Annotated in this window: 42 protein-coding genes (1 of these 42 running past the window's edge); 28 read left to right on the forward strand and 14 right to left on the reverse strand. The window is 52.4% G+C overall.

Translation table 11 applies throughout. From position 1 onward, the window contains the following. Window positions 1-676: 676 nt before the first annotated feature. Window positions 677-1,156 (reverse strand): TspO/MBR family protein, encoded by a 480-nt coding sequence (locus tag K4305_RS07105; RefSeq protein ID WP_331561712.1) that lies wholly within the window; start codon window positions 1,154-1,156, stop codon window positions 677-679. A 198-nt stretch (window positions 1,157-1,354) separates the two neighbouring features. Here K4305_RS07105 and K4305_RS07110 point away from each other — a divergent pair, with 198 nt between their 5' ends. From K4305_RS07110 to K4305_RS07120, 3 genes are all read left to right on the forward strand, one after another. After that, window positions 1,355-2,167 carry an inositol monophosphatase family protein gene (locus K4305_RS07110; protein ID WP_331561713.1) on the forward strand — a complete coding sequence of 271 codons (813 nt, stop codon included), beginning with the start codon at window positions 1,355-1,357 and terminating at the stop codon, window positions 2,165-2,167. Next, a complete protein-coding gene (locus K4305_RS07115; protein WP_331561714.1) occupies window positions 2,164-3,999 on the forward strand; it encodes an ABC transporter substrate-binding protein in 1,836 nt (611 codons plus the stop codon). The genes K4305_RS07110 and K4305_RS07115 overlap by 4 nt, the downstream gene beginning before the upstream one ends. Window positions 4,000-4,075: 76 nt before the next feature. Continuing rightward, window positions 4,076-5,479 (forward strand): bifunctional UDP-3-O-[3-hydroxymyristoyl] N-acetylglucosamine deacetylase/3-hydroxyacyl-ACP dehydratase, encoded by a 1,404-nt coding sequence (locus K4305_RS07120; protein WP_331561716.1) that lies wholly within the window; start codon window positions 4,076-4,078, stop codon window positions 5,477-5,479. Between the two features lie 258 nt (window positions 5,480-5,737). On the opposite strand, the gene recJ is transcribed toward K4305_RS07120, so the two are convergent. Then, a complete protein-coding gene (gene recJ, locus K4305_RS07125) occupies window positions 5,738-7,447 on the reverse strand; it encodes a single-stranded-DNA-specific exonuclease RecJ (protein ID WP_331561717.1) in 1,710 nt (569 codons plus the stop codon). A 185-nt stretch (window positions 7,448-7,632) separates the two neighbouring features. On the opposite strand from recJ, the gene fbp reads away from it, so the two are divergent. Next, a complete protein-coding gene (gene fbp, locus K4305_RS07130; RefSeq protein ID WP_331561771.1) occupies window positions 7,633-8,634 on the forward strand; it encodes a class 1 fructose-bisphosphatase in 1,002 nt (333 codons plus the stop codon). Window positions 8,635-8,747: 113 nt separating this feature from the next. Here fbp and K4305_RS07135 read toward each other — a convergent pair whose 3' ends face one another. Continuing rightward, complete coding sequence (locus K4305_RS07135) at window positions 8,748-9,569, reverse strand: TIGR00282 family metallophosphoesterase (protein ID WP_331561718.1); 822 nt, start codon at window positions 9,567-9,569, stop codon at window positions 8,748-8,750. 228 nt (window positions 9,570-9,797) lie between these two features. On the opposite strand from K4305_RS07135, the gene K4305_RS07140 reads away from it, so the two are divergent. Both K4305_RS07140 and K4305_RS07145 read left to right on the forward strand, forming a co-directional pair. Continuing rightward, window positions 9,798-10,706 carry a pirin family protein gene (locus tag K4305_RS07140; RefSeq protein ID WP_331561719.1) on the forward strand — a complete coding sequence of 303 codons (909 nt, stop codon included), beginning with the start codon at window positions 9,798-9,800 and terminating at the stop codon, window positions 10,704-10,706. Continuing rightward, window positions 10,703-11,341, forward strand: coding sequence for a murein L,D-transpeptidase catalytic domain family protein (locus tag K4305_RS07145; protein ID WP_331561720.1), 639 nt, complete (start codon window positions 10,703-10,705; stop codon window positions 11,339-11,341). The genes K4305_RS07140 and K4305_RS07145 overlap by 4 nt, the downstream gene beginning before the upstream one ends. Window positions 11,342-11,447: 106 nt before the next feature. On the opposite strand, the gene K4305_RS07150 is transcribed toward K4305_RS07145, so the two are convergent. The 7 genes from K4305_RS07150 to K4305_RS07180 form a co-directional block, all read right to left on the reverse strand. Next, the gene (locus tag K4305_RS07150; protein WP_331561721.1) at window positions 11,448-13,664 is read right to left on the reverse strand and encodes an NADP-dependent isocitrate dehydrogenase; all 2,217 of its coding nucleotides are present in this window, start codon (window positions 13,662-13,664) and stop codon (window positions 11,448-11,450) included. Between the two features lie 366 nt (window positions 13,665-14,030). After that, window positions 14,031-14,918, reverse strand: a complete 888-nt coding sequence (locus K4305_RS07155; RefSeq protein ID WP_331561722.1) for an enoyl-ACP reductase — start codon at window positions 14,916-14,918, stop codon at window positions 14,031-14,033. A 148-nt stretch (window positions 14,919-15,066) separates the two neighbouring features. Next, a complete protein-coding gene (locus tag K4305_RS07160) occupies window positions 15,067-16,368 on the reverse strand; it encodes an ArsA family ATPase (protein ID WP_331561724.1) in 1,302 nt (433 codons plus the stop codon). Window positions 16,369-16,455: 87 nt separating this feature from the next. After that, window positions 16,456-17,040 (reverse strand): leucyl/phenylalanyl-tRNA--protein transferase, encoded by a 585-nt coding sequence (aat, locus tag K4305_RS07165; RefSeq protein WP_331561725.1) that lies wholly within the window; start codon window positions 17,038-17,040, stop codon window positions 16,456-16,458. A 26-nt stretch (window positions 17,041-17,066) separates the two neighbouring features. Next, window positions 17,067-17,648 (reverse strand): nitroreductase family protein, encoded by a 582-nt coding sequence (locus tag K4305_RS07170; protein ID WP_331561726.1) that lies wholly within the window; start codon window positions 17,646-17,648, stop codon window positions 17,067-17,069. Window positions 17,649-17,660: 12 nt separating this feature from the next. Further along, on the reverse strand, window positions 17,661-18,692 hold the full coding sequence (locus K4305_RS07175) for a glycosyltransferase family protein (RefSeq protein ID WP_331561727.1): 1,032 nt from the start codon (window positions 18,690-18,692) through the stop codon (window positions 17,661-17,663). Window positions 18,693-18,743: 51 nt separating this feature from the next. Continuing rightward, window positions 18,744-20,957 carry an ATP-dependent helicase gene (locus K4305_RS07180; RefSeq protein WP_331561728.1) on the reverse strand — a complete coding sequence of 738 codons (2,214 nt, stop codon included), beginning with the start codon at window positions 20,955-20,957 and terminating at the stop codon, window positions 18,744-18,746. A gap of 190 nt (window positions 20,958-21,147) precedes the next feature. Between K4305_RS07180 and K4305_RS07185 the strand changes: the two genes are divergently transcribed. Both K4305_RS07185 and K4305_RS07190 read left to right on the forward strand, forming a co-directional pair. Then, window positions 21,148-22,461 (forward strand): 3-deoxy-D-manno-octulosonic acid transferase, encoded by a 1,314-nt coding sequence (locus tag K4305_RS07185; protein ID WP_331561729.1) that lies wholly within the window; start codon window positions 21,148-21,150, stop codon window positions 22,459-22,461. Window positions 22,462-22,670: 209 nt separating this feature from the next. Beyond that, window positions 22,671-23,924 carry a DEAD/DEAH box helicase gene (locus K4305_RS07190; RefSeq protein WP_331561730.1) on the forward strand — a complete coding sequence of 418 codons (1,254 nt, stop codon included), beginning with the start codon at window positions 22,671-22,673 and terminating at the stop codon, window positions 23,922-23,924. Between the two features lie 21 nt (window positions 23,925-23,945). Here the strand turns inward: K4305_RS07190 and K4305_RS07195 are convergent, their stop codons facing one another. Then, a complete protein-coding gene (locus K4305_RS07195; RefSeq protein WP_331561731.1) occupies window positions 23,946-24,698 on the reverse strand; it encodes a tetratricopeptide repeat protein in 753 nt (250 codons plus the stop codon). A gap of 499 nt (window positions 24,699-25,197) precedes the next feature. Between K4305_RS07195 and K4305_RS07200 the strand changes: the two genes are divergently transcribed. From K4305_RS07200 to K4305_RS07275, 16 genes are all read left to right on the forward strand, one after another. After that, on the forward strand, window positions 25,198-25,839 hold the full coding sequence (locus tag K4305_RS07200; protein WP_331561732.1) for a DUF4255 domain-containing protein: 642 nt from the start codon (window positions 25,198-25,200) through the stop codon (window positions 25,837-25,839). A 210-nt stretch (window positions 25,840-26,049) separates the two neighbouring features. Then, the gene (locus K4305_RS07205; RefSeq protein ID WP_331561733.1) at window positions 26,050-28,083 is read left to right on the forward strand and encodes a phage tail sheath family protein; all 2,034 of its coding nucleotides are present in this window, start codon (window positions 26,050-26,052) and stop codon (window positions 28,081-28,083) included. 66 nt (window positions 28,084-28,149) lie between these two features. After that, the gene (locus K4305_RS07210) at window positions 28,150-28,587 is read left to right on the forward strand and encodes a phage tail protein (RefSeq protein ID WP_331561734.1); all 438 of its coding nucleotides are present in this window, start codon (window positions 28,150-28,152) and stop codon (window positions 28,585-28,587) included. A 14-nt stretch (window positions 28,588-28,601) separates the two neighbouring features. Next, on the forward strand, window positions 28,602-29,048 hold the full coding sequence (locus tag K4305_RS07215; RefSeq protein ID WP_331561735.1) for a phage tail protein: 447 nt from the start codon (window positions 28,602-28,604) through the stop codon (window positions 29,046-29,048). A gap of 7 nt (window positions 29,049-29,055) precedes the next feature. Continuing rightward, complete coding sequence (locus K4305_RS07220; RefSeq protein ID WP_331561736.1) at window positions 29,056-29,244, forward strand: DUF5908 family protein; 189 nt, start codon at window positions 29,056-29,058, stop codon at window positions 29,242-29,244. Then, entirely contained in the window at window positions 29,244-29,954 is a 711-nt protein-coding gene (locus K4305_RS07225; protein WP_331561737.1) for a CIS tube protein, read from the forward strand. Before K4305_RS07220 ends, K4305_RS07225 begins: the two co-directional genes overlap by 1 nt. After that, window positions 29,951-31,717: a type VI secretion system tip protein VgrG gene (gene vgrG, locus K4305_RS07230; RefSeq protein ID WP_331561738.1), complete on the forward strand. Its 1,767-nt coding sequence runs from the start codon at window positions 29,951-29,953 to the stop codon at window positions 31,715-31,717. Before K4305_RS07225 ends, vgrG begins: the two co-directional genes overlap by 4 nt. A gap of 14 nt (window positions 31,718-31,731) precedes the next feature. Next, a complete protein-coding gene (locus tag K4305_RS07235; RefSeq protein WP_331561739.1) occupies window positions 31,732-32,001 on the forward strand; it encodes a PAAR domain-containing protein in 270 nt (89 codons plus the stop codon). 27 nt (window positions 32,002-32,028) lie between these two features. Beyond that, window positions 32,029-32,472: a GPW/gp25 family protein gene (locus tag K4305_RS07240; protein ID WP_331561740.1), complete on the forward strand. Its 444-nt coding sequence runs from the start codon at window positions 32,029-32,031 to the stop codon at window positions 32,470-32,472. Window positions 32,473-32,475: 3 nt separating this feature from the next. Continuing rightward, entirely contained in the window at window positions 32,476-36,165 is a 3,690-nt protein-coding gene (locus tag K4305_RS07245; protein ID WP_331561741.1) for a hypothetical protein, read from the forward strand. Between the two features lie 78 nt (window positions 36,166-36,243). After that, complete coding sequence (locus K4305_RS07250; protein ID WP_331561743.1) at window positions 36,244-39,642, forward strand: hypothetical protein; 3,399 nt, start codon at window positions 36,244-36,246, stop codon at window positions 39,640-39,642. 33 nt (window positions 39,643-39,675) lie between these two features. Beyond that, window positions 39,676-43,365 carry a PKD domain-containing protein gene (locus tag K4305_RS07255; RefSeq protein WP_331561744.1) on the forward strand — a complete coding sequence of 1,230 codons (3,690 nt, stop codon included), beginning with the start codon at window positions 39,676-39,678 and terminating at the stop codon, window positions 43,363-43,365. A 30-nt stretch (window positions 43,366-43,395) separates the two neighbouring features. Next, the gene (locus K4305_RS07260; RefSeq protein ID WP_331561745.1) at window positions 43,396-45,222 is read left to right on the forward strand and encodes a contractile injection system tape measure protein; all 1,827 of its coding nucleotides are present in this window, start codon (window positions 43,396-43,398) and stop codon (window positions 45,220-45,222) included. Between the two features lie 19 nt (window positions 45,223-45,241). Further along, entirely contained in the window at window positions 45,242-48,553 is a 3,312-nt protein-coding gene (locus K4305_RS07265) for an eCIS core domain-containing protein (RefSeq protein WP_331561746.1), read from the forward strand. After that, window positions 48,543-49,877 carry an ATP-binding protein gene (locus K4305_RS07270; protein ID WP_331561747.1) on the forward strand — a complete coding sequence of 445 codons (1,335 nt, stop codon included), beginning with the start codon at window positions 48,543-48,545 and terminating at the stop codon, window positions 49,875-49,877. Before K4305_RS07265 ends, K4305_RS07270 begins: the two co-directional genes overlap by 11 nt. Before the next feature lie 229 nt (window positions 49,878-50,106). Continuing rightward, window positions 50,107-50,892, forward strand: a complete 786-nt coding sequence (locus K4305_RS07275; RefSeq protein ID WP_331561748.1) for a sulfite exporter TauE/SafE family protein — start codon at window positions 50,107-50,109, stop codon at window positions 50,890-50,892. Between the two features lie 203 nt (window positions 50,893-51,095). On the opposite strand, the gene K4305_RS07280 is transcribed toward K4305_RS07275, so the two are convergent. Beyond that, window positions 51,096-51,284 carry a hypothetical protein gene (locus tag K4305_RS07280; RefSeq protein ID WP_331561749.1) on the reverse strand — a complete coding sequence of 63 codons (189 nt, stop codon included), beginning with the start codon at window positions 51,282-51,284 and terminating at the stop codon, window positions 51,096-51,098. A gap of 544 nt (window positions 51,285-51,828) precedes the next feature. Between K4305_RS07280 and K4305_RS07285 the strand changes: the two genes are divergently transcribed. Continuing rightward, window positions 51,829-52,707 carry a class I SAM-dependent methyltransferase gene (locus tag K4305_RS07285; protein WP_442880438.1) on the forward strand — a complete coding sequence of 293 codons (879 nt, stop codon included), beginning with the start codon at window positions 51,829-51,831 and terminating at the stop codon, window positions 52,705-52,707. A 281-nt stretch (window positions 52,708-52,988) separates the two neighbouring features. Here the strand turns inward: K4305_RS07285 and K4305_RS07290 are convergent, their stop codons facing one another. Together K4305_RS07290 and K4305_RS07295 are read right to left on the reverse strand one after the other, a co-directional pair. After that, a complete protein-coding gene (locus K4305_RS07290; RefSeq protein WP_331561751.1) occupies window positions 52,989-53,786 on the reverse strand; it encodes a methyltransferase domain-containing protein in 798 nt (265 codons plus the stop codon). Window positions 53,787-53,814: 28 nt separating this feature from the next. Further along, on the reverse strand, window positions 53,815-54,894 hold the full coding sequence (locus K4305_RS07295) for a radical SAM protein (protein ID WP_331561752.1): 1,080 nt from the start codon (window positions 54,892-54,894) through the stop codon (window positions 53,815-53,817). A 182-nt stretch (window positions 54,895-55,076) separates the two neighbouring features. Here K4305_RS07295 and K4305_RS07300 point away from each other — a divergent pair, with 182 nt between their 5' ends. The 3 genes from K4305_RS07300 to K4305_RS07310 all read left to right on the forward strand — a co-directional run. Further along, window positions 55,077-55,865: a metallophosphoesterase gene (locus K4305_RS07300; protein ID WP_331561753.1), complete on the forward strand. Its 789-nt coding sequence runs from the start codon at window positions 55,077-55,079 to the stop codon at window positions 55,863-55,865. Between the two features lie 134 nt (window positions 55,866-55,999). Beyond that, window positions 56,000-57,037 (forward strand): type IV toxin-antitoxin system AbiEi family antitoxin, encoded by a 1,038-nt coding sequence (locus tag K4305_RS07305; protein ID WP_331561754.1) that lies wholly within the window; start codon window positions 56,000-56,002, stop codon window positions 57,035-57,037. Further along, window positions 57,000-57,671 carry the 5' portion of a hypothetical protein gene (locus K4305_RS07310; RefSeq protein ID WP_331561755.1) on the forward strand. Its footprint extends 186 nt past the window's final position, so only the first 672 of its 858 coding nucleotides appear in the window; it begins with the start codon at window positions 57,000-57,002; its stop codon lies off the right edge, out of view. The genes K4305_RS07305 and K4305_RS07310 overlap by 38 nt, the downstream gene beginning before the upstream one ends.

The raw sequence follows: 57,671 nt of genomic DNA on the forward strand, positions 1-57,671 counted from the left end.
AATAAGTTGGCGGTTAATTTCCACAGGCAAAGCCTGAGCAAATCAACCGCCGCTGTGAAAATCCGTACCAATCCATGGGCAAAAATCCGCCTTCCCCGACTCCTATCTCCCGTCTTCAATCCGTGCCAATCCGTTTTCAATCAGCGGGCACCGCGTTCTTCATTCTTCATCCTCATATAGCGGATACCCCGACACCTCAATAGCCGAAAAGCTCAACACAACCCCCGGTAACCCCTCATCCATAAATCCGTGCCAATCCGTGCCAATCCGTGTTAATCCGTGGGCAAAATCTTCCTCTTCATCTCTTCACTTTCTTATCCGCTCAAGTTGAGCTGCAAAACAACGTCCCCAAATAAGCGGGAACCGCGCCCTTCCATCAATAATTTGGCGGTTGAGTTCCTCAGGTAAAGCCTGAGCAAATCAACCGCCTCCGTAAAAACCCGTGCCAATCCGTGGGCAACTCTTCCCCTTCATCCCTTACTTTGCTGGATAGCGAGATGGCTGAATGGCAAGTTGGCTTCATAAGAACTCTTCGTGAAAATCTGCTCTTCAATCAGCAGGAACTGCGCTCTTCATCCTCAATAAAACAACGCCTGTTATGAACAGCGAAGCTGAGCAGAACAGGCGCCAATCCGTGATAATCGGTGTCAATCCGTGGGCAACTCTTCCTCTTCAATCACGGATTGAGCTGCCAGATGGTGAAATTCAGATACGACGCAAAACTGACCCAGAGCAGATATGGAACCAGCATATAAGCCGCTACAGCGGATATCTTTCTGAACTGCACGATGGTCAGCACTATGGCCATCCACAGAAGCAGGATGACGATCATCCCTGCCTGAGGGTTCTGCATGCCGAAAAATGCGGCTGACCAGGCCATGTTCAGGAGAAGCTGCACACAAAACACTACGACGGCAAACGTTACCTTGCGATCCTGCGTTCCTTTCTTCAGCACCAGCCAGAGCGAGATGGACATCATGAGAAAAAGCAGGCTCCAGACAGGGGGAAAGAGCCAGTCGGGCGGGTTCCATTCAGGCCTTGCGAGCTCTGTGTAGTACCACGATGAACCGGGATCAGGCGTAAACAGGCTGCCGGTATAGGCGGCCAGAAAACAGAGAATGAAGGAGATGGCGAATTTCAGGATGCTGGCGTTCATACCGATGTGGATTATAATTCAGAGTTCAGGCTTTCGGGTACCATAGAATGAAACTGTAGATTATAACCGGCAGCACTGGCCGATAATTCCCTTCTTTTCCGTCAAATAGCTCTTTGCACATATGACCCGGAATTTCTTCGAATTATTATATTCACTGCCACTGTATAACAAACGAGCTGTAACTACGAACAGAACACCATGACAAGAGAACTCGATACCGCAATACTCGCAGCCAGAACTGCCGGAAAAATCACGCTTGACAGATTCGGGGAGCTCTCCTCCCCCGAAATCGCAACAAAGGAGTTCAAGGATTTCGTGACGGAGGTTGACAAAGCCTGCGAAGCCGCCATCAGCTCTATCATCACCGACGCATTCCCCGACGACAGCCTTCTGTGCGAGGAGGGAACGCTTGCACAAGGTCTCTCCGGCAGAACATGGATTGTCGATCCCCTTGACGGCACATTGAACTTTATACACTCGTTTCCGGTATTTTCCATCAGTATAGCTCTTCGAGGGGGCGATGGAACAATTCTATGCGGCGTCGTCTACCAGCCGGTTCTCGACGAACTGTTCACTGCCGAAAAAGGAATGGGTGCCTGCCTGAACGGCAAACCGATAACCGTTTCTTCCCGGTCTGAAACAGACACCTTTCTCATCGCTACCGGACTGCCGTTCAAGGAGTATCATTACATCGAATCGTATGTAGCCATGCTTAAAGAGGTTATCCGCGATTCCGCCGGAATCCGCCGTGCCGGATCGGCGGCAATCGATCTTGCCTACACGGCCTGTGGAAGGTTCGACGGGTTCTGGGAATACAAACTCTACCCCTGGGATTTCGCCGCAGGAGTTCTGTTGGTAAATGAAGCGGGGGGCACCGTTACCGACTTCGAGGGAAACACCGATGTGTTTCAGAAACAGAGCATCATTGCCGGCAACGGCATTACCCATCCGATGCTGCTTGAAAAGGCGCTGCGCCATTTTTCCCGGAACTCTCCTTTATCGGAACAATGAAAAGGATTATCTCTTTCTTCTTCCTGCTTGGGATCGTTGTCCTGCAACCAATCGACGTTGCTGCAGAACCCGCCGGAGGCAAGCCCCCGTCGTCGGCTGCGCCGGTTGAGTCCGCGAAAAAGATAACTGAGGCTGACCTTGTTCAGGGCAGATCGCTCTTTGCCCAAAAAAAGTATGGCGATGCCCGGAAGATATTCGAAAGCATCGTGCTCAATTCCGGAAACCAGCAGCCGAAGACCCTGCATGATGCCCGCCTGTGGCTTGCAAAAAGCCTCTTTATGGAAAACAGGGCCGATGAGGCTGCTGCCCAGCTTGAAATCCTGCTGAAAACGCCGCAAGCATCAGGTCTCGATCCGGCAACGATCTACGAAGCGCATTTCGACCTTGCATCATGCCGGTTGAGACTTGGCAAGACCCTGCCCGCAGCACTCGACTACCTCAATATCGGCGTTTCGGCCGGCCCGGCAGGAACGGAAAAAATACGACAGACAGCTCTCGGCAACGCCCGGCTGATCGCCTGCGCAATGCTCGACGCCGACGAAATAGCTGCCCTTGAACGGATAGCCAAAACAGCTGATCTGCAGGCATTTTTTCTCAACGAGCGGATGCAGAAATATCTGCGGTCGGGCAACCTGGCTGCGTTCAAAAGCACGCTTCCTCTTGCGCAAACTCTGGCCGGCTCACAGGCTCTTGGTGTCTTTTACCGTGAACTGCTTCGCTCGCTTCCCGCTCAGGATAAAGCGCTGAACGCGAAATCATTGAAAGAGTATCGGATCGGCATCCTTCTGCCTCTTGAATTCCCGGTCTATCTGCGATCATCGACGATACCGGCAGGAAACAGGGTTTTTCATGGACTTTACACCCGGTCGCTGAAACATCAGATCGTGCAGCCCGAAACGCTGCTGAATACGGCTGTCGCTTCGACATCCGAAAACGCAGGAACCTCTGTAAAGGTCACTGCGAAACGGCTGATCGAAAAACACCGGCCATTCGTCATCCTGGGGCCTCTTTTCAGTGACGAAACCGAGAAAGCCGCTCAAGCGGCAAAACAGGCGAAAGTACCGCTTCTGTCCCCGACTGCGACCGACAAGGCAATTTCCTCCGATAACCAGTGGGGATTTCAGCTGAACCCTACGCATGACGAACGGGGCAGGATCGCCGCTCGCGAACTGCTGAAAACGTCGAAACCTGCAACTGCTGCGGCACTGTCCGAAAAAAGTCCCTACCTTGAAGAAATGGCCAAAGGGTTTCTTGACGAGTTGATGCGTAATGGAACAAAAACCGTCATCTTCGCATCTGTTGATAACGGAAGCGAAACAAATGCCGCAACAACACAGACACTTAACACGCTTTCCGGCAAAACGCTCGATGCGCTCTACCTCCCAATGGACGATCCGGGCCTCATTGACAGGACGCTATCACAGCTTTCAACATCAAAAACCGATTACCGCCGGCTTCTCGGATCGGGAATATGGAATGAATCCGGCATCATCAGCCGGTTCAAAACGCGTCTTCCGAAAGGCATCACCTTCTTCAGCGACTACCACACCCCACCTGCGGCAGGAAACCTGGCCGAAACGGCAAAACACAACAGCCTTATCTGGGATGTACAGCCTTCTCCATATTTATGGTACGGTTACGACAGCCTCGATTATCTTCTCAATCTGTTCTCCCTCAAGCCGATCAGGGACGGAAAGGCTTTTGCCAGAGCACTTCGTGAAGCGCCGTTATTCAAAGCGCATTACACAAGCTATTATTTCTCGGGAGGCAATGTCAACCGTTCGATGAACGTACTTCATTATGAAAACAATACCATAAAAAGCCTTCCGTAACGGCAGGTCGGCTCCGGCTTGGTAACCGGCCTGTTCTTTTTTATCTTTCAAGTTTTCAGAACGCAAGGACAACATTATGCTCATTCATCAGCGCACCCTGCAAAAAGAAGTATCCTTACAGGGAACCGGACTGCATACCGGAAAGGAATGCACCATCACTTTCAAACCGGCACCGGTCAATTACGGATACCGGTTCATCCGTACTGATCTTGAAAACAATCCTGAAGTTCCGGCTCTCATCGACAACGTCGTCGATGTGCTTCGGGGCACCACCATAGCCTGCAATGACGTCAGAATCCACACCACGGAGCACGTCCTGGCAGCACTCTACGGCCTTCAGATAGACAACTGCCGGATCGAAATGAACGGACCCGAACCGCCGGTGATGGATGGAAGTTCCCATCCTTTTGCCGAAGCATTGCTTGACGCCGGTTTCCAGGAACAGGACGAGCCCAAAAACTACCTCGTCATCGATGAAACCGTGGAGTATCACGATACGGAAAAACAGGTGGATATCGTCGCCCTTCCGCTCGACAGCTTCAGAGTGACGGTTATGGTTGATTACAAGAACCCTGCGCTTGGCTCGCAGCATTCCGGACTGTTCGACCTTCAGCAGGAGTTCATGAAGGATTTCGCGCCCTGCCGCACATTCTGTTTTCTGAGCGAAGTAGAAACCCTTGCGAATCAGGGTATCATCAAAGGAGGAGATATCGGCAATGCCATCGTCATTGTCGATAAAACCATGCAGTCCGCCGAACTCGATGCCCTTGGCGACAAGCTCGGCATCGAGCGTACAAGCCTGACTGTCGGCACGAACGGCATACTGAACAATCGCGAACTCCGCTTTGCCAATGAACCGGCACGGCACAAACTGCTCGACCTGCTTGGCGACATGGCGCTGCTCGGAATGCCGGTCAAGGCTCAGATACTTGCCGCAAGGCCTGGCCATGCTTCGAACGTGGAGTTCGTCAGGCAGCTGAAAAAATATGCCGACCGAAACAAGCTTGCGCGGCAGTACCAGCACGAGAAAAAAGCAGGAGTGGTGTTCGATATCAACGCCATCCAGAACATCCTGCCTCATCGCTACCCGTTCCTGCTGATCGACAAAATCGTTGAGTTCAAGCTCGATGAAAAAATCGTCTCGATCAAGAATGTTACCATGAACGAGCCATTTTTTCAGGGACACTTCCCCGGCAACCCGATCATGCCCGGCGTACTTATTCTCGAGGCAATGGCACAGACCGGAGGCATCATGATGCTCAACGGCAACGAAAACATCAAGGAAAGCGTGGTCTACTTCATGGGCATCGACAAAGCCCGCTTCCGCAAACCCGTTCTGCCGGGCGACACGCTCGTCATCGAAGCTGTCATGACCAACAAGCGAAGAACCGTCTGCCAGTTCGATGGAAAAGCCTTCGTAAGGGGAGAACTGGTCTGCGAAGCCTCGCTGATGGCGACGGTCGTGCCCAGGAACAAGTAAGCCGCACCGGAACAGTCATAGTACCCTGTATGCTTCCCGCATGCAGGGCACGCTTCTCCCCTTTCCACGAACCATCCACACAATCGCCAACAAGTTATCAACATTCCGCCAACAGATTCAAAAAAAGCACAATAGAATATAAGTCCTTATTTAAAAAGGACTTAACATCACTCGAAACACTTACCTTCTTATATTACAAACACTTATCAACGAACATTGACGTGAGATCTGGCGGTATGCCGGTGAGGATGTGGCAATTCATGAGCTGAGGTACATAATGTCCCTGAGCCGTATCTGCCAGTATTCGCGGTTGTTCCAGTTTCTTTTTTCAAGCGAATATGCGAGAGAAAAAACGCTCATCGGGGAAGCCTCTAAAACTCTGTAAATATCAGGCCGGTCGAAGCCGATTACGTCGAACATCCTGCCGTTGCGGTCGCGAACGGCGAACTTCACGTGTTTCTCCTTGAGCAGCTTCGGGCGACCGGCGAGCACGAGACCGGAGGACATGAAAACCGGTTCGCGATTTCCGTAACCGTATGGAGAAAACTGTTCCAGTACATTCATGAAATTCGCGGTAATCTCTTCGAGCGCAAGCTTCGAATCGATCAGCAACTCCTTCTGTCGGCGTTCGGGAGGAAGCAACTGCGAACAGATTTCATCGAACTTCTTTCTGAAAGCAACGAGATTTTCCGGCCGAAGCGTTATGCCTGCCGCCTGGTTATGGCCGCCGAACTGATCGAGCAGATCGCCGCACTGCTGAAGAACTTCGTAGACGTTCAATCCCTCCACGCTTCTGACCGATCCTTTGATCCGGCCGTTCATGCTGCCCATGATGACCGTCGGCAGATAGTATTTCTCGAGCATTCTCGATGCGACAATGCCAAGTACGCCGAGATGCCAGTTCTCGTCGTACAACACAATGGATGAACAGTAGGAGGCGAAGTGGCCCGCAACCATGCCCTCGGCTTTCAGGAACATGTCGGTATCGATTTCCCTTCGCAGCAGGTTCATCCGTTCAAGCTCCTCGGCGGAACGCCTCGAACTCTCTTCCGATGACGACATAAGCCATTCCACGGCAAGCTGCGCCCGCTGCATCCGTCCCGCGGCATTAATGCGCGGAGCGAGTCCGAACGCTATATTGTACATGGTCATGACCCCTGCGTCTACGCCCATGACCGACAGCATGCTTTTCAGGCTCTGGCGGGGAGATCGCCTGATGCGCAGCAAGCCTTCGTTGACGAGAATACGGTTCTCTTTTTCAAGCGAAACCATATCGGCTGCTGTCGCTATGGCTACAAGATCGAGATGTCTTGCCCAGCTCTCTTCCCCGGTGCCAAGAGTTGCTGCAAGCGCCTGCACCAGAAGGAAAGCCACGGCACATCCGCAAAGATCCCGGAAAGGATAGGTACAGAAGGGCACCTTCGGATTGAGAATGGCATATGCAGGCGGAAGCTCGTGCGGTTCATGGTGATCGCAGACAATCACATCGATACCGGATTGCCGGCAGCGTCCGATAGCCTCATCTGCCCGTATGCCGCAATCCACCGTTATGATGAGCGTTACGCCTTCCTGTTCGGCAAATGCTATGCCTTCCGGAGAGAGCCCGTACCCTTCGGTGAAGCGATCGTTGATATAGTATGAGACGCCGGCACCCTGCTCGCTGAGAAAAAGGTAAAGCAGCGCCGTTCCGGTAGTGCCGTCAACATCATAATCGCCGTAAAGCAGAATTTTCTCCCCGTTGCGCAGCGCATCCTGAACACGAGCGACAGCCCGTTCCATATCCTTGAGCAGAAACGGAGATGAGAGTCCGGAAATCGATGGTCTGAAAAAGGACCTTGCTTCATCATAGGTCGCTATTCCCCTGTTGCAGAGCGCTCTTGCCACCGGAAGACTGACATTGATGGATTCCGAAAGCAGCAGTACATCCCGCTCATCCGGCTCAAGCAGTTTCCAGCGAAATCGTGTCATACGGAAATGAAAATAGGCTTGCAGATCGAAAAGACACTCTATATAACATTTCAGCACCTCTTAACAAAAACCATACGTAACGATCTGTCGCTCTTCCGTTTGATAAATGGCCTGAATACTCTTACATTTGAACCTTATACCTTGTACAATTTCCGCCGGAACGGCCCAACCTCTGGAACTCGCGCATCATGAAACTCATCACGATCGAACGGCACATCCTCGAACAGCAGAAACATTTTCCCGAAGCAACCGGGGAGTTGACCGACCTCCTCAACGATGTGGCTTTTGCCGCCAAGCTCGTACGCCGGGAAGTTGTGAGAGCGGGACTTGTCGATATTCTCGGATTCGCCGGCAGCACAAACGTACAGGGTGAAGAGGTAAAAAAGCTCGATCTTTTCGCAAATGAAAAAATCATCAACGCTATCGGCCAGCACGGTCGGTTCGCCGTGATGGGTTCCGAAGAAAACGAAGGCATCATCATCCCGCCGAAAAACGAAACGGGCAGTTACGCCCTGCTTTTCGACCCGCTCGACGGATCGTCGAACATCGACGTCAATGTCAGCGTCGGCACCATTTTTTCCATTTATAAACTCAAAGTCGCCGACCCCTGCAAGGCAAGCCTCAACGATTGCCTGCAGCACGGATACGAGCAGGTTGCCGCAGGATACGTCATCTACGGTTCTTCGGTCGTGATGGTCTATACCACCGGCCAGGGCGTGCACGGCTTCACCTACGACCCCACTATCGGAGAGTTCCTGCTTTCGCACGAAAACATCGTAACCCCGAAACGCGGAAAATATTATTCTATCAACGAGGGATCTTACGAGCAGTTCAACGAAAACACGAAGAACTATCTGAAATACATCAAGGAGGAAGACGATGAAAGCGGACGACCATACAGCACCCGTTATATCGGTTCGCTCGTGGCCGACTTCCACCGGAACCTGCTGACCGGCGGCATATTCATCTACCCCCCGACCTTGAAGCATCCCAATGGCAAACTCAGGCTCATGTACGAGGGCAATCCTCTCGCTTTCATCTGCGAACAGGCCGGAGGAAGGGCAACAGATGGAAAAAATCGAATCCTCGATATCAAGCCATCGGAACTCCACCAGCGTACGCCGCTCTATATCGGCAGCGAAGAGGACGTCATGATCGCCGAGCAGTTCGAACAGGGATTGAGGTAAAGCGCAGGAGGGCTTGTTGGCTGTTTAGCCGGATGGCTGGGGGACAGTAAATCCCGCCAGCCGACAAGCCGATCCGCCATCACCCCGAACGCAAGCTCATAGCAATGGCTGCGCTATTCAGCTATTTCGCCCCGTTCGAACTCGGGATAAAAAATACGCCTGATCGCAACGGTTCTGCCTGTTGCCGCATCCAGAGAAAGCACGATTCCGGAAAAATGCACGTCATCGACAGCGCACTCGTATTTGTGCGGCGTCTGGTAGATCATTCTGTCGACAGCGGTCTTGGTCTGCATTCCGATTACCGATGCATGAGGCCCGGTCATTCCCGCATCGGAACAGTACCCGGTGCCTTTCGGCAGGATGCGCTCATCGGCAGTCTGCACATGCGTGTGCGTGCCGATAACTGCCGAAACCCTGCCGTCAAGATACCAGCCAAGCGCTATCTTTTCAGCGGTCGCTTCGGCATGCATGTCCACAATGATGAACCGGGCCTGCTCCCTGACCTGCTTCAGCACCCAGTCGGCAGTCCTGAACGGGCAGTCGATCGGATACATGAAAGTCCTTCCCTGCAGATTCAGTACGGCGATATCGCCGAGTCCTCCAGGCAGCCGGTAAACTCCGTAACCCCGGCCATATGTCCCCTTGGGATAGTTCTGCGGCCTGAGTACCTGGTTATTGGTTTTCAGCGTCTCGAAAAAGTTGAAGTTGCTCCATGTATGGTTGCCTCCCGTAACGACATTGACCCCCGAAGCAACAAGCTGATTGAGGGCTTCAAGGCTCATCCCCTTGCCGTGATGAGCGTTTTCTCCGTTACAGATGACAAACTCTATACTGAATTTCCTGATAAAATTCTTCAGCCACAGCTCGACCATGTTCAGCCCAGGCGTTCCGACGACATCGCCGATGAACATGACATTGAAGATTTTTTCTGCCATACCCTGCCCCTCTGTCTTTATAACGTGCATAAGAAATTGTCTTCACGTAAGTTACATAATAACAAACAGAAACGGGCATACTGCCATGCGGTTTCTCCTGAATCGAAAGCCTGATGGTACGGAATCGTCTCATAAAGAAAACAGAAACTCCGAACCGGCAGATGAACTTGTTGACTGCCGCTGCATGTTTACATTGCTTTCGGCCGGACAAACAGACAGGAGATGCTCATGAACAGAGCACGGAAAATCAGCCGCGTATCGACCAGCAAACCTGTTCTCGAAGGTGCGGGTGTCAGATTGAAAAGAGCTTTCGGTTTCAGCGAGCAGCCGCTTTTCGATCCGTTCCTGCTGCTCGACGATTTCCGGTCTTCCGATCCTGAAGAATATCTGAAGGGCTTCCCATGGCATCCGCACCGCGGCATCGAAACCATCACCTATGTACTTGAAGGGTATGTTGAACATGCCGACAGCATGGGTAATCGCGGAGTTATTGCCGCCGGTGAGGTACAGTGGATGACTGCCGGCAGCGGAGTCATCCATGAAGAAATGCCGTTTGGCAATGAACGCGATGAGGTGGCCGGTTTTCAGCTCTGGGCTAACCTTCCTGCATCGCAGAAAATGATGCCTCCCCGTTATCGAGGAATCGCTGCCCACGAAATACCTCTTCTGCGGCTTGAAAACGGAATTGTCATCCGTATCGTCTGCGGCAGAATCGGAGAGATGGACGGGCCGGTACACGGCATAGCCATCGATCCGGAATATCTCGACGTTGCCCTTCCTCCTTATACGACATGGTTCCACCCGATCCCCTCGGGGAGGCGGGCGTTCGCGTATGTCATTGACGGCGAAGGGTTTTTCTGCCGTAAAGACGACATTGATGGAAGCAGCTCCTTCGATGAGGAATCTTCCCGGCTTCTCGAAAATCGAACGCTTGCCCTTTTCACCGATGGAGAGAGCATCACCGTTACCACTGAAGATGATCCTGTCCGCTTTCTGCTGGTTTCGGGCAATCCCCTCGACGAACCGGTTGCGTGGCACGGGCCGATCGTCATGAATTCCCGCCAGGAGCTGCAGACCGCTTTCGACGAGTTCCGGAACGGCACATTCATAAAAAAAACGGAAAACAGGCACCCTTGACTGTCACAATAAAAAAAGCGGCGGGAATCTTTGCTGCTGTTCTCATGCTCGTCACCGCTTCAGGAGCGCTGACCCTTTACCTGCCTGAAAAGATCTCTCCCGAGGCATACAGAGCTTCGTTACAGTCGCTCGAATCATATCGCAGAGCGCATCCGCAGGAATATATCCGCATGCTTGCTGTCGTGGATTATTCGAAGCCTTCGTACCTGAAGCGGATGGCGCTCGTCGACATGAAAACCGGGGAACAAGCTTTTTACCTCGTTGCGCATGGCAAACGGTCCGGCGAGCTGTATGCCCGTCATTTTTCCGACACACCTGAATCGAATATGAGCAGCCTGGGGCTTTACAAGGTTCTCGGCATGTACAATGGAGATCACGGTATGGCACTGCGCCTCGAAGGACTCGAACCGGGACGCAACGGCAATGCATACCGGCGGGATATCGTACTGCATTCGGCGGAATACGTTTCGCTGCGTTACATTATCCTGAACCTCGTCACCCTGGAAGGGCCAAGAATCGGCAGAAGCAACGGATGCTTCGTGGTGCCGGCGGGAAAGATCGAAGAGGTCGCCCAACGGCTCGGCAGAGGGGGCTTTATCTACGCGTGGGCTGAAGAGGAAATAGAAATGGACTGATCCGACCGATCGGTCGGATCGGACCGATACTGCAAAAAAAACAGCGAAGCCCGGTTTACTCCGGGCTTCGCTGTTTTTGTATCCGACCTGTTGACGCATCAACTGCTCAGATGGCGTCGATGATCGCATTAAGCGTAGCGCTCGGGCGCATCGCCTTCGACGTCAGTTCGTCGTTGGGCTGGAAATAACCGCCGATCTCGACAGGGCTGCCCTGCGCGCCTATCAGCTCCTCGTTGATCCTGGCCTCGTTTGCAGCAAGTTCGGCACTCACGCCGGTAAAACGGGCTTTCATTTCCTGATCGGAATCCTGTGCGGCGATAGCCTCGGCCCAGTAGAGCGCAAGGTAGAAGTGGCTGCCGCGGTTGTCGATCTGGCCGACCTTTCGTGCCGGGGATTTGCTGTTGTCGAGAAACTTGCCGATTGCCTGATCGAGCGTGTCGGCCAGTACCTGTGCCTTGCTGTTATCGAATACCCTGGCAAGGTGCTCAAGCGATGCGGCAAGCGCCGAAAATTCGCCGAGCGAATCCCAGCGAAGATAACCCTCTTTCTGGAACTGCTGCACGTGTTTCGGCGCGGAACCGCCTGCGCCGGTTTCGAAAAGACCTCCGCCGTTCATGAGCGGAACAATGGAAAGCATTTTCGCGCTGGTGCCGAGCTCGATGATCGGAAAAAGGTCGGTCAGGTAGTCGCGAAGCACGTTGCCGGTGACGGAAATGGTGTCCTTGCCTGCACGGAAGCGCTCGAGAGAGAATTTCATGGCTTCCACCGGAGCAAGAATGCAGATTTCAAGACCGGCGGTATCATGCTCCTTCAGGTATTCGTTGACCTTTGCTATGATCTGGCCGTCATGGGCACGGTTGCTGTCGAGCCAGAAGACAGCAGGCGCACCGGTAGCTTTGGCACGATTTACAGCGAGCTTTACCCAGTCGCGGATAGGAGCATCCTTGACCTGACACATTCTGAAGATATCGCCGGTTTCGACCTGCTGCTCCATGAGCACTGCACCGGAGGCATCGACAACGCGAATTATGCCTTCACCGGGGCCCGTGAAGGTCTTGTCGTGAGAACCGTACTCTTCGGCTTTCTGCGCCATCAGGCCGACGTTCGGCACGCTGCCGATAGTTGAAGGATCATAAGCGCCGTTCTTCTGGCAGTCCTCCACCATCGCCTGATACATGCGCGAATAGCTGCGATCAGGAATCATGGCCTTGGTGTCGTGCAGCTTGCCGTCCGGACCCCACATCTTGCCGGAATCGCGAATGACGACAGGCATGGATGCGTCGACGATGATGTCGTTCGGCACGTGCAGGTTAGTGATACCCTTGTCGGAATCAACCATTGCAAGCGCCGGACGGGTTGCATAAACCGCCTGGATATCGGCTTCGATTTCAGCACGTTTGGCATCCGGCAGATTCTGGATCTTCGCGTAGAGATCGCCGAGACCGTTGTTGACGTTCACGCCGAGTTCGCTGATGACATCGGCATGCTTTTCCATGACATCTTTATAGAAAACCGAAACCGCATGGCCGAACATGATCGGGTCGGAAATCTTCATCATCGTGGCTTTCAGGTGCAGCGAAAGAAGCAGACCTTTCTCTTTTGCGTCTTCGATCTGGGCGGCAAAAAACTCCCGCAGCGCGCGCACGTTCATGACCGCGGTATCTACAACCTCGCCTTTCTGCAGCGCGATGTTCTGCTTGAGCACCTTCACGCTGCCGGAGGCGTCGACATACTCGATTCGTACCGATGTGGCTTCGCCGACAGTAACGGATTGCTCGCTGCCATAAAAGTCACCTGCCTGCATATATGCTACGTGTGATCTCGAATCGCTGCTCCAGGCGCCCATCTTGTGGGGATTTTTCTGCGCGTACTGCTTGACGGAAAGCGGGGCGCGACGGTCGGAGTTGCCTTCGCGAAGCACCGGGTTGACAGCGCTGCCAAGCACTTTGGCATAGCGTGCCTGGATCTCTTTTTCTGCATCGTTTGCCGGGACTTCAGGATAATCGGGCACATTGTAACCATGCTCCTGCAGTTCCTTGATGGCGGCTTTCAGCTGGGGAATGGAGGCGCTGATGTTGGGCAGCTTTATGATGTTCGCCTCTGGCGTGAGAGCCAGTTCGCCAAGCTCGGCGAGCTGGTCTGAAATTTTCTGCTCTTCGGTCAGGTTGTCAGGAAAATTCGCGATGATCCTTCCGGCAAGCGAAATATCACGGGTCTCCACCTCGACACCGGTGCCTTTCGTGAATGCCTGAATGATCGGAAGCAGCGAATAGGTAGCCAGAGCCGGAGCTTCGTCGATTTTCGTGTAGATGATTTTTGCCATTGTCAAGTATTGTTTTTATCAGGTTTATTAAACTATCAATGCATTGAAACGAAAAAAACCGGAACCGGAAGGCAGCAACGAAAAAAAACCGCCCCCCTCCGCATGATGAGAACCATACGGGTATATGCTTTATCTTGTCGTATGATACTGAACAGACTGCTTCAGCAACCGCACCTGCATCGCGTACAGGCGCAGATCAGATCCGGAATACCGGAAATGACCGGATAGTGGAGATGCCTCGAAGGGCATCAGGCAGATACTGCTTGAATGCCTTTCGATAAGAAAGGCAGATAACTACAAGCCCGTTTCGAGGGAGAGGGCTTGTAGTTATGTTATGGAAAAAAAGGGAACAGAACGGCGTTGCGCTTATCCCTCGGCGGATGGTTTTACATCGTCGAGACCGACTTTAGCGGCAAGTTCGCTGTCGTTGAGCACTTCATGCGCAAGCTTGATCATGGGAATGGTCGCTCCCATCGAGCTGTAACCGCCGTCATGAAAAAGGTTCTGCATGGTGACTTTCCGGGAAAGGTCACTGAGCAGCGTCATGGTATACTCGGCACACTCTTCTGCTGATGCGTTGCCAAGCGGAGACATGAGGTCGCTGTACTCGTACATTTTGTCGAAACCGGGAATACCGCTGCCGGCTTTGGTGAACGTAGGGCTCTGGGAAATCGTATTGATGCGGATCCCGCGTTTTGCGAGTCGCGGACCGAAACTGCGAACGATGGACTCCAGCAGGGATTTCGCATCGCCCATATCGGAATAGGTCCAGTAATTGCGCTGTGCCGCTATATAGGAAAGTGCCACAATGCTGCCGCCGTCAATGATGGCGTCGTTTTTGAGGGCATATGCTACAAGACGATGCAGCGAGAGACCGGAAACATCGAGCGTACGCATGAACCACTCGTAATTGAGATCCTCGTACGGAAGCTGCTTTCGGATATTCTGCGACATGCCGATGGAGTGCACGATAAAATCGACGGGTCCGAGCTTTTCCTTCAACTCGGCGAAGCAGGCATCGACATCCTCGTTTTTTGAAGCGTCGCAAACGATGACCGGCGCATTGCCGCACAATGCGGAAAGTTCGTCGATATTACCGAAACGCAAAGCGGTTGCAATATTGGAAATGGCGATTTCAGCCCCTTCACGGTATGCATGAAGCGCGATCTGCCACCCGATACTGCTCTCATCAAGCGGACCGAAGACAATTCCTTTTTTCCCTTTCAGTAAACCGTAGTGCGATTTATCGGACATGATGCAAGCTGATTCTTTAACAAAGATTGGGAAGATGTTCCCGTTGGTTCGATAATTTAAACAATGAAGATACAAGATTCCCGTGAAAACTTAAACAGTTTCCCCTGTAATTTTTGCCTGAATGCGATGTCCCGGGGATCTTGCGCCCTCAGATTTTCAGCCTTCTCATGGAACGGAGCTTGTCGAGCACGTTTTTATTGACGCTCAACTCCATCTCCTCTTTTTCGACGGGCACCTCCCTGAAAATAACCCTGAGAAGACTCTCCTCGCAGATATGCTTTTCCAGTTCAAGGCTGTAGAGCGCTCTGGGAAGCGTGATAATGCGCTGCGCACGATCGACCGTCACGACGATATCGGTACCCATACGCTCGACCTTTACCTCTTCTGCGTCCTTCAGGAACGGGATCCTGATACAGAGAATTTCCTGATGATCCTCCGTTACGGCGTTCTTCCGGCTTTCGATCCAGAAGTTTTTTCCGGAATAGAATATCTTGTCGGGAATCTGCTCTCCGAAGACGAGTTTACTGATCTCGTGCAGGGCATCTGGACCGATCGGCTCTGTACGCTGCAGGTTGCATCGGAATACCGGTGTGGGGTAGAAGGAGTTATCGATCTCCATGAGATACTTGCTGTGCAGATCGCTCCAGAACTCGAAATACTCTCCTACAGTGCGCGAGGTGGGAAGAATTTTGTTGATGACGATACCGTCGATATTGATGCCGTAGAGATGTACGAAGGTATAGGCCCGCTTGGTTTCAAGAATCGAGAGTTTTTCGGGATTGAGTACCAGTCGGAAGGTCACCTCGGGGCTGAGAATGAACTTGTTGATATCTTCCATCTGCTTGAGCAGCACGTTCACCTCGTTGAAAAAATCTTCGTCCGGTATGGAATTGCCGCTCAGGGGCCGGGCAAGCGAAGACATGCTTTTGTAGAGCTTGAAGAACTGCTTGCCCATATTGCCGCCGATAATGATTTCCGGATAGGCAAGAAGCCTCAGCGTATTGCCGGTCGGAGAGGTATCGAGCACCACTGCGTCCCATTTGCCCGACTGCGCCTCGTCAACCAGGCGGCTGAGGGCGAAAATTTCGTCAAGGCCAGGCTGTGTGGTGAGTTCGGATGCCATTCCGCTGTCAATGCCCTGGTTCTTGTAGGACGAAGAGACAAATTTCTGGAACCCCGACATATTTTTTTTCAGTTCGTAGACCGTATCGACTTCGAGCCCGTAGAGATTCTGCTCTATTCTCTGGGGATCGTTGCGGCTGATCTGCGTATTGAAAACATCGGAGAGCGAATGCGCCGGATCGGATGACATGATCAGCACTTTCTTGCCCTGCCGGGCAAGAGCGACAGCCGTAGAAGAAGAAATCGTTGTTTTTCCGGTTCCCCCCTTGCCCGAATAAATAATGACCCTCGGTCGGAACTGGTTATCCGTTAAGTCTCTCGACAACATAGACGATACTCCTCTCTCTTTACGCTCTTGGGTAAAACCGCGGTTTTTATAAAACAGAATATTTTTAAACTTACCATTTTTCCCGGTTCAGAGAAAACGAATCTTTTTATGAAGCGCCGTATCGAGCAGACGCATGTAGGTTTCGTGAGAAATACCCACAGCTCCGAGTTTCTTAAGGTGAGGGTTCATGATCTGGGCATCGAGAAGAAGATACCCCTTTTTGCGCAGATGCGCGACCAGTCGGTCGAAAGCCACCTGAGACGCGTATGAGCGCCGATAGAACATCGACTCCCCGAAAAAAACCCCACCAACGGCAAGACCGTACAATCCGCCGGCAAGTTCGTCGCCGTACCAGCTCTCGATGCTGTGCGCGATGCCGAGCTGATGCAGCTTCACGTATGTCGCAATTATCTCTTCTGAAATCCAGGTTTGGGTTTCGCTCCTTCGCGGAGCGGCACAGGAACGGATAACCCCTTCAAAATCGGTGTCGAACCGTACCTGATAGTCGTGACGGCGGAGAATGCGACGCACATCACGTGAAGGACGGTAGCTCTCAAGCGGAACAACCGCCCGTTCATGCGGGCAACACCAGTAAAGCAGGCCGTCTGAAGGGTCGTTCATGGGAAAATATCCTTCACGGTAGGCTCTGAGCAGTTCCCCGATATCGATCATACCGCTGTCGATGAAAATGGCATTGTCTAACGGAACGTCAGCAGTACCTCGTCGAGTGTCCTCTTGGGCACGCGGTGCACTCCGTGGCTGTCGCGATAGTAACGGACGTCAGCGCCGGCATCCATCTGTTCGATCACCACATTCTCTATGGGCATGCCGAGAGCGAGGACCAGTTCGATGGAAAACCTGTCGGGGATGCCAAGCAGAGAGCGAAGGCGCTCGCGTTCGACAGACGCTACGATGCAGCCGCCGAAACCGATGGCCGAGGCTCCTAAAAGAATGGTCTGAGCGGCTATACCGATGTCGCAGGCTGCCCCGGCAGAACTGATCGACGAATCGCAGAGTATGACGATATAAGCCGCGGGTCTCTCGGAAACGGAAGGACCCGGCCAGTCCGGAAGATATCCTGCCCACGAAAGGCAGCTGAAAACAGCGTCGGACTCCTCGGGATCCGAAACGGCGACATATTTCAACGGCTGCAGATTTTTTGCCGACGGTGTGTAGCAGGCAAGCTCCACAAGACCTTCAAGCTGCTTTCCGTCCAGACGGCAGGAGGAATCGAAACGCCGGTAGCTCCGGCTGCGCAGAACAATATCCCTGAAATTCATTTATTCCCCTGTTCAGAACGTCGCTTTCCATGAGGCCGCAGTGTATCGGGGAAGTGAGTCCCAATCTCCGCTGCCGATCCACTCGGCAATATAATCAACCGTACGGGAGTAACGCAGGGGTTCGCGTCCGGGAAGCTGCAGCCAGTCCCTGAGAATGACATGATCAAGCTGATGCATGGCCATGCCATAGCCGAGAGCTTCCATGGCAAGCGCGTTCGACTCCTGCTCTATCTGGCCGTCGAGAGGCCTGAGCAGCAGCTTCTTGCCAAGGTGCAGAGCCTCTCCGGGCAACTCGAAACCTGCATTGCAGACCACGCCGTCACACTCCGTCAGATCCCTGAGAAATCCCTCCCTCGAATAACCCCGGTAGTGCAGATGCCCGTCGTCGGCATTTTCCTTCACCTTTCCGTAAACAAAGAAATCATAGCCGATGAACGGCTGCACGAAAGCAGCGACGTCATCGACCTCCTCGAAAGGAAGGTAGACCAGAATTTTGCCCGGCACAATCGCAGCTTCCCTCTGGGCATAGAGCGTTTGCGGAATGACCGGCGGAAAGATTGGCTGATTGAAATGGCTCCAGTGCAGACCGGCATTATAACGGGCAGGCGCGAAGTTCAGAAGCGTATATTTCTCGAATATGCTGCCTCTGGCAACAGGAATATCGAAACGAAAGGCGTACTGGTGACCGAAACCCATGCTCGGAATGTTCCTTATCCTTGCCGCCATCGAAGTGATCGGCTCGAAATCCGTAATGATGAGATCGATACCCGAGGTATCGAGCATGAACACATCGCTCATAAGCCGCATCAGATCAAGCTGGAACATGGTTTCCATATAGTTCATCCTGCCCTTGTACGTCACAAGGGTGAGTCCCTTCATGACCCTGTACGGAGCGAAAACCTCGATCTCTTTCAGCTCATCTTCCCTCCTGCCGCTGATGATCACCTCAAGTTCATGTCCGTCCTCCTTGAGTTTTCTGACCAGCTCCCTGCTGCGGCTGATATGGCCGTTCCCTGTCCCCTGGACACCGAAAAGGATTTTCATGCTGCCAAAAACGTTTATCTCTTCAGACTCTTAACCTGTATTTCTGCAGTTTTAACCGACGATTTTCAGATTTGCGTACTGCACCATCAGCGTTTTATCCCCTGCTGAACGGAATCTGATTTTGACCTTCTGCGCCGTACCGGTTCCATGGACTTCAAGCACCGTGCCGGGACCGAAGAGAACGTGCTGCACCATCGTGCCGGGACGTATTCCTTTCGCCTGGGAGCGGCTCTCCGTTTTCGAAGCCGCTGCGGCGCCGTCTCCCGGCTGCGATCTCCCGGAAACCGGTCCGCCGGAAGTCGGCGGTTTCCGGCCGGCACTTCGACCCGCAAGCAACTCCCCCTCCTCGGTATGGAGGATCGACGGATCGATCTCGGCGATGAACATTGAACGCAGGCACTGCTGCGGCTGTCCGTACAGGTACCTCGAACGGGACCAGGAGAGAAATATATTTTCCTGCGCTCTGGTCATCGCCACGTAAAACAGGCGACGCTCCTCCTCCAGTTCGTCATGCTCATAGGTATTGAGCGGAAAAAGGCGCTCCTCCATACCGGTAACGAAGACGACCGGAAACTCCAGCCCTTTGGAGGCATGCACGGTCATGAGCGAAACATAGTTGTCGGACTCCCTGGTTTCGTCATAATCGGACGCCAGCGAAATATTTTCAAGAAAATCGCCGAGCGAACTCGCGTCGGAATTATGGTCCGAGAAGTCCCTCGCCATTGAGAGAAGCTCCTGCAGGTTCTCGTAACGGGCAAGCGATTCGGCGGTATTCTCGGCCTGCAGCAGCGAAGGAATTGCCGTGAGGGTGTACATTTCGTTAAGCACATCATAGACGCTGCCATACTCCGCGAGCTGCCTGAGCTGTTCGATAACGCCGGTAAAACCCTGCAGCGCGTTGACGAGCCGCTGCTGAAAATCGCCATCGGCTGCGCTGGAGATAGCCTCGTAGAGAGAAACATCACGCTCCCGGGCGTATTCCTTCAGCCTGGCGATGCTCACCTCGCCTATCTTGCGGGGGGGGAAATTGATGATTCTCAGAAGCGACTCATTGTCGCGATCGTTGAGGATGAATCGCAGATAGGCAACGGCGTCCTTGATTTCCTTTCGCTTGTAAAAGGAGACGCTGCCGAAAATACGGTAGGGAATACGGTTCTGGCGCATCACGTCTTCAAGTACCCGCGACTGGGCGTTCGTGCGGTAGAATACTGCGAAGCTCCGGAAATCGTAGCCTTTCCTCATGCGCATGGTGCGGATATGCTCAACAACCTTTTCCGCTTCGTGCCTCTCGTTCCATGCTTCGATAAGTGTGACCGGGTCGCCGGCGCTGCGATGCGAAACCAGCTCCTTTTTGATCTGGCGCCGGTTGTTGCGAATGATGCTGTTGGCTGCCTTAAGGATGGTGCCGGTACTCCGGTAGTTCTCCACAAGCTTGAAAATCTGCGACTCCTGATAGTCGTCCTGAAAATTGAGGATGTTCGAAATATCGGCGCCTCGCCATGAATAGATCGACTGGGCATCGTCGCCCACGACAAAAATGTTGCGATGCTTCGCGCCGAGCATCTTTGCTGCCAGGTACTGCGCACGGTTGGTATCCTGGTACTCGTCGATCATGATATAGCGGAAGGTCTCCTGCAGCTGGTGGAGCACATCTTCCTGCTGCCTGAAAAGCTCAAGAGGCTTGATGAGGAGGTCGTCGAAATCAAGCGCATTGTTCTCGCGCAGCTTGCGGGTATAGAGTTCGTAGATCTTCGCTGCCTTCTGCTGATTGTAGTCGCCGGTACGCGACTGGAACTCCGAAGGCAGGACAAAGCTGTTCTTGGCCTTGCTGATGATCGACTGCACGGCATTGACCGGCAGGGAATCCTGGGATATGCCCAGATCGTTCATGGACTGCCGGATCAGGCTTTTGCTGTCGTCGGAATCGAAAATCGAAAAGTTCCTGTCGTAACCGATAAGGTGAATATAGCTGCGAAGCAGCCTGGCGAAGACCGAGTGAAAGGTGCCGATCCAGAGCCCCGATGCGCTGCCGCCCTGCAGAAGGCCGTCGATGCGATGGCGCATCTCTCCTGCCGCCTTGTTGGTAAAGGTAAGGGCAAGGATATTGCAGGGAGCTACCCCGTTATTTCGGATAAGGTGGGCTATACGATAGGTGATAACCCTTGTTTTTCCCGATCCTGCGCCGGCAAGCACCATTACCGGCCCTTCGGTCGCCCTCACCGCACTGCGCTGAACATCGTTGAGATCGCTTAAAATATCTGTCAAAACACAAGAATACCATTAACAGGTTGATCGCTGCGAAGCAATCCTCGAAGCGAAGAAAGTTCCTGTTGAATTTCGTATAAGTTTGCCCGAATTACAAACCGCCCTCCCGAAAAAACGCAATGGCCATTCATCTCCGGCAATGCGGACAACTCTTTTTGTTTACCTTTCAGGAAAAGAACTCGCGATGCCAATGAACAGTGCCGCACTCGATCTCTATGTTATTTTCAGTCCATGGCTTTTCGGCGCGATAAGCCGCTTGGGCGCCGCACAAGGCAGGCTGCGCGATTTTCTTTCAGTACGGAACAGCCTGTTCGAGAATCTCGAAGAGAACATAGCCTCCCTGCCCGACCGGAAGACCGGTTCCTACAGGCTCTGGGTGCATGCGGCTTCGGTCGGTGAATTCGAGCAGGCACGTCCGGTCATCGCCGCACTGCAGGCAAAACACCCGGATATCGCCCTGTTCGTTTCTTTCCTCTCCGATTCCGGCTATAATGCCCGAAAGGACTTTCCCGGCGCTTCGGCCGTTTTCTATCTTCCAGTCGATACACCTGCCAATGCAAGAAGACTCGTTTCGCTCATAAGGCCGGATATGCTGATGCTCATGCGTTACGATTTCTGGCCGAACCATCTGCTCGAAACGAAAAAAGCCGGAGCCAGGCTGGTTCTCGCAGCAGCGGTGCTCCGGCAACGGTCACACTATTTCCGCCCCGTCCTCAAAAGCTTCTACGGAAGCCTCTTCAGACTGTTCGACCGTATCTATACAGTTTCGGAAGATGACACGCGGGCATTCAGGGAGAGTTTCGGCTGTGTGCATGCAGAAACCGCCGGAGACCCGCGCTTCGATCAGGTGCTGCAGCGCAGCATGAACGTCGCGAAAGTCTCGCATCTGAAACCCTTCTATGAAAATCGCTCCGTACTTGTTGCCGGCAGCGTTTGGGATCGCGACGAAGCCATCCTGCTGCCTGCATGGCAAAAGCTTGAAAAAAGGCCAGTCCTGATTCTCGTGCCCCATAAAGTCGATCATGAAAACATGGGAAGGCTCTGCCGTGGGCTTACAGAAATGAAAATCGCGTTCAGAAAGATATCTACTCTCGACCGATCGTTCGATCCGGAACAGGAAACGCTTGTGATCGACCAGACAGGCTACCTGGCAGAACTTTACTCGCTCGCTTCGCTTGCCTATGTGGGAGGAGGGTTCGGCGTCAACGTCCATAACACCCTCGAGCCTGCAGTCTACGGTATCCCCGTGCTGTTCGGCCCGCGCCACCTCAACTCTCCTGAAGCTGTCGATCTTGCTGCTTGCGGCGGGGCAACCGTCGTCAGCGACGAAACAACGCTCCATAAAGCGCTCTGTCATCTCTTGGGCAGCCGGCAAGAGCGTATGCGTGCCGGAACTGCTGCAGGCATGTTCGTCCGTGAACGTTCCGGGGCAACGGATCGAATAACGGAATACATAGAAACGGATTGCCAGTCCGGAAAAAAAACTGTGCCAGGCAACTGCTGATCGAACCATTGAAATTCCCGCCATCGATTCCGTTGCCGTTATGCTCTTTCCGGCTCCATTCAGTCAGCAGTCGGTTTTTCATGCGATTACTCCGTAAATTATGCTATCTTCCCAACCGCTGCAGGCTGTTTCACTCCGCTCCGCGTCGATCAAGAGAAATCCTCGCCCGGCAAGGCTCGCATATATATTTTCAATACCTCTGACACCCTATGACATTCAGTTCTCTGGCTATAATCGACCCGATTCTCAAGGCTCTTGAAGAAGAAGGATACTCCTTGCCGACACCTATCCAGTCAAAAGCAATTCCGATCGTCCTCGAAGGATCCGATCTTCTCGGCTGCGCGCAGACCGGCACGGGAAAAACCGCGGCATTCGCCATTCCAATCCTGCAACTGCTCTCGAAAGAAAAACCCAATGACAAGAAACGAAGAATACGCACTCTTGTCGTAACACCGACAAGGGAACTGGCCATCCAGATCGGCGAAAGCTTCGATGCATACGGACGGCATACCGGATTGCGGAACTCGGTTATTTTCGGAGGAGTAAGCCAGAACCCGCAAACCTCGGCACTGCACAGAGGAATGGATATTCTTGTCGCAACGCCGGGTCGTCTGCTCGACCTTATGAATCAGGGGCATCTGCATCTTCGCGACATCGAGATATTCGTGCTTGACGAAGCGGACCGGATGCTCGACATGGGATTCATCCACGATATCAGAAAGATTCTCGGCGCTCTGCCAAAGAAAAAACAGTCACTCTTCTTTTCGGCAACCATGCCTCCGGAGATCGTCAGGCTTGCGGCCTCAATCCTGCACCGGCCTGTAACCGTCTCCGTCACGCCGGTATCCTCGACTGCCGAAACCATCAGACAGGAGATGTACTTTGTCGATAAAGGCAACAAGAACAGCCTCCTGCTCCATATCCTGCGCGAACCGAAAATCAGAAACACCCTTGTATTCACACGCACGAAGCATGGCGCCGACAAGGTGGTGAAATTCCTGCAGAAACATGATATCACCGCAGCAGCCATCCACGGCAACAAATCGCAGAACGCGCGGCAGCGCGCTCTCGGGGGATTCAAGGATCAGTCCATGCGGGTGCTGGTGGCCACCGATATTGCCGCACGGGGCATCGATGTGGACGAACTGGAGTATGTCATCAACTTCGACATACCCAATATCGCCGAAACCTACGTGCACCGGATCGGAAGAACCGGCAGGGCCGGAGCGAAAGGTACGGCTATATCGTTCTGCGACCAGGAAGAAAAGGAGTATGTGCGCGATATCGAAAAACTCATCGCATTGAAAATCCCGGTCATCGACGGGCATCCGTTTCCTTTAACCGGACAGAAAACGGAAAAAGCCAAACCGGAGGAGCTTCATGCCGCCGGCCATCCCAATCCCAAACCGGCAGCAGGCAGGAAAGGCCCGCAATGGAGAAAAACGACCCGGAAAATGAACTGAAAGGAAAGACTCCGGCAATAATCAATTTGCCGGGTCCTCCGCTTCTTCCATTGCTGCAATTTTCTTCATTGCCGTGGCATCGCCAAGCTTCGCCGCTTTCCTGAAATCGTCCATCGCTCCGTCAGCATCACCTGACTGCTCTCTGGCAAGCGCCCTCTCCCGATAGGTCTCGGCTGCCTTGCGATCAAACCTGATGGCTTTCGAATAATCCTCAATGGCGCCCTGAAAATCCTTCAGGTCGTATTTCACATATCCCCGATGCTTGTAGGGAAGCGCAAACTTCGGTTCGAGGATAATTGCTGCAGAAAAATCCTCGATTGCCCCGTCGTAGTTTCCCTGTATGTATTTCAGCAACCCACTGTTATCGAATGCGAAAGCGTATCCAGACACAAGATCTTCGATGAATACGCGGCGCGAACGATCCTCTGCTGAAAGATACCCGGCATCTCTATCGACATCCTTCTGATCCTTCCTGAAGCAGTCCGCGGCAAGCTGCGGCTCAAGATCGATTACTTTCATAAAATCAGCTATCGCTCCCGGCCTGTCTCCGGCGTCAAGTTTTGCCAGACCCCGGCTATGATAAGCCCGGGCATTCTTCCCTTCACGCTCGATGACGCTCGTAAAATCGGCTATGGCGCCAGCATAGTCACGCCGTTCGTGCCTGGCTTTCCCGGAAAGCAAAGAAACCTCGTTTCCCGTGTCGGCATATGCGGAGGCGGCGGAAGCAACCGAGACAGATAACGCGACAAAAAAAAGTTTTGAAATAGTATTCATCGTCAGAATAATCAGATGTGGCGGCTGAACGCTGCTCGTTGAGTTTTCGATAGATCCCCCGAAATTAAAGCAGATCCGCTCAGCACAGGCTGCTGCTTATTCTATTTATCAATTGCTATTGGAATTCACAACCAATACTCTTATCCTTTTTACAAGGGAGGCCCCGTTTCTTCTTTTCCCTTCTGTATTACCCGGTACTGTTCAATGGATATTCAGGCATCATCATGGCGACGATCGCCGCAGTTTGCGCCACAAATACAAACCGGCACCAATTACAACTGACGCAAGAACGTTTCGGATCATCCTGCCCATTAAAAAACCGGATTGCATTTTAAAAAAAGATTTTCTTCAGCTATTGCTCCCGGGGATTTCTTCTACCCGGTCAAGGAGAATAATACAGGGGATTCATGAAGGCAGGAATGATCGCGAGCATCAGATGCGTATATGATCTCCCGGCATTCGATATTTTCGTTTGAACTACATACAGGAATATCGCCAAATGATTTCGCATGTTTTAACCGTTGTGCTTAACGAGCTGAACAGCCACATGGACAGCACCTATGGCAACAACTCGCAAAAGCCGCAAGCTGCGCTTGGCAATCTGGCAGAAGGATTTGCGATGACCGCGGGAAGCCCCGGTCTCGACCGAAATACGATCTACCTTTCAATTGTCAATATCAGCGAGGAAAGCGCCCTGAAAAACACGCCGAACTATGTCGTTGACAGCAGCAAACTCACCGCAGTATTCGAAAACCCTCCTGTTTTCCTGAATTTTAAAATCCTCCTGGCGGCAACGCACAGCAATTATAACGATGCCATTCTGATGCTTTCGCGGGCCATCCGTTTTTTTCAGTACAGGAACGTGTTCACCAGAGAAAATGTCGATCCTTCGTCGATTTCGGATGGCCAGCCGCTTAATCCGATAGATCGTATCGAGACCTTCAAGCTGATTTTCGACCTTTATTCGGCGTCAATGGAAGAGGTGAACCATATGTGGGGTACGCTCGGAGGAAAACAGTATCCGTTTGTCCTGTACAGGATGCGCATGCTCGACCTCAAGTTCAAATCCGTACAGGATGAAATGCCTCTGATCAAAGAGGTTATCCGTGATCTTTCTCACCTGACGACATCATCGGCATGAGCACCGGGCAACACAACATCGAGGGCAAAAAAGCTCGACACGCGCCTCGTTCAGCGTCAATCCGGCTAATTTCTTTTCCGGCAGTTCCAGCGCGTTGCCGGAAACATACCGCTTCCGACCCGCGTCCTCCGAAGCCTGAAACAGGATCGTCGGCAGCTTGTCCGGTATTTTCAATATAACGTCGATTACCAAACCTAAACGGGACACACTATGCCAGCATTGTACAAGACACCGGGAGTGTATGTCGAAGAGATACCCAAGTTTCCACCTTCGATCGCTGCAGTGGAAACGGCAATTCCCGCATTTATCGGCTACACGGAAAAGGCTTCGCGCGACGGAGAGTCTCTTTTCAATAAAGCGGTACGCATCGAGTCTCTTGCGGAGTATGAAGAGATCTACGGCGGATCGCCGCCGCAGACAATGGAGGTCTATCTCGATAACGATAATGCATATACCGGCGCAGAAAAGGCGACCGGCTTCCTGCTTTACGACAGTCTGAGGCTCTTTTATGCAAACGGCGGTGGCAACTGCTATATCGTATCGGCAGGAAGTTATGGCAACTCCCTGAAAAAACAGAATCTGCTCGATGGCCTCACCCTGATTGCAGATGAGGACGAACCTACCATCCTGCTCTTTCCCGACGCTGTCAACCTCGACGATTCCGGTCTGCATGACGTGCAGATCGAGGCGCTCTCCCAATGCAACAGGCTCAAGGACCGGATCACGCTGTGCGACATCAGGCATACAGGCACCTTCGGCACGGATGTTCAGACGCTCCGGAACAGCATCGGAATCAATAACCTGAAGTATGGCGCAGCGTACGGGCCGTGGATCGTTTCGAGCCTGCCCCGTACGGTCTGTCGCCGCGACCTGACCCTGAAACGGAACGGTTCGACAGGATCGGTTATCGAACTGAACAGCCTGACGACAGACGAGACGATCCTGCAGATCCTTTCCGACATCTCCGGAGCGGAGGCGGCAGTAGATACTCTGAAAAACTGCGAATCGGCTGCGGGAAGCGGTGCCGGAGAAACATGGGAGGACCTGCTGAAAGCCGCTTCAGACGCATATGTCGCAAGCGCGGTCGTCGACGCGGATCTCGACGATCTGGAAGACGATCTGCAGAAAATGTACGATCTCCTGGCAGAAATCCTCGCCGGCGTCGCATCGATGGCCGGGGCTCTGCCCGAAATCGTCACCGCATCCCCATCGGCCGGCCAGACTAAAGATCTGTTGCTGAAGTCCGATATCGAACGGTATCTGGAAAGCGCCAAACTGAAGGATGCCTTCAATATCCTTGCCGCTCATTACAAGTACCATCGGGATGACACGAGAACTGTAAAAATCAATCTGTTTTCGGACAACCCCGAAGACGCGGACAGCAACCTCGGCAAAGCTCTCTCGCTCCTGAACTATGCCGATACCGATCCTTTCAATGCCATCGCAGCCGATTCGGTCGCATCTGCATACGCATCTGCGGCAACTGACAAGGCGAGAGCTGACGTTGCGTGCAATGCGCTTCTGAACGCAAGCGGAGCCATGATCGCATTTTTCCGGTTTGCCCGGAAATCGGCGGCGGAGTACGAGAAAAAGTTCAACGACAGCCTCCTGAACAGTTTCGGAGCATACAAGAACATCGTCAATAAAGCCTCCGAGTTTCTCAATCTGCTGCCTCCGGGCGGGGCAATAGCCGGTGTCTACGCAGCGGTTGACCGCGACCGCGGTGTATGGAAGGCGCCTGCCAATGTCAGCCTGAACGCAGTGGTAAGGCCGGCAGTGAAAATATCGCATGAGCAGCAAGCCGAATATAACGTCGATGCCAATGCAGGCAAATCGGTAAACATCATCCGCAGTTTCCCGGGAAAAGGCGTTCTGGTGTGGGGCGCCCGGACGCTTGCCGGAAACGATAACGAGTGGCGGTATGTGAACGTGCGGCGCTTCTTCAACTTTGTCGAGGAGTCCGTAAAAAAGGCTACCGAGCAATTCGTCTTCGAACCTAACGATGCCAATACCTGGGTAAGAATTCAGGGAATGATCGAGAATTTCCTGACGGTTCTGTGGCGCCAGGGAGCTCTTCAGGGAATCAAGCCCGAACATGCATTCTTCGTGGCTGTCGGCCTCGGAAAGACCATGACACCGCTCGACATCCTCGAAGGGCGACTGATCATAGAAATCGGTATGGCTGCCGTCAGGCCGGCAGAGTTCATCATCCTGAAGTTCTCTCACAAGATGGCCGAGTCGTGAGGAAAAACACGACATGGAGACAAGGGTTTGTCGTTCACCATTCAACTCATAACAAAACAGTAACGTATGGCACAGGAATATCCTATCCCGAGGTTCCATTTCCAGGTCGATTGGGGCGGTGCGAAAATGAGCTTCACCGAAGTGACCGGACTGGTGATGGAACGAGAAAAGATCGAGTACCGGCATAGCGACAGCAAGGATTTCAGCAAAATCAGCATGCCGGGCATGGTCAAAAACAGCAATATCACGCTCAAGCGCGGCAAGTTCGAAAATGATTTCGATTTCAACAGCTGGCTCGAAGAAGTCGCTAACGAACGTGTGGACAAACGCCGGGATGTGACGATCCGGCTGCTCAACGAAAAACATGCTCCTGTAGCTGCATGGACGGCAGCCCGATGCTTTCCGGTGAAAATCACGGCTCCCGATCTGAAGTCCGATGCGAACGAAATTGCTGTCGAAAGCATCGAGCTTGCCCATGAAGGATTGAAACTGATGAAAGTTTAAGCCGATCCGGTTCAATGACCGATTATTATCCTCCCTGGGGGTTCTATTTCAGGGTAGTTTTCAACGATATCAGCCAGGACACGAACGATGTGCGTTTTCAGTCCGTGTCCGGCTTGTCGGTCGAGTACGATTATGAAAGCTACAAGGAAGGCGGAGAGAACCGCTTTGAACACAAGTTGCCTGTTCGGACCAGGTACAGCGACCTCGTGCTCAAACGGGGAATGCTGACGGATTCAGATGTGATCAGGTGGGTTCTCGACGCATTCCGGAACCGTGTTTTCAAACCGGCAACAGTAACGGTGACGCTTATGAACGAAATAAGCGAGCCGTTGCGTACCTGGAATGTGGCAAATGCGATTCCGAAAAAATGGCTCGTCAGCGATTTCAATGCGACCGAAAACAGCATTGTCATAGAAACGATGGAGCTGACCTATCAATATTTCACGGTCCAGCAGGAATGAGTTATCCATGCCTATCGAAATAAAGGAATTGCATATACGGGTAACGGTCAGCAGCTCCGGAAATAACGAAAAGTCCGGAAGCGCGAAAGCGGGCACTCCTGCCCCGCCATCACCCGGCGCAGGTAACAAGGAGGCTATCGTTGCCGAATGCGTGGAACAAGTACTCGAAATCCTGAAAAACAAATCCGAACGCTGATGTCCGAAAGCGGAAAACTTGAAAAAATGCTCATTCTCGCCTTTTCCGATTCAGGAAAAGCGGAGAGCGGCGGCATAAAGGAGGCTGATGATTCGATCGAGGTTCTGATCAATCCTGAAAGCTATACGCTCAGCTACAAACTCAAATTTTCGGATTCGGGACAGGGGCAGGGTACCAGCGGACAGCAGCTTAAATACGAATATACAGAACCTGAAGAGATCAGTTTCGAGTTTCTGTTCGACAACACAGGCATCATTGACGGCAATCCGCGTGACTCTGTGGCAGAGGATATAAAAAAATTCAGACAGGTTCTCATCGACTACAAGGGCGATGCGCATGAACCGAGACATTTCAAGCTTGTCTGGGGAGAAAACTCGATTTTCAAGGGTCGGGTCACTGAAGTCAGCATTACCTTCAAGCTTTTCAGGCCTGACGGTACGCCGACAAGAGCCATTGCAAAGGTAACCTTCAAAAGCAGTATCGAGGAGCAGAAAAGGGCGGCAAAGGAAAACAAGCAATCTGCCGATCTGACGCACGTTCGCAAGGTCAAGGCCGGAGATACACTGCCTCTGATGTGCTACCGTATTTACGGCGACCCGAAATATTACCTGCCGGTTGCTGCCATCAATGGCCTGAACCACTTCCGGAACCTGACACCCGGCATGGATATTATCTTTCCACCTGTAGATAAAAACGGCAAACTCTCTTGAGCAACGAAAGCACCATCCCGACGCCGGCAACGCCTGATGTCTGCACGGTTGCCGTTCTCATAGACGGTACCGAACTTCCCGGCACGCTGCACATTCTTTCCGTATCAGTCACACGAGAACTGAACCGCATACCTTCCGCCGTTCTTCATTTCAAGGATGGTGAAGCTGCCAAGGGCACTTTCGAAGCAAGTAATGCCACGCATTTCGTTCCGGGAAAGAAAATCGAGGTGCAGCTCGGCTACAGGTCACAGAACAGTACCGTCTTCAGGGGCATCATCATCAGGCACAGCATCAGGGTCCGCAAGGGATCGGGACTCCTCGTCGTCGAGTGTCGGCATGAGGCGGTCAGAATGACCTCCGGCCTGAACAGCCGCTACTTCATCGACAGGAAAGACAGCGATATCATGGAAGAACTGCTTGATTTGTATGGCCTGCAGAAAAAGGTACAATCGACTGCGCCGGATCTGAAGGAGGTTGTTCAGTACGAATCGAGCGATTGGGATTTTCTTGTCTGCCGGGCAGAGGCGAACGGTCGGGTCGTGATTGCAGGAGATGACAAGGTTGTGATAGGCCCGCCCGATACGGAGAGCGAACCTGTTGTCAAGGTGAGTTACGGATCGACGATTCTGGAACTCGATGCCGAAATCGATGCCCGCTGGCAAAGCAGTGGAATCAGAACGATGAGCTGGAGCCCTGCCGATCAGGATCTGGCAGAAACGGATGCCGCCGAACCTGCGACAATGGATAACGGCAACATCCTGCCCTCGGAACTATCGGTGGTCACTGATGAGCAGGTCCATACGCTCCGCCATGGCGGCAGGCTCGCTCAGCCCGAACTTCAGGCCTGGGCGGATGCGCGCCTGCTCAGGGAAAGACTTGCCAGGATACGTGGACGGGTACGTTTTCAGGGCTTTGCCGAAGTTACTCCGGGAAGGGTGATCGAAGTGACCGGTATAGGCGAGCGATTTGAAGGCAGGCTCTATGTATCGGGAGTCAGGCAGAGCGTCTCGGGAGGAAACTGGGAAACCGACGTCCAGTTCGGAATCGATCCCCGCCTCTTTGCGGAAACATACAACCTGCGTCCTTTGCCCGCATCGGGACTGCTTCCCGGCGTCGGCGGACTCCAGATCGGGATCGTGACGTTGCTGGAAGGAGATCCCGAAGGAGAAGAGCGCATCAAGGTTCGCCTTCCCCTGATAAGCAATTCGGAGGAAGGTATATGGACGAGGCTTGCGACGCTGGACGCCGGAAAGGAACGAGGCACCTTTTTTCGTCCGGAAATCGGCGATGAAGTGGTGGTCGGGTTTCTGGGCGACGATCCGCGCCACCCGGTCGTTCTCGGCATGTGCCACAGCAGTTCGATGCCTTCGCCGGAAGCGGCTGCTGACGATAACCACCTGAAAGGATACATGAGCCGGGAAAAAATGAAACTGACCTTCGATGACAAGAAAAAAATCATCCATATCGAAACGCCGGGCGGCAATAAGCTTTCTCTCACGGAAGAGAAAAAAGGCATCCTTATCGAAGACCAGAATGGCAACAGAATTTCACTTGACGACAGCGGCATCACGATAGAAAGTGTCAAGGACCTGATGCTGAAAGCGACTAAGGATATCAAAGCCGAAGGCATGAATATTGAATTAAAAGCGCAAACGGGTTTCAAGGCCGAGGGATCAGCCTCGGCAGAAGTCTCGGGGGCAAACACGACGATAAAAGGCAGTGCCGCCACAGTCATCAGCGGCGGTGTGGTTCAGATAAACTGAAATCTGTCAGAGCAATGGTTCCTGCAGCGCGCGTAGGCGACATGATCGTAAGTTCGGCCACACAGGGAGCGCCGGTTCCGATTCTGCCTCCCGGAGCGGCGACCGTCCTTATCGGTGGCATGCCTGCAGCACGGATGGGAGACTCCAGCGGTGCCGATGCTATCGTAAAGGGTTCGGCGACGGTGCTGATCGGCGGCATGCCTGCAGCGCGGATGGGCGACCCGACAGCAGCGGGAGGGATGGTGATGCCGCCTTGCGCGCCCTCCGTCCTCATCGGAGGATAGATCGATAACCAAACAGCTGAAAAACCCATGCAATATCCATTTCTCGGACGGGGCTGGTCTTTTCCTCCGACATTCGACAGGAATATTTCCGGCGTAGAGATGCTTGAAGAGGCCAGCGATATTGCTTCGAGTCTCGAAATATTGCTGAGCACCCTGCAGGGTGAACGGGTGATGCTGCCGCAATACGGCTGCAACCTCGACGAACTTCTGTTCGAGGGGCTGGATACCCGCATGAAAACCCTGTTAGCCGACAAAATCGAATCTGCCGTTCTGTATCACGAACCACGGATCGAACTTGAAAATGTAATCCTGAGCGAAAACGATGACCTCGAAGGCGTGGTGACAATCAGTATCGACTATCGGGTGAAAACCACGAACTCCAGGTTCAATCTGGTTTTTCCTTACTATCTGCAGGAGGGTACCGACGTGAATCTTTCCGCAACGCTTAACCTGTTACCTGACAACAGTTGATGTATGGCTGATAAAAACGAATACCTGCTCAAAGGGAACTACAGGCTTGTCAGAAACGGAACAAGCCGGACGCAGCGATTTTTACAGGCCCTCGATCCCTCATTCGCACCGGTGGACGACCGGGGAATCGAGCATGGAATGGTCTTTGCAAAAGCGTTTTCGGCTCATCTCAGGTATTACGATGCAAGCAATGTCGAGGTGGACGATTGGCAGCGATTTTTCAGTGATGACCTCTCGGTGCTGCTTGCTGAAGCCTCTATCCGGAACGTGGACGATTACAGGATAACCGTGAAGTCCTGGTTCGACGTGCTGAAAAACGACGAGACCGATGAAACGGTTGCGATAAAGGTGTTCAGTTACCTCTTCAGCGCTGCCGCCACCCTTGCTCAGGCGATCGATCTGTTCAAGGAGAGGCTGCCGGAATCGGAACCGATCAGGAGCATGATGGAAAACCTCGTCAAGCGTCAGCTTGCGCCTGCGCTCAGAAGACTTGCCGCATATTATAAAGCGGGAAAGCTCAGAAACCTGATCGAAGATATTGCTGCTCCGGACATAAGAATTTTCGACAGCAAGGCCGTTACCTTCGGGGAAGTATGCATCAAGGGGTTGTCTGAAGACTGGATTACCGACGGTTCTGAAAACTGGAATTCTTTTTTCTCTTCAATTCAAGAGGAGTTCTCGCCCTATGGGCCCTCAGACGGCATCCCGGAACAGATCAATCATATCGCGACACATAACCTGTTCAATACGACGTTTCATCAGTTACTGAAAGCCTATGCCCGCACCACGGCAGAGGCCAGAGCCGCACTTGCCGACAATATAGCCAACCGGAACGACCACAAGCCGCACTATGCCCTGTTCCTCTCCTTTCTGCAGCTTATGGAGTATGCCCGGGAACACATGAATACCCTTACCGGAAAGCATCTCGATTTCTATTACAAAGAGGTGCTTCGCCTTACGGAAAAAGCCGCCGACCCGAACCGTGCGCATCTGGTATTCCAGCTTGCAAAAAACGGAAAAAGCTGCCAGATCCCTGCGGGAACGGCTTTCAGCGGCGGAAAGGACAGCCTCGGAAAAGATGTGATCTTTACGCTCGATGCGGATTTCGTACCCAATACCGCTTCCGTTGGTGACCTGAAATCGGTTTTCAGATCCAACGCCCTGCTCTACGCCTTTCCCGTTTCGAACTCGGACGACGGCAGAGGTGCGGATCTGACCGCAACGGACGGCCAGTGGCCTTGTTTCGGAGGGAAGCTGGAGGATCGGAATCTGGCATCAACAGGATTCGCATTATCGTCGCACATCCTGCTGCTGGGCGAGGGAGAGAGAAGGATCAGGCTGACGCTTGTCTGTTCGACGGCCGCCGTCTCGGTGGAAACGCTGTGCAACGCATTCGATTTTCAGCTTACAGGAGACAAGGGGTGGATTACGGCAACTCCTGATTCCGTTACTCTTTCACCCTTTAAGAAAAACGTTCTGGAGATCCCGCTGCTTGTCGACGGCAGTCAGCCTCCGGTAGTTGCGCTGAACCGGGACCTGCATGGCGACGCCCTGCCTGAAGGGTTACCTGCACTCAGAGCGATGCTGAAACAGGAGAGCACATCACAGGATGTTCTCCATGCTCTCCGCTCGCTCGTGCTCGTTCCCGGGGAGTGCCACCTCGATGTCTGTGTCGGTTATGACGGATTCAATGCCGTCAAGCCGAACGAACAGGGTCTTAAAAACCTCAGCGTTTACACGAAATTCGGGGAAATCAGACCTGACAAGCCCTTTCAGCCCTTCGGACCGACGCCTGAAACCAACGATTACCTGATTGTGGGATGCGACGAGCTGTTCCAGAAGAGCAATGCGCTTTTCCAGTTCCGTCTTGTATGGAAAGGGCTGCCCGAATGGATCGGCGATATCGATTATGACTGGGTGAACGAATTCTATCCGAATATCTCCGTCACCCTGCTGCAGAACGGGATCTGGAGCTCTACGCCCTATCGCGACAACGTACAGATTTTTTACGGAACGCGTCCGGATGTCTATTTCCCGTCATCGAAACTCGAATTGCCTGCAGGCGCCGCATCCGGAATCCATTTCGATGCGCGCCCTTATACGCAGGAGAGCCGGAACGGCTTTCTTAAACTGACGCTAAAGGGGGATTTCGGACACCAGTTGTACCGTCTGACCCTGAGCCGTTATCTGATGAAGCTGGCCAACGGGTCGGTAAACCCGAATGCCGACAGAATGGAAAAGTTCAACGAAGCGCGCAGCAAGGTCTACCGACAGGAGTCAGGTACATGGATGCCGATTGAAAAGAATGACTTCGTGGCGAATTATGTCGAGGCTTTTTCCGAGGCTATGCCGATAGAACCCTATACTCCCCGGATAGAATCGCTGAGGTTGAGTTACAGGGTTTCGGAAAAATTCGAAAAGATGACATTCAGCTGGATCACGCCGTTCGGTTATACCGTATTCGATTCAGGATCGACGACCACGCTCCTTCCGGAATCCGGCAATGAGGGCGAGTTCTGTATCGGGATCGACAGCCTTGTGCCCGGACAGAATCTTTCGCTGCTCTTCCAGCTCGCCGAGGGAAGCGCCGATCCGGAGGTAAAAAAACCTGCTGAACACGTTCAGTGGTGCTACCTTAAAAACAATCGATGGAAACCATTCGACAAGAGCGGCATCAGCGATGAAACCGCTCAACTGACTCGTTCCGGCATTATCCGCTTTTCCATACCCAAAGATGCGACGAACTCCGATACGCTTTTTCTTGCTTCATCCCGGCACTGGCTGAGAGCCGCCGTTGCAGATCGTTCGACGGCTGTATGCAAGGCGATCGGCATCCATGCGCAGGCGGCGCGAGTGACGTTCAGCGACCAGGGCAACGCTCCGGATCTTCTGTCGGCGCCGCTGCCCGCAGGATCGATAACGAAGCTTGCCGTTGCCGATGCGGCGATAAGAAAAGTGAGCCAGCCCTACCCTGCTTTCGGCGGACGCCCGCCTGAAACATCGGAACTGTTCCGTACCAGGGTCAGCGAAAGACTTCGACATAAAAACAGGGCCATTACTCTTTGGGATTACGAACGAATGATCCTCGATGCATTTCCCGGGATACACAAGGTCAAATGTCTGAACCATACCCTGTACGAACCTGGAGTCGACGGCAAACCAGTTTACAGGGAAGCGGCACCGGGCCATGTGACGATCATCACGATTCCCGACCTGCAGAACCGCAACGCTGTCGATCCGCTAAGACCCTGCACGAATCTCGGTGATCTGGAGCTGATCAGGAAGTATCTTCAGGATTATGTGTCGGGTTTCGTGAAGCTGCATGTGGGTAATCCGGTTTTTGAAAGCGTGCGTGTTTCATTCAGGGTGAAGTTCTTTGCAGGTGCCGATAAGGCGTTCTGCACCGATCTGCTTCAGAACGATCTCGTCACCTTTCTCTCTCCCTGGATATCGGGCAAGGCGACGGATATTTCGTTCGGCGGCAGTCTCTACAAATCGTCACTTATCGATTTCGTGGAGGAACAGCCTTATGTGGATTATGTAACCGACTTCAAACTGTTCCACAGACTCGACCAAAAAACCGAACTCGATGATTCCGACGAAGTGTCGGCGTCGAAAGCTGTCTCGATTCTTGTTTCGGCCAATGCTTCGGAGCATGCCATCGAGGTTATCGACGACGAGGCGGATACATGAAAACAGAACGGGGACGACGCTGCAAGGCTGGATCGTCTCTCGCTCGCGATGCAAGTGGTACTCAACCAAACCTGAATCATGGCAACTCATTCCGTAACCATACAGAAAAACCCTGTTCTTGAGACCTGTCAGGACTATCTTGCTTTGCGCAGAATGGGAATAGGGTTCATCGAAGCGTCGGGAAGCCGCTGGTGGACGGATTACAACAGTCACGATCCGGGTATTACGATTCTCGAAGCGCTCTGCTATGCCATAACCGATCTCGGCTACCGAACGGAATGGAACATAGAAGATCTTCTGGCCTCACCTCCCGCAGAAGCCGGAGAAAACCTGAAGCAGGCATTCTTTACGGCTCGCGATATTCTGACCGTGAGTCCGCTTACGATAAACGACTACCGGCGTCTGCTCGTCGATATGAATCATGTCGGCAATGCATGGATTTATCCGCGATCCGGCAGCTGCGAAACCGGTTTTGATGCCGATTACGAGCATGGAGAATTGCGTTTCGCACCATCCCGGAACGCAGCCTTTTCGATACCGGTTTCTCCGCTTGGCACGTACGATATTTTTCTGGAACTGGAAAATGACCCGGTACTCGGCGACCTGAACGACCGGAAAATCGGCTACGGATTCTTTGTCGAAACCGGCAGGAGACGCCATGCCGTTACCATGGAATTACGGTTTCCCGAGTGGAATGCCCCCGATTGGGGGAATGCTTCCGATTATGCCGATGAGAATGGAAACCTTGCAAAGGCAATCTCTGCGGTGGAGATACGACCATCCCTGCAGAAGATCGGTATGCCGGACACGCTGCCGGCATCGGAGACAACCCGGCGCTGGCGCCAATGGCATCGGGTATTTTTCGCTTCAATGACCATCAGGTTCGAAGAGCACGCAGCTTTGAAAAACCGGACCGTATCGTCCATCGAGCTGCAGAACGTTCCTTTCATGTTATTCGGAGAGAACGAAGCGAAAACAGCGTTTTCGGTCGAGATGCTCGAAAAATGGGATTTCAGCGAAATTGCTGGCCTGTTCATCAGAAAAACAGCTCAGATCGAACGGGCACTGAAAAGCGTCAGCATGAAACTCGGCAACCATCGCAACCTTTGCGAGGATTTCTGCTGCATTAAGACAGTGAAAATACAGGATGTAGCTGTTTGCGCCGATATCGAGGTGAATGCTGATACGGATATTGAACTGGTACTGGCTCATGTACTCTTCAGGATCGAACGTCTTTTCAATCCTGAAATCAGATTTTTTACGCTTCAGGAGATGCTGGCCGACGGAGTGACGGTAGAGGAGATTTTCGAGGGGCCCCGCCTCGATCACGGATTCATCAGAACGACGGATCTTGAACAGTCGGTTCTTGCTTCGCAGCTTCGTACTTCCGATATCATTAACGAACTGATGGAAATCGAAGGCATCATCGCCATTAATAATCTCTTGCTTACGCGTTACGATCAGGATGGCTTTCCGGAAAGCGGCGTCGCCGACGGCGGTGAGGGAAAACACAAGGATAAAATAAGTGCCGAATGGAGCCTTGAAATCGATGATGACTCTCAGCCCAGGTTGTCGATCACGCTCTCAAAGTTCATTTTTCATAAAAATGGTCTGCCGTTCATTCCTCGCTCCAGCGAAGTTATCGATACCCTCAACCAGCTTCGGGGAGAGGTTGAACGCCTGAAAATCCGCAGTCCCGGCGTCGAGGAGCTCGATCTGCCCGTGCCCGAAGGCATTTATCGCCAACCTGACGGGTTCACTCCGGTACAGTACCTGTTTCCTCTCACCTACGGAATCGGAGCGGAAGGCGTTCACTCGCCTGCGACAGATAAACGGATTGCGCAGGCGCGTCAGCTGAAAGCTTATCTGATGGTGTTCGAACAAATGCTGGCAAACGCGTTTTCCCAACTGGCTAACCTCAGAAAACTCTTTTCCCTGGACGAGACACTCAAACAAAGCTACTTTGTCCGCAATCTGAGAGACGAAAAGCTGATCAGCGGCGTATCCGATCTGATCGATTCCTCCCTGACGAAGAGCGTGCTCGAACTGCTTGTCGAAAACGAACCGGACAGGACGGAACGCAGAAACCGCTTTCTTGACCATCTCCTTGCGAGATTTGGCGAACAGTTTTCGGAATACACCCTCCTGCTTTCGAACCACGAGGGTTCTCAGGTAGCCTCGGATGATCTGATCGAAAGCAAATGTTCATTTCTCAAAGCCTATCCGAAGATAAGCTGCAACAGGGCCAGGAGTTTCAATTACCGGGTGACCCCGATGGAAAAGGATCCCCGGACGTCACTGCGTCAACGGATAGCGTTGCTGCTGGGTCTTGAAGCGGATATGGAGCCGGAAATAATTATCGTCGAGCATCTGCTGTTACGACCGAAATTCCCCGGTGACGCGCTTATGGAGGTATGCCTTGGCAAACAAGGCCCGAACGAAGCCGAAACCGATCCTTACTCGTTTCAGTGTACGGTGATCATGCCAGGATGGGCGGCGCCGTTCGATACCGATATTGAATTGAGACGATTCGCCGAAAGAACCATACGAATGGAATTACCCGCTCATCTGTTGTGCAGGATATGCTGGGCAAGTGACCTTGCATTCGGCGATGAGAGAAAAGAGGAACTGGAACATAAACTTGCCTCTCTGCTTTACGAAGAGGGCAGGAATGCGGGAAACGCCAGGCCCGGCAGAAGCAGCGCGGAAAAAGGAGCAAAAAAAATTTATGCGGCAGCACAAGCGGCCTCTGCCGGGTTTTTACGAAAAAAAACGATGGACGAGCCCGCAAACGCACATGTTGCATCGGATAAAGCCGGCAGGATGTGGCTCGAAAAAACGCCCCCTTACGTAACGCTCTATGGCGGCGTCAGAAATTACGACGTCATCGGCGACCGGATTTCCAGTCTGCTTTCGACGCATTTCAGCCGGATTGCCCGGGAAAACCGATGGGAACTTCACCGCCGATTCAAGGAAGCATGGAATCACTGGCGGGAACTCAATGCCGGATTCGACTGGTGCATGGAACAGGTGAGGACGAAAATCGATGCCGCTATACAAACGACGATCGGCTTACCCGGCCCTCGGGCGGCAGCAGGAATGCTGGCCGTGGAGTTCGCCGCATGCTTTTCGCAGGAGATGAAAAACAATGTCATGAAGGGCATAGCCATCAGCCTCGATGGAAGCCCGACGGAAGTCCGCAGGATTTTCACGATAGCGCTGAAACAGACAACGATACCTTTAAAGCAGAACGGTGTGACTACCGCTGAGATTGACAACCTGGGCAATCGCCTTGCAGAGATCTATGCCGGTTATATCGAGATAACCATGGCTCTCTGGAACGTCCTGCTGCTGCTCCCGGAACTCTCGAGCAGCTACCCTTCCGCAACCCTGCATGATTGTGACGATGGCAACGACCGGAACCCTGTTCGCCTCGGCAGCACAAGCCTGGGAGAAAACATGATGCGTGACGCCTGAATTCGATTCTGCAATGCCCAAACAAAGCCAGTTATGAGACCAAATACAACGGAATATCCGGTTTTCGAGTCCAATCAGGTTCTGACCGCCACGCACCTGAACAACATGCAGAATTATCTGGATGAACAGAACCGTCTGACAAGAAGCGCCCTTTACGGCATTGGCGTTGTCTGCGGACTGGACGTCGGTTTCACAAAATCGAACGGCACTTCTGCTGCAATCCTGACAATCACCCCCGGTTTCGGGGTGACAAGCGAGGGCTTTACGGCAATTCTTGGCGAACGGGACTTCGTGGCGGACAGGTACCGTGTTTTCACTGTTGAAGACGGGTATCCGCTGCTTTCAAGTGCCCGGAAAAACAAATACGATCTCTGGGAACTGCTTGATGCCGACCATGACGATTACGGCAAGGGGCTCCCTCTGACCGACGATATACCTGATAAAAAAGTCGTCCTCCTCTATGTGGAACTGCTTCAGCATGACCTGAAAAATTGCAGCGCGACATCGTGCGACGATATGGGCATGAAGGTGGCGGTCAATGTCAGAAAGCTGCTTATCAAAGAGAGCGACATGGTTACGCTCCACGAGGAAATCGCCGCTGATACGAAGGCTGAGCAGAGTGTCGGCGATTTTGTTCCCGATCTGGCTTCCCGGTTCAGGTTGCCGGACATCGCATTGCCGAGAGTTGACGTACCGGCATCGAACATGGTCGACGGCCCGTCGATCTTCGACGCCTACAGGAAAATCCTGTCGCCCGGCCTGAGCAGAAACTCACCGTTCCTGAAAATCGGATCGGCACTGGATGATTGTTACAAGGCGTTCAGACCGATACTGCCCGCGCTGAGATGGAAATTTTCCGACAAACTGCACAAAATCAGTGCGTTGTACGAAAAATACCAGAGTGAGACAAACGTCATTTTTTCGCAGTATTTCCATGATTTTCTGGCCGATCTCATCAATGCCTATGATGAATTCAAATGGAAAGCCGCCGAGTTCACGGCACTGTGCAATCCTCCGCGAACGCTCTTTCCCCGGCATCTGGAACTTGGCGAAACCAGGAACAGTTCCGGGCCGATAATGTACCGTCATTATTTCCGTCCGTCCCCGGCTCTTGCCGCAGGAAAGCCGTCCGGCGAAGCTGTCCGGCAACTGTTCCTGCGACTCAGGCTGATGGTCGAGCAATTCGAGGTTCCTTCCCTGCCGGTTACCGGTACTCCGGATACGGCAATAAAAATCACACCGAGCCGGTCGGGAGACGTTCCGCTTTCGCTCAGATCCATTCCGTCTTACTACGCATACTCAAAGACGCTGCCTGAAGCATGGAATATCGGGGAAACGAAATGGGGACGCAAGGCAGAAGTTCTCGGCTATCATGTCGATGGAAGCGAGAAAGCGCTTGTATCGGATCTTGAACGTTACAACTTTTTCCGTATCGAAGGACACCTTGGGTTTGACTGGCGCAAATCCATACAATGCCTGCTTGGAAAAATCAGAACGTACAGGCTTCCTTTCGATGTGGTAGCTCTCAATGCCCATCCGGCGGCTCTTTCGGCCAAGACATACGGTGCCGATTCGGCAACTGTCTGCCTTACAAGCGATCTTGAAGTCATTTACGAGGCATGGAAAAGTGAGCTGGAATGCCTGATGCGCGAGAAAATAAAGAAACTGACCGATTTCCATTTCCGGAAGGAAACCGATCCCTTCGACGGAATCGGCAGAACCCCAACGGTTGCTCCGGTTGCGGGAATCAGAAAAGTTTCCCGGAAATTCGACGTTGAATCTTCAGTTGTGACCACGGAGGGATCGTTCGGCAGAATCCTGATCGACTCAATGAAAAGCTCATCGGGTAAATCGTCCCTGAAACTGCAGGATACGTTCAAGAAATCACTTCTGAAAGAAAACCCTGATCTTGCTGCCTTGCCGGTTAAAGAGTATGACATCGCAATCGGACTCCGCCTCGATACGCTGACTTCGATGTTAGAGTTTGCCGATGCGTTGCCGGATTCGGCGGAAAAACTCGATTACATGTCGCTCAGGCAGAAGTACGACAATATGACGAACACCCTCGAGAAATACAGGGATGACCTCAAGGAGTATAAACCCTCCACCGAGAATCCGCTGATAACGGAAAATCAGAAAGAGGAAATGCTCGATGAACTGGAGAACCTTCTGAAGAGCTGCCTTATGGAACGCCTCGGCTATCTCGACGAGGAGCTTGATCGGCGCCGCGAGGAACTTGACAAACTGTTCCTTTTCGGCAGATACGCCCTGAAACATCCTGGAATGGCACACAAGGCAGGCGTTCCTCCCGGAGGAACTTTCGTCCTGGTCTACCATGAAGCATCGACAAAAGCGCTCCCGGGCCGATTGAAGGGGGGTCAGAGCTCATACACGATACCCGAACGGGTAGTGATTGCAGACTTTTTCCTGCCATACCGGTGCTGTTCCGACTGTCCGCCGGTGCAATTCGTCATACCGGCGGCACGACCTGTTTTCAGCATGAAACAACAGTGCCCGAACGATGCCGGTATCGCATTGGTCGATCTTGATTTCACCTATCGGATACCGCCCTGCGAAGTAAGAATCGATGGAGCCGAGTATTTGCCGCTTATGGAAGACCGGATAAGTCTGGCTGTCGGCAGGCACCTGGTTACCGTGAGGGACGCCGAAGGCGGCGTCTCGCTGGAACAGTCTATCGAGGTGCGTTCCGGATTCAGCGTGGAAGCTGAAACGCCGGTCTGCGACGAAAGGAAAGAAAGCTACACGGTAAAACTGAAGATCGCCAACGCGAAGCTTCCCGTAACCGTCAATGGCGAGACGGTCGAGACAAACAAGGAAGCGCCGAACATTGTAACATTCACGGTCGGCCCCTGCAAAAGCAGCAAAAGCCTCACGGTCAGGATCGGCGACAGTTCGGATTGCCCTGAAAAAGAGATCACGTTTTCGCATACCTGTTGCGACCTCCCCTGCAAGGGTATGACCCTCCGCCGCGGTTATCGGTTCCCTCTTCCCGCACCGGCCCCGAATCTGGCGCTTGAAGTCGATTTCAGAATCGAATTTCCGCAAGGAAAACAGCTGTTGCTTTCGGAAGAAGTGAAAGAGATTATTCTCAGCGGGGTCGATGTGGCAAAAAAAATGAACGCCCTGATCGACAGGAAAACGGGTATCCCGGGATGGTTTTCTCTGCGCGGCACCCGTGCCTCTGTACTTGTCGAAGATCTTAAGGCATGGGAGATCGACTGTTTCGATTGTCTTGAAAAGAAGTTCTCGCTCGAACTCTCCTGGACGAACCGGATAACCGCCCGTCTGGCCAGTACCGTTTCAGTCAGCGTCAATCCGTCCGGCAGCACGGTGAAAACAAGCTCTGGCGATAACGACATGAAACCTGTTTCCATCCCCGCTTTCGGTGGACTTATGATCGACAGATGCCATCCTGAAATTCCGCCAGGATCATTGTGCGATGAGACGGACCTGAAAATTGCCGTGAAAGCGAAAACCGAGGGAAAAACAGTGACGCTGAGCGCAAGTCCATCGGGATCAGAAAACGCAGCCACCTACCTTTGGGAGGTACCCGGCTCCGTTGAAAAAATCGCTAATGGCCAGAATGCCTCCTTTACGTTCACGCAAACCGGAGACGAAAAAAGTCCGTACCGGGTAACGGCTTTTACGGAAAAAGGTTGCAGTGTCAGCATGGATGGCTCTTTCAGTTTCGATGGCAGGTAGAAGAACGTCCGTTATCAGCAGGAAATAACGATGCCCGAATCGCAGCAGCATGCAATTCTTCGTCACTATCTCGATGTGGAGATGGCAGGAACCGAACAGGAGGCTCTGACACTCAGCCGTTCGCTTTCGGATGTCTGCTCCCGCCTGCTTTTCCCCGCTATCGAGAGGGTTCTTAACCGCTGTTCACCGAATGACGAGTTTCTCGTTATCGAGCGTCTCGATATCGACGCCGGTTGCATCAGCCTGAACGGCGTTGCTGAGGAGTTGCCGGATCTGGTTTCCGTCGCTCTTGAACAGGCCCTGAAAGCAACAACAACGGTTCATGGCCAGTCGCGCCATTCCGGAAGTGATCAGCCGAAGCGACGGATAACGGAACCGGAGAGGCTGTTGGAAGCATTTCTTTTCTTTCTTGAACATGGAACGCTTCCCTGGTTTTTCTCCAACGGTTCCCTTTCGATGTTCGAATCGGCATTTACGGGTGTCTGGAAGAGTTCTGCCACTGAAATCGCCCGTTCGGGATTTCACGGAGAATTGTTGCGCGAGAAGCTCCGGTCACGCAGCGCACGGACAAGATTGACCTGCCAGTTCAGCCCGGCTTTCGTCGATGGAATACTTGCTTATTATTCGCAGAAAACCGCAGACATCGCAACCCGGCTGATTGAGGCCACAACCCGATCTGAAAATCACTTTGTCCGTATGGACAGAATCGGACGCTTCGTGCGGGAAGCCGCACTTGCCTGCATCGCGTCGGGATCGAACGCGACAATGAAGCTACTGCTCGCGGAGCTGCAATCGGTTCCGGAACGTGCCGATACGCTCTCTGTCGAGCGGGAGTGGCTGCGTTCATGGATAACAATGAACAGCTCCGTTATGGAAAAAGGCGTCTCTGACAGTACCGCAAAAAACGAAAAAAAACATTCGCGGAAGGCCGATGTCAGAGAAATTCCGCATCAGAAGAATGTTCTGCCGGATGATGTCCGACCCGTCGAAGATTCCCTCAAAGAGCAGACTTCCGGCAGAAGCGGTTCTGCGCTCTCTCAGCTTCATTCCGAAAAAAATGCGCATCCCGGCCCGGGTTCGGAAGGCGGTTCCCCGGATATCGAAACGAAGCCTGTCATGAAGCGCTCGCCAGAGCCGGGTAAAGAGCGTCATGCTCCAGCGGCAGATATGATCTCCTCGGAATCAGAAGGCGATATGGCTGGTTCGGCGAATATCGATACGGAAGGCCGGGGCGCTCACTGCGACGAGACATGTTCCGACGAAAAGAAAACTGCGCTTATTAAACCGTTGTCCGGTGATTCGACCGGATCAGCAGGAATGGCTGATTCTGTTTCCTGCCAGGAACATCCCGATTCGGCAACAGGATTGTATATCGACCATGCGGGCCTGGTTCTTCTTCACCCTTTTCTTCCCCTTTTTTTCAGGGGCCTCGGAATTGCCGGTGATGACACATTGCTGCATGAGAATCGCGCCCTGTTCCTGTTGCACTACCTTGTAACCGGAAACTGGTGCGCTGCGGAGTATGAGCTTGTTCTGATGAAAGTTCTCTGCGGTCTTCCGCTTGCATTCGTATCTGAACCGGAAGATCCGTTAAAGCCGGAGGAAGCTGAGGAAGCAGAAGCGCTGCTTGCCGCAGTTATACGCCATTGGGAGGCTTTGAAAAATACCGGTCCGGCAGGACTGCGGGAAACATTTCTGAAACGAAGCGGAAAACTCGTATCGAAAAACGACGGCGAATGGCTTCTGCAGGTTGAATCGAAAGGATATGACATTCTGCTGGATCGGTTGCCATGGGAGATTTCGATGATCAGGCTGCCATGGATGCCGTCGATGCTTCGGGTGGAATGGCTTTCGTAACCCATGATAAAGGGAGAAGATGAAAACAGGCGCGAAAAAATCTTCAAGCACGACACAGCCCGCACTCAACAAGAGTTCGAGCGCTCCTTTTTTCTCAAAAACGGGCGAAGGCACTTTTTTCTCTTCCGCGAGCCCTTCGATTCAGGCCAGAATGCGTGTCGGCAAACCAGGCGACAAACTGGAGCAGGAGGCCGACCGTATGGCCGGAAAGATCATGCGCATGAGCGAGCCTGCTGCAACGCCGACAATGGGTAAGGATGAGAAAATTCGGCGCCGGTCCGATGACCGGCTTCGGAAAAAAGAAAACGACAAGCTACAGAAAGCTCCGGTTACAGAAGAGAAACCGCAAAAACAAGAAGACAAAAAACTTCAGAAAAAGGAAGCCGATGGTAGCGGATCGGTTTCTGCAGGCGTACAGTCGGCAATAACAGGCAGAATGACCGGCGGTCAGGCACTCTCAAAAGATGTCAGAAACTTTATGGAACCGCGTTTCAACGCCGATTTCAGCAGCGTGCGCATACACGACGGCAAAGAATCGGCAAAACTGAGCAATCAGCTCGGCGCACGCGCTTTCACCTACAGAAACCATATCTTTTTCGCAGGCGACCAGTATCGGCCCGGAACGAGCGAAGGAAAACAGCTTCTGGCCCATGAACTGACGCACACGATCCAGCAGGGACATGCCATACAGCGCAGTCCTCAGGGAAGCACAACGCCGACACAGCCGCACATACAGCGATCGGCTGTCGGCGAAATTCTTGACTGGTTTGCCGACAAAGCCAGGCATATCCCGGGGTTCAGAATGTTCACGATCGTGCTCGGTTTGAACCCAATCAATATGAGCGCCGTCGATCGCAGCGCAGCCAATATCCTTCGCGCGCTTGTGGAGTTCATGCCGGGAGGTGCCGTCATTACGCAGGCCCTCGACAATCATGGTATTTTCTCGAAAGTTGCCGGCTGGCTCGAAGAAAAAATCAAGGCTCTCGGCATGGTTGGCAGCATGTTCAGCAGCGCAATCTCGGAATTTGTCGACTCGATCGGCTGGACGGATCTTGCGCCATGGAACTGGGGCAGTCTGTGGAATCGAGCCAAACGGATTTTTACCGCTCCGATCGATCAACTGATCGATTTTGCCAGTGGTGTAGTGACGGATATTCTGACTTTCGTCAAAGATGCCATTCTCAAACCACTGGCAGCTATGGCGCAGGGAACCCGGGGCTATGATCTTTTGTGTGCCCTGCTCGGCGCCGACCCGATTACAGGAGAAGCTGTTCCAGGAACCGCCGATACCCTTATCGGCGGGTTCATGAAGCTGATAGGACAAGGCGAAATCTGGGAAAACATCAAAAAAGGAAACGCCGTTGCTCGTGCATGGGCATGGTTTCAGGGTGCTCTTGCCGGCCTGTTGGGATTCGCCCGCTCGATTCCGCAGAAAATCGTCCAGACCATCACATCACTTACCATTCAGGACATCATCACGGTCGCCGGCGCTTTTACGAAAATCGTATCGGCCTTCGCCAATATCGCCGGCAGCTTTATGAGCTGGGCCTTCAACCAGGTGGTAAACCTGCTGGAGATTCTGTTCTCGGTTGTAGCTCCGGGTGTGATGCCCTATCTCAAAAAAGCCAGATCCGCATTTACGGCAATCCTGAAAAACCCCATCGGTTTTGTCGGAAATCTTGTGCAGGCAGGTAAAAAGGGCTTTCAGGTGTTTGCCGGAAACATTCTCAAGCACCTGAAAGCCGCGCTTATCAAATGGCTGGTCGGGCCCCTTGCCGAAGCGGGCGTCTATATTCCGAAATCGTTCAGCCTGACTGAAATCATCAAGCTGGTGCTTTCGGTACTCGGCCTCACATGGCAGAATATCCGGACAAGGCTCGTCAAAATCATTCCCGAACCGGTTCTGGCCGGGCTCGAAAAAACCGCCGGCATCCTGGTCACGCTTGTCAGGGAGGGTCCGGTGGCTGCATGGGAGCAGATCAAGGCAGAACTGAGCGAACTTAAAGATCAGCTCGTTGCCGAAATTACCCGGATGATCTCCATCGAAGTGGTCAAGGCCGCTGTCATGAAACTGGTAAGCATGCTGAACCCGGCAGGCGCTGTGATTCAGGCAATCATTGCGATCTATAATACCATTACCTTCTTTATCGAAAAGATCAACCAGATCGCAGCCGTCGTAGCCTCGTTCATCGACTCCGTTTCGGCTATCGCCGCTGGCCAGGTTGACGCGGCTGCCAAAAAGGTTGAAACCACGATGGCAAACACGTTGACGGTGGTAATAGCCTTCCTGGCAAAATTCGCCGGACTCGGCGGCATTCCGACAAAAATAGTCGGCATCATCCGCAAAATCCGCAAACCCATCGACAAAGGATTGGACAAGATAGTGGCATGGCTGGGAAAGATGCTGGGAAAGGTGAAAACAGCGGCAAAAGCCGGAATAAGTAAAATTCTCAGCTGGTGGACAAAAAAAGTCCCCGTGACTGCCGGTGGCGAAAAACATAACCTCACATTTCAGGGGAAAGGTAAAAACGCGAAACTCGTTCTTCGATCGACACCGGAAAAACCGTCAGTTTTTCTTGAAACGACAGGAAAGAAAAAGGATATCTCCGACAGTAAACGAAAACAACCTGTCGATACTACAATAACTCATGAAAATAAAATCGAATCGATATTAACCGATCTGCGTGCATATGATGAACAGGCACAAACACCCGCAGGCGAAGATGTTAAAAAAGCGGATACATTGATGGAAAAACTCGACACAAAAATGATTGATCTTTCCACGCATATCGTTACGACACTCAATCAATGGGGGGTAACCGATGATGTGATCAGGGATCTTAAACTACCAAGAGGTAATTTCACCGTTGAACAGAAGCGAGGGATTGCCAGACAACATCCCAATAAAAACGATCTCAAACTCAACTCTCAAGCAGAACTGATCAATCTGCAACAAGGTCTGGCTCGAAGACACGTCGTTTCGTCTTATGACATGGCCCGGCATTATGGAGAAGCCCTTAATGGCAAGAAAACCTCCGAAGGCAAACTGTTGCTTGAACAACGCGGATCTATTGCAGCTTCAAGAACAAAAGTCGATGATTTGAATCAGGAGAGTATCCATAAAGCTGCGCAGGTACGCTATGGCAACTTTTTCGGATACCTTAAAAATATGTTCATAGGCGACAGCAGAGAGAACAGTTCCATTCAGGAACATCTGGATCAGGGGCACCCCGATCTTGCTGACCAGAAACTCGAAGAGCATGTCAGCCATATAAAACGTGCATGGGCTATCGAAAGCAACATGAAAATTTCCCGATTGAATGAAGACTGATAACAGTAACATCGATGATTTGCGCGAAGTACTTCACTGGATCAGGAATCTTGTTACGGGCCGTCTGAAAATTCATTTCAGTCAAATCGATGATTATCTAGTCGAAAATATCGCTTTTTCGGAAGAAACAACCGGATTGGCGTCCTTTGCCATCACGCATCAGCCCACATTTATCGAGTTTGCAGTTCTCGCTCTATCCTACGTCCCCCACATACAGCCAGACTTCTTCAATAAAATCATCGCCGAGTACCTCCCCGACGGCGGCGACTTCCCCGAGTTCGGCTGCGTCAAGGGAACCAACCATCGGGCCATTCTTCCAACCGGCGAGACGGCTCAGTTCATCATTGCCGGAGATGATATCGGAAAGCGCATAGCGGTACAGCGTCTTTTCAGCAGCGAACACTGGTTCGCCAAAGAGCATGTTCTCTGGCTGGAACAGGTCAGGGAGGGCGAACCGGCAATGAGCGGACGGATGATCATGAACCCTGAAATTGTCGAGCTGCTCACGCTTGGTACCGTCAGCAAACCGAGTTTCAGCATTGATTTCCCTGCGGAGCACATCGAAACGGAAATGGACTGGGACGACCTTGTACTTCCGGAAACGACGTTCCGGCAGATTCAGGAAATTGAACAATGGATCGCATGCAACGAGACGCTTATCAACGACTGGGGCATGAAAAAACGGATCAAGCCCGGATACCGCGCGCTTTTTTACGGGCCTCCGGGTACAGGAAAAACCCTGACAGCCATGCTGCTCGGAAAACAGACCGGAAAGGAGGTGTTCAGAATCGATCTGTCGCGTGTTATTTCGAAGTATATCGGCGAAACGGAAAAGAATCTTGCCCGGCTCTTCGACAAGGCAGAAAACAAGAACTGGATACTCTTTTTCGACGAGGCGGATGCGCTCTTCGGCAAACGCACGGATATCCGCGATGCGCACGACAAATATGCAAATCAGGAAGTGGCATACCTGCTCCAGCGGGTCGAGAATTACAATGGTCTGGTGATTCTTGCCTCAAACCAGCGAAGCAACATCGATAACGCTTTTTCCCGACGCTTCCAGAACATCATTCCCTTTCCGATGCCCAGACCGGAAGAACGCCTCAGCATCTGGAAAAAAACCATACCGCAGCAACTCCCTCTCGATATGGACCTCGATATCGAGAACATTGCTCTCCGTTACGAGCTTTCCGGAGCGGCAATTCTGAACATCATTCAGTATTGCTCAATTCAGCTGCTCGCGGATACGGCTCCTTTCCTCACTGCGGAAATGCTCGACGCTGCCGTCAGGCGCGAATATATAAAGGAAGGACGAATCACGTAACGTTCATCAGCAACGAAAGATTAACGCAAAAACAATCCCGAAATACCAGCAAAAGCAACCATCGGCCACGCGCGGAATTCCAATTGCCCCTGGTGGCATCGATGATGCTTTTCAACCTCGACTGAAACCAAATGTTTGCGGTCATTCATCATTTTGTCCGGTAATCTCATTTACAGTAAAAACGCTATATTCGCAGGCAGATATCGCACCATACCTGAAACCGCCAGACTTGATCAGAAAAGCAAAATCATTCTTTGCCGGAGCCGGCATCGGCACACTTGGCGGTCTTATCGGCCTTGGGGGTGCGGAATTCCGTTTGCCGCTCCTGCTCGGCATGTTTGCTTTTCCTCCGTTGGAAGCTGTCATCCTCAACAAAGCCATGAGTCTTCTGGTTGTTGCCTCAGCTCTCCCCTTCAGAACCGCCACCATCTCATGGGAAACCCTGTTCGCTCACTGGCCGATTATCGTCAATCTTTTAGCAGGCAGCATGATTGGCGCCTGGATTGGCGCAAGCTGGGCAACCAGTTTGCGAAGAGAAACGCTTTTCCGGGTGATTGCTGTCCTGCTGGTTGGGATTGCATTGGTGCTCCTGACCGGACACCATACGAACGCGACGGGAACCGCGCTCTTTAATTTGCCTCTCCTGCTCATAACAGCCGGAGTTATAGCTGGTCTCGGCATCGGCATCGTGGCCGCGCTCCTTGGGGTAGCCGGAGGTGAATTGCTCATTCCCGCAATCGTCCTTTTGTTCGGAGTCGATATTAAACTGGCGGGCAGTCTCTCGCTCGCTGTCAGCCTTCCAACCATGCTGGTCAGCTTTGCCCGATACAGCAAGGACAGCAGCTTTGTTGTTCTCGGCGCAAACAAACAGTTTGTCCTGATCATGGCAGCAGGATCTGTTTTCGGAACATGGATAGGCTCCCGGCTGCTCGGTATCATTCCGGACACCTGTTTACTGCCGATGCTCGCAGCAATTCTCCTGATTTCGGCTGTCAAAGTCTGGAAGCATAAATAACGTCCACAGCATTCATTTCAGGGTAACGCACACTCATGAAATGACGGATGATCTTCCTGTAGCACGTCAAAACATTCATAAATCATCCTCAGCTTGCTTTATAATCCGCTTTCTGATGCGCCCCCCTGATTTACTGGACAGTAATCTGAATGTTCTTCCCTAATGCTTCAGCATACTGGTACAGCGTCGAAAGCCCGAGATATTCATTCCTGGCGTTGTTCGGCCAGCACGATCTGTTCCTGCGGTATTTTCCGGAATTTCTTTGCACACCCGTTGGCAAGAATCACAAGCCGTTCCACCGCTTCCGATACATCCTGAGGCCAGACAAATATCCGGTTATATGGCAGCACCTTGAAATAATTCTGTAGGGAGACGATTTCCCGTGTGGTCATATCCACGCAGAACCTGCTGAACCAGGAGCACTTTTCAGTACTTGACAGTTTATTCCTCTGGACAAGCTTCCTGGTGATTTCATGAAGCTTCACGCTCATCCGGCTCTTCCGAATCCCGCATCTCCCGGTAACTGTTCACGTAGAACGCTGCGGCTTGGGGGTCGATGAAATAATAGTGGCGGCAGAGACGGCGGAACAGCTCGACTATCGGGTCGTAGAAACAGAAGTCGAGCAGACCGTCAAGGGTTTGCTTGATATGGCGGGCATCTTTGTTGTCACTGCCGACTATGCTCTCGACAACTGGAGTGTACTGTCGCAGAGCTTGCTCTGTGCATCTCTTGAACGAGGGCTTTTATCGAGCCGAAAGGGTCGTCAGGCGGTTTATTGGGCGGAGTCATACTTTTCTTCAGCTTTTGGGAACAAACCATCGGACGATTCAAGTTACAAAATCGGACGATTATCAGACGATCACACAGAGGAAAGCTATTCGACAAGACTCCAGCGCCAGATCGGACAGGAAAGCGGCGGAAAACAGATTATCACCATGTCAGACAACACAACAGATCGTTTTCTGGGATACCTGAATTGGCTGTTCAATCCATTCCACGGGTTGCAGACAACGGAAGTCTATGATTTGATCGGCACCTCTTCACTTACTGAGCATGCGTTATATCTGAATCTCGGCTATTGGCGGGATGCGGACACAATCGATGAAGCCAGTGAGGACCTTGCGCTTCTGGTGGCGAAAAAAGGCGGCATGGCTCCTTGCGATACCGTATTGGATTGCGGGTATGGTTTTGGCGATCAGGACATTCTCTGGATGAGGACCATGAAACCCGAAAAAATCATCGGGCTGAACATTACGAGTTCTCAGGTTGAGCGCGCCCGGATGAATGTTGCCGATGCGGGTCTATGGAAATCAGTAGACTTAAGGGAAGGCTCGGCAACAGAGATGCCTATCGAAAATGAATCCATCGATCTGGTTGTTTCCGTTGAAAGCGCTTTCCACTACAGAACCCGTGAGGATTTTTTCAGGGAAGCATTCCGCGTTCTGCGGCCGGGAGGAAGGCTTGTGACCGCGGACATTTTGCCGACAGAAAACTCCGATAACCTCTTCAGGCGAATGGAGCAATGGCTTTCATGGAACCTTGTGGCAGGAAAATTCAATATTCCGCATGAAAACTACTATTTAACTCCTTCGTACAGCAACAAACTCTCGAATGCCGGATTTATCAATATCGATGTCACATCGATACGTGAAGATGTCTATAAACCTCTTCATGAGTATCTGTCAGGAAACCGGACATTTGTCGGCAAGCTGCATCCGCTTGCAAAGATTCTTGCACAATTAACGCTCAATCGTTCTGCCCAGAGCGTCTACTGCGGCCTGGACTATATTCTTTCCTATTCGGAAAAGCCATAATCCGGGGAATGTAATCGCAGGTGTATGCAAACCCTGGCGCCTGTTTGAAGATCGCTGGTGCTGTATACTGAGACCCGGAAACGTGCAAATACCGAGCAACAACTCCACATTGGCAAGAACCGGATTTATCATGCACAAAAGAACGTACTCCGCTCCGATCGACTTAAGTTTATGTAATTGCGAGCGTCCCCATTCCGGATGGATTCAGCTTCCGAAGAAGCTGAACGGATGAAACGCCGGGGATGGGCACCTGACATGCATGTGCCCGATCCCCTTTCTTTTTACTGTTTACGGGCAACGAGACGGCCCCGCCCCGTCTTGCCGGCTGCCGAGGCATCGCGCCACAGGGTAATGCCGCGGACAACTTCGTCATACATCTCCTGTCCGTAATTATCCACAATCCCCTGTCGGAAATCGTTCTGCACGTTGTCAAGATACGTTTGAATATGTGTGGCGAAATCGGGGGTAAGATCTTCTTTTTCGATAACCCTCAACCCTGCATTTTCGGCCATTGTCGCATAGCCTTCGAGCGTCTCCATATAGGGAAAAACCATAAACTCGTGCAGCGCCTGCCATTCTGCTGCCGGCATGGGACCGGTTTCAAGCCAGTCGGTAAAAGCAAGAATGCCGCCCGGTTTCAGGACTCGCGCACACTCGTCGATAAGCCGCTTCTTATCAGTGATGTAGCACCACGCATCCTGACCCCATACGACATCGAACGTATTTGCCCGAAAAGGCATATCGAGGGCATTGCCCAGCCTGAATGCGATCTTCCCTGACAGTCCGGCATCTGCCGTGCGCCGGATGGCTTCTTCGTGCATTCGCAGGGTCGCATCCAGACCGGTGATGCTGCAGCCATACGTTCTTGCCAGTTGACGGGCCGGGCCGCCCAGCGCGCTGCACACATCGAGAAGACGACTATCGGCGCCAATACCCGCTTTTTGGGCCAGAATATCGGTCTCCCTGTCACCGCCGACATGAATCTGTTCGCCCATGAGCATTTCCCAGAGAATGCCGCCAGGGCCATCGTAGACCTCATTGACGTTTCCGATAGTGATATCGAGTTTTTTTCCGCTCATCTGAATTGCCTTGTTTTGCATGTTGGAGTTATTCTTCCTGCTCTTTTACCCGAATCAGCCAGCATTTAGGGTCCAGACCGTCCGCATCGCGGTTGTAATGATAGGCGCTGGCCCGGCATCCCCAACAGGATGGATTGTTGATGCACGTATTACAGGGAGCGGGCAGGTTACAGACATCGTGCAGTTTTCCGTGAACGAGAGTGTTGACATGTTCGGCGATGATTTCCCGGAACGGCCTTACGCGGATATTGCCGATGCCTTCGCGAATGACCGAGCAGGGGGTCACGTCGCCGGTGAATGTCACCGTAGCCATGGTGCCGCAGTAATATTTATCAGTGTCCATGGCGGCTATGCTGATGCTGTCGCCGCCGTAGTTGATGCTGTCGCGTTCGGTATAAACCTGCTGTACTTCGGCGAGTTCGGGTTCGAAAGATCTCCAGCCCGAGCCCATTCCTGCGGGATTGAACATGGTCAGGCAGGTACGCAGGCCTTTCTCTTCAAACCACCAACGCATCGTCCGGATGGCGTCTTCCGGGCCCTGCTCTGCGGTGTAGGTGATGCAATTGATCATCTTATCGGCAGGTTTGCCCAGAGCGAGCATATTCGTCACCCCTTCAACGATGGCGTCGATATAGTGAGCATTGCCTCCCCGATGGAGTTTTGCGTAAACTTCCGGAGTGATGGAATCGACGTGAACCGAAACAAAACCGCCCTCGGTTACCTCATGGACCCTGGCGGCAATCTCCCGGTTCCGCAGTGGCAGACCGCTTGTCCAGACATTATTGATAATGCCCAGAGACCGGGCATACTGCATCAGCGCATACCAGTCGGGCCGGACGAGCGGGTCGCCTCCCAGCCAGTCGATAGCCCGGATTTCCAGCGCAGCGGCATCGTCGAGCAGGCTGCGGATTTCAAGCGAGGTGAGTCCGTAACTCTCCCGGGATGTTGAACCGGCATAGCAGTAGAGGCACCCCTGCTGGCAGGCATCGGTGGTTTCGATTTGCAGGGCGTAAAGTCTTTTCTCTGCAAAGTATCGTTTTTGTTCTTCTTCATGTCCGACGGCCAGACCGCCATATCGATTCAGATGATCGTTGATGCAGGCACCCATGATATGCTCTCCGGGAAATTATGAAACGTTGCGGCACTTCAGTAACCGCATGTCCAATAGGTCTTCAACAGGAATAAAGGTTCCTTTGAACTTTTTCCCGTCAAACAGGCAAGAGATCCGGTTATTTCGGTAAGTTGAAAAAAGCTCAACCTTCGGAATCGAAAACCGCCACGTTACATCCCATGATTGTCAGAATGATGTCCGACATCCACAACGAGTTCCATATCGGGGAGAACGGCTCGGACTATAGCGTTCCGGAAATGGCCGATGACAAGAAATCCATCCTCATCCTTGCCGGAGACATCGGCCTCCTCAGCTTGCAGCAGACGTGGCTCGGTTTTCTTTCGCAATGCTCGAGCAGCTTCAAAAACATTTTCGTGGTTGAAGGCAACCATGAGTGGTATCACGGCAACATCGAAAAACACTGCTGGCAGAACGCTATTGCCGGGCACGGATTGCACAACGTCCATACCGGTCGGCTCATTCTGGAAGAGGAAAAAATCGCCATCATCGGCGCTACGCTCTGGACTGATTTTTTCGGTGGCAACCCCATCGCCATGTTCGATGCCAGTCAGGGACTCCAGGACTATCGCCTGATAAAGGTCGGTGCCGATTATCGCCGTTTACAGCCGGAATACATTCTCGCCCTCCACCAAAAACAGAAAAAGAGGCTTTTTGAAAACACCGATCGCTATGCGGATCTCGGGTACACCGTAATCGTAGCAACGCACCACCACCCCTCGCTGCAGGGAATAGCGCCCTTCTATAGCAACAACCCCCTTAATGCGGCGTTTGTGTCGGATCTTGACAAAGAGGTGCTCTCCCATAAAATAGACTACTGGATCTGCGGTCACTGCCATACCGCCATGGAATATTCCATCGGCGAAACCAGAGTGATCTGCAACCCCAAAGGCTACGCTCACGAAAACGACAACGGGTTCGATCCGCTCAAAACCCTGAATATGCCTTAGTTCACCTGGCTTACCTCTACTCCTGAGCGCTGCCCGCCCTCAATGATTTGTCAATAATATTTTGGTATTTGTTCAATTATCTCTATGTTCAATTTTATTGAACATAACCGAATCATGAACACACCAGACTGATCATGACCGACCCGAAACTGAAACACACGGGATACGACGAAGAGATCCTCCATAAGACTATGGAGACCCTGGCAAAGCTTGTCCCACTAGAATACAAGATCGAAAGAGCTCTTGAGAAGTACTGCGACTACATTGTCAAGGGTACGGTGCAGGGACATCCTTTCGTATGGTCTGTGGAAGAAAAAAAAAGATTCACCAAAACTGACGAGCCTCGCATCTTGATAGACAAGGACAAGGCTGCTCAGCCGTTCGTGCTGGCGACCCGATATATCCCGCCAGAAACTGCGGAAAGATTGCGCGTTGCCGGTATTCAGTTTATCGATACGGTCGGAAATGCGTTTATCCAGGGGCCCTCTCTCCTTATCTGGGTGAAAGGAAACAAGCCAGAAAAACCTGAACTCCTCCCCCAGACTGGCCGCCTTTTCAAAGGTGTTGGCTTGAGGGTCGTCTATGCTTTGTTATGCAAGCCAGAACTTCTTGAAAGACCATATCGCGATCTCGCAGAGGCAACCGGAGTCGCTCTGGGAACGGTAAAAAATACCCTGGCTGAACTTGCAGAGAAAAATTTCGTCCTCAACATGGGCAAACAGGGCAAAAGACTCCTGAACAGAAAAGAGCTGTTCGAGCGCTGGACAGCAGCGTACCCCGATGCTTTGAAGCCGAAACTCTTGCTGGGACGGTTCCGGGGAGAACGATATTGGTGGAATGACCTCCAGTTGGACGCTACCGTTGCCCAGTGGGGTGGCGAAGTTGCCGCTGCGAAACTGACCGGATACCTGAAGCCTGGGACCGTGACCATTTACACGGGTAAAAAACAACTGGCTGAATTTGTCATCAACAACCGGCTAAAAAAGGATCCGAAAGGGGATGTGGAAATACTCGAACGCTTCTGGCAACCAGGCTGGGGCCTCGATGAAGGCGACACTGTAAACCCCTTCCTGATTTATGCCGATCTTGTCGCCCTGGGCGACCAACGAACCATGGAAACCGCAAGAATGATCTATGAACAACAAATTGAGGGATATTTCGGGCAGGATTGACCCCGACATTGTATCCATACTGAAAAACATCACGGACGTTACAAATAAGCTGGGCATACCGTTTTTCGTTGAAGGAGCTTTTGCGCGAGACGTAATCTTCGAGCATCTCCACGGCATCCATACTGCTCGTGCAACAAGAGACATTGACATCGGGGTTGAAGTTCCCGGCTGGGAAGCATTCACACTCCTTACAGACACAATGGTTTCCCGAGGCCATCTCACGGCTACCAAACAGCCTCACCGTTTCGAAGCCGTCTCTTCGGCCATTCTTATCGACATCGTGCCTTATGGATCAATCAGCGACGATGTGAAACAAATCAGCTGGCCCCCGGATCATGAGCGCGTCATGAGTATGCTTGGATTTGAAGAGGCCTGGCAATCCGCATTAACCGTTCGCCTGAGGAAGGAACCTCCATTGGACATACGGGTTCCATCAATGGCGGCATTGGCGCTCCTTAAAATCATATCATGGGATGATGCTTACCCGCACCGCAGTCGAGACGCGGAAGATCTGTATTTCATGCTCTACAACTGTGGCAAGACACAAGACATGCAGTTGACGCTTTACGAGACATATCCACATTTGCTGGAGCAAGAAGGATTCGATCCCGATCTGGCAGCGATTCGGTTGCTC

This window comes from Chlorobium sp., assembly GCF_036528655.1.
In the GTDB taxonomy this organism is placed as follows: Bacteria; Bacteroidota; Chlorobiia; order Chlorobiales; family Chlorobiaceae; genus Chlorobium.

What these genes read in the sequence shown, in the direction of transcription:
- K4305_RS07105 (WP_331561712.1), bottom strand. Translation starts at nt 1,156, where the DNA reads ATGAACGCCAGCATCCTGAAATTCGCCATCTCCTTCATTCTCTGTTTT.
- K4305_RS07110 (WP_331561713.1), top strand. Translation starts at nt 1,355, where the DNA reads ATGACAAGAGAACTCGATACCGCAATACTCGCAGCCAGAACTGCCGGA.
- K4305_RS07115 (WP_331561714.1), top strand. Translation starts at nt 2,164, where the DNA reads ATGAAAAGGATTATCTCTTTCTTCTTCCTGCTTGGGATCGTTGTCCTG.
- K4305_RS07120 (WP_331561716.1), top strand. Translation starts at nt 4,076, where the DNA reads ATGCTCATTCATCAGCGCACCCTGCAAAAAGAAGTATCCTTACAGGGA.
- recJ (WP_331561717.1), bottom strand. Translation starts at nt 7,447, where the DNA reads ATGACACGATTTCGCTGGAAACTGCTTGAGCCGGATGAGCGGGATGTA.
- K4305_RS07135 (WP_331561718.1), bottom strand. Translation starts at nt 9,569, where the DNA reads ATGGCAGAAAAAATCTTCAATGTCATGTTCATCGGCGATGTCGTCGGA.
- K4305_RS07140 (WP_331561719.1), top strand. Translation starts at nt 9,798, where the DNA reads ATGAACAGAGCACGGAAAATCAGCCGCGTATCGACCAGCAAACCTGTT.
- K4305_RS07150 (WP_331561721.1), bottom strand. Translation starts at nt 13,664, where the DNA reads ATGGCAAAAATCATCTACACGAAAATCGACGAAGCTCCGGCTCTGGCT.
- K4305_RS07155 (WP_331561722.1), bottom strand. Translation starts at nt 14,918, where the DNA reads ATGTCCGATAAATCGCACTACGGTTTACTGAAAGGGAAAAAAGGAATT.
- K4305_RS07160 (WP_331561724.1), bottom strand. Translation starts at nt 16,368, where the DNA reads ATGTTGTCGAGAGACTTAACGGATAACCAGTTCCGACCGAGGGTCATT.
- aat (WP_331561725.1), bottom strand. Translation starts at nt 17,040, where the DNA reads ATGATCGATATCGGGGAACTGCTCAGAGCCTACCGTGAAGGATATTTT.
- K4305_RS07170 (WP_331561726.1), bottom strand. Translation starts at nt 17,648, where the DNA reads ATGAATTTCAGGGATATTGTTCTGCGCAGCCGGAGCTACCGGCGTTTC.
- K4305_RS07175 (WP_331561727.1), bottom strand. Translation starts at nt 18,692, where the DNA reads ATGAAAATCCTTTTCGGTGTCCAGGGGACAGGGAACGGCCATATCAGC.
- K4305_RS07185 (WP_331561729.1), top strand. Translation starts at nt 21,148, where the DNA reads ATGAACAGTGCCGCACTCGATCTCTATGTTATTTTCAGTCCATGGCTT.
- K4305_RS07190 (WP_331561730.1), top strand. Translation starts at nt 22,671, where the DNA reads ATGACATTCAGTTCTCTGGCTATAATCGACCCGATTCTCAAGGCTCTT.
- K4305_RS07195 (WP_331561731.1), bottom strand. Translation starts at nt 24,698, where the DNA reads ATGAATACTATTTCAAAACTTTTTTTTGTCGCGTTATCTGTCTCGGTT.
- K4305_RS07200 (WP_331561732.1), top strand. Translation starts at nt 25,198, where the DNA reads ATGATTTCGCATGTTTTAACCGTTGTGCTTAACGAGCTGAACAGCCAC.
- K4305_RS07205 (WP_331561733.1), top strand. Translation starts at nt 26,050, where the DNA reads ATGCCAGCATTGTACAAGACACCGGGAGTGTATGTCGAAGAGATACCC.
- K4305_RS07210 (WP_331561734.1), top strand. Translation starts at nt 28,150, where the DNA reads ATGGCACAGGAATATCCTATCCCGAGGTTCCATTTCCAGGTCGATTGG.
- K4305_RS07215 (WP_331561735.1), top strand. Translation starts at nt 28,602, where the DNA reads ATGACCGATTATTATCCTCCCTGGGGGTTCTATTTCAGGGTAGTTTTC.
- K4305_RS07220 (WP_331561736.1), top strand. Translation starts at nt 29,056, where the DNA reads ATGCCTATCGAAATAAAGGAATTGCATATACGGGTAACGGTCAGCAGC.
- K4305_RS07225 (WP_331561737.1), top strand. Translation starts at nt 29,244, where the DNA reads ATGTCCGAAAGCGGAAAACTTGAAAAAATGCTCATTCTCGCCTTTTCC.
- K4305_RS07235 (WP_331561739.1), top strand. Translation starts at nt 31,732, where the DNA reads ATGGTTCCTGCAGCGCGCGTAGGCGACATGATCGTAAGTTCGGCCACA.
- K4305_RS07240 (WP_331561740.1), top strand. Translation starts at nt 32,029, where the DNA reads ATGCAATATCCATTTCTCGGACGGGGCTGGTCTTTTCCTCCGACATTC.
- K4305_RS07245 (WP_331561741.1), top strand. Translation starts at nt 32,476, where the DNA reads ATGGCTGATAAAAACGAATACCTGCTCAAAGGGAACTACAGGCTTGTC.
- K4305_RS07250 (WP_331561743.1), top strand. Translation starts at nt 36,244, where the DNA reads ATGGCAACTCATTCCGTAACCATACAGAAAAACCCTGTTCTTGAGACC.
- K4305_RS07255 (WP_331561744.1), top strand. Translation starts at nt 39,676, where the DNA reads ATGAGACCAAATACAACGGAATATCCGGTTTTCGAGTCCAATCAGGTT.
- K4305_RS07260 (WP_331561745.1), top strand. Translation starts at nt 43,396, where the DNA reads ATGCCCGAATCGCAGCAGCATGCAATTCTTCGTCACTATCTCGATGTG.
- K4305_RS07265 (WP_331561746.1), top strand. Translation starts at nt 45,242, where the DNA reads ATGAAAACAGGCGCGAAAAAATCTTCAAGCACGACACAGCCCGCACTC.
- K4305_RS07270 (WP_331561747.1), top strand. Translation starts at nt 48,543, where the DNA reads ATGAAGACTGATAACAGTAACATCGATGATTTGCGCGAAGTACTTCAC.
- K4305_RS07280 (WP_331561749.1), bottom strand. Translation starts at nt 51,284, where the DNA reads ATGACCACACGGGAAATCGTCTCCCTACAGAATTATTTCAAGGTGCTG.
- K4305_RS07285 (WP_442880438.1), top strand. Translation starts at nt 51,829, where the DNA reads ATGTCAGACAACACAACAGATCGTTTTCTGGGATACCTGAATTGGCTG.
- K4305_RS07290 (WP_331561751.1), bottom strand. Translation starts at nt 53,786, where the DNA reads ATGAGCGGAAAAAAACTCGATATCACTATCGGAAACGTCAATGAGGTC.
- K4305_RS07295 (WP_331561752.1), bottom strand. Translation starts at nt 54,894, where the DNA reads ATGGGTGCCTGCATCAACGATCATCTGAATCGATATGGCGGTCTGGCC.
- K4305_RS07300 (WP_331561753.1), top strand. Translation starts at nt 55,077, where the DNA reads ATGATTGTCAGAATGATGTCCGACATCCACAACGAGTTCCATATCGGG.
- K4305_RS07305 (WP_331561754.1), top strand. Translation starts at nt 56,000, where the DNA reads ATGACCGACCCGAAACTGAAACACACGGGATACGACGAAGAGATCCTC.